The sequence below is a fragment of the Acidobacteriota bacterium genome, from assembly GCA_029861955.1.
Taxonomy (GTDB): Bacteria; Acidobacteriota; Polarisedimenticolia; order Polarisedimenticolales; family Polarisedimenticolaceae; genus JAOTYK01.
In genome coordinates this window covers 1-57,671 of the sequence record JAOTYK010000021.1, presented here as the reverse complement: position 1 = coordinate 57,671, position 57,671 = coordinate 1, and the positions used below count along the sequence as shown (strand labels likewise).

Below are 57,671 nucleotides of genomic sequence, written 5' to 3'. Positions count from 1 at the left end.
CGGACGATGTAACCCGCCATTTGAGGGACGCGCCGAATCGGCGTTCACACATCCCGGCAATCCAGTCGGTGGTCTCGGCACTGCCCAGACGCCCCGCCAGCGCCGTCGGGCCGGCGAACTCGACTCGGGCAACGCCCTCCTCGAGCCGGAGTGTTGCGCCTTGCGCAAGCATCGCCCCGACTGCCGGTCGTTCGTCACGAATCGCCTGCAGAAGGGTCGCCTCATTCAGTGGCCGGACGGCTACGGGCTTTTTTTTTTCCGGCTCCCGTCTTGGCGGGCTGCCGGGGGCTGAGGCGCGTGCCGGGGGCGGTGTGGGGCGTTGGGGAGAGCCACCGATTGCGCCGGTCTCGAGGGACGCCAACACCTCCTCGATCGGTCGAACCGAGCCAAGACCGGCCAGTCGAATGAGCGCCGCCTCGAAGAGGAATCGCGGCCTTGATGATGTCTTGAGGCCGTGCTCGAGGTCGGCGACGATCTGAAAACTACGGTTGAGGTCGTCGATCGATAATCCGTCGGCGGCCTCAAGGAGTGCTGCAGCCTCGTCCGCGGCGCGGCTCAGTAACGGCGTTGCGTCATCCAGCGTGCGCATCAGCAGGAGATCTCGTAGCGTGGCGATCCACTCGCCCCAAAAATGAAGAAGGTCGTGACCCTCATCGACCAGCCCGTCGAGCACCGCAAGCATGGCGGCACCGTCGCGTTGCGCAAGTCCGCGAGTCAGATCCGTCAAGACGGCCGAGCGAACCCCGCCAAGGATTCGCAGCAGCGCATCGTCGTCGATCTCCGTTCCGCAAAACGCGAGAACCTGCTCTAGGGTGGAAAGCGAGTCCCGTACGGACCCTTCGCCCGCGCGGGCGATCCGGTCGAGCGCGGCATCGGAGATCGTGACCTTCTCGGCCTCGCAGATCCGTCGGAGATGTCCGACCATCTCCCGGACGTCGACACGTCGAAATTCGAATACCTGGCAGCGCGAGAGGATCGTCGGTAGGACCTTCTGGATCTCGGTCGTGGCGAGGATGAAAAGCACGTTGGGAGGCGGTTCTTCCAGGGTCTTGAGCAGCGCGTTGAACGCCGCCTTCGACAGCATGTGCGCCTCGTCGATGATGAGGATCTTGTAGCGATCGCGGGCAGGCGCGAACGAGATCACTTCCTGAAGTTCGCGAATGTTGTCGACGGAGGTCCGGCTGGCGGCGTCCAGTTCCAGCACGTCCATGCAGCGGCTGTCGGCGATCTCCTGACAGGGTGCACAGGTCCCACACGGAGTGCTGTTGGGTCCGCTTTCGCAGTTGAGGCACTTGGCCAGAATTCGAGCGGCCGTCGTCTTGCCCGTTCCTCGTAGACCGGAGAAGACGTAGGCGTGGGCCAGTCGGTCGAGTCGGATCGCGTTGGCGAGGGTCTGGGTGATCGCCGTCTGACCGACGATCTCGTCGAACGTCTGCGGTCGCCATTTCCGGGCTAGCACCTGGTAGATGGCTCGACCTCCCTCGCTACGTTGCGATTCGGCTGATGGGACCCAAGTGATCCTGCGGCACCTGTCACGACTCGCTTACCGTTGCTCCCTTCCGGGCCTGGCGGAGTTCACAAGATGACAGTGCACAGGGCTTGGGCCCCGCAATACGATTCTCGGCCAAGTGCCTGCCGGGGTCTCGGGGTCGATGTCGAGGTTGGCGGAGAGAGTGGGATTCGAACCCACGGTACGTTTCCGCACACACGCTTTCCAAGCGTGCTCCTTAAGCCACTCGGACATCTCTCCTCGTCGTCACCCCGTCGATCCGTCGACCCCCACAAGCACTGATCTGGCGAAACCGTGGCGGAGAGGGTGGGATTCGAACCCACGTGCCTCCTCACGAAGGCTAAGCGCTTTCGAGGCGCCCCCGTTATGGCCACTTCGGTACCTCTCCGATCTGGTTTCCCCAGTCTTCACGGACACTTACTCGGACGACTCCTGCCGACGCTGTCGGAAGAAGTCCTTCATGATGACGGCGATCTCTTCAGCGAGTACGCCGCCACGGACCTCGAACTGGTGGTTCAGGACCGCACCTTCATTTCTCAGACGCTCCAAACCGGCCAGCGACGACACCTTCGGGTCGGTGGCGCCGTAGACCAGGCGATCGATCCGAGCATGGATCGACGCACCCAGACACATCAGGCACGGCTCCACCGTACAGTACAAGGTGGTGCCGACCAGTCGGTAGTTTCCGACTCGACCGCCTGCCTGGCGCAGCGCGAGGATCTCCGCATGCGCCGATGGGTCGAGGCTGCTGATGGGGAGATTGTGAGCCGCCGCGAGGATCTCCGATCCCCGGGTGACCACCGCTCCCACCGGCACCTCACCGGCGTCACGGGCCAGCCTGGCCTGCTCGATCGCAAGCCGCATGAACCGCGAATCGTCGATCATCCGTCTGCCTGGTCGGACCGGAGGGACTCGAACCCCCGACCTACTGGTTCGTAGCCAGTCGCTCTATCCAGCTGAGCTACGGTCCGTCTGTTGGCACATGTTGCGGAAAATGAGTCTGAAACTGCCCCGTCCGGGCAAGGCGGGAGTCTACCACCCACCTAAGGGGGTGTCAACGAAACGGCGCTAAGCTACTGAATAATAACGACTTATGTGAAATTCCAGACTCCGCTCGCCGCCGGCTTGCCCGGGGCTGACCCTCGAACCTATATTGGAAACGCGATAACGCCGAAAACAACGACAGACCAGTCAACGCGGAGAATGCCGATGGTCAGCGAGAACGATAACGGACGCCGCTTTTTCACCACGTCCGAGGTCGCGCAGTATTGCGCCGTGACCAACGACGGCGTCCTCAAATGGATCAAATCCAACAAGCTGCGGGCGTTTTCGACACCAGGGGGACACTACCGGGTCTCCGCCGAGGACTTCCGTGCCTTCCTGGAGAAATTCGACATCCCCGTGGACGAGTCGTTCTTCCGTGGAACCCCCAAGGAGCGGACCGTTCTTATCGTGGACGACGAGCCGAATATCCGCGAGATCGTGCACCGTCTGCTCAAGGAACTGGATGCGGACCTGAAAGTCGAGGAGGCCGCCGACGGTTATGAGGCCGGGATCAAGATCGGTAGCCTCGAACCGGATCTGGTCATCATGGATGTGATGATGCCGCGCGTGGACGGGATCTCGCTCTGCAAGTCCATCCGCGAGAACCCCCGGTTCTCCCGAGTCAAGGTTCTTGCGATCACCGCATTCCCCGAGCAGGACAACGTCAAGAAGATGTACGACGCAGGCGCCGACCTATGTCTGATCAAGCCGTTGCAGTTCGAGCACTTCCGCCTGGAGGTGATTCGGCTCCTGAACGAGGCCGAACGGGGGCAGACCGCCGCGTCGCGCTAGACCTGCGAGTCGACGGTCAGCAGTCCGAGACGCAACATGTCTTCCAGGACCTTCTCGATATCGGTAAGGGCCCTCCGGCTCTCGACTCCGTACTTTTCGCAGAGTGACGATGCGATGGCGTCGATTTCTGTCTGGCCGTCACAGAGCAGATAGATGTCCCGGGCGGTTCCGTTCAGGACGTGGATCTCGTCCTGCTCCGAATCGTAGGCCAGGAATTCGTCGCCGAGATCCTTACACTGGAATCGGTCGTTCTTGCGAGGCTGTACACTGACCATCAAATTCTCCGGTCCAGGGGAATGTGCGGTGACAGCCTTCATGTTCCGACATTCCGTACCCCGAGGTCAACCACGAAGCACCGTTTGGATGGTACTTACCGTCTGGCCAAAATCGCCGACCTCCAGTTGGTAGCAGCGAACGTCGCGCAAAGCTCCGGCGACGTCCAGGAACAGACGAGCGAGCGAGCCGTTGTAGCGCTTCAGAAGGGCACCCGATCCTCGACGATTCAGGATCTCCTGACAGAGCGCGTCGGCAGCGACGCGCCGCGGAATGGCGGTTAGCCGTGGGTCACCGGCAAAACTCGGTCGGGTGGTGACTCGCTTTTCGGAGCGGACTTGAGGTCGGTCCAGAAGGGCGTTCAGCGCCGCCGTCGGGTATCGACGATGATCGAGTCCTAGTGTCCATTGTCCGGCTGTCGCCGTCACGACGGAGTCGGTTATTTCGATCCCGTCGACGCCCAGCAAGTCCTTTTCGAAACGGAGAGCATCACGGCCGTAGTATCCGATATCGACGGAAATCGGCTGGTCCGTGGCATTCCGATCGTTCAATAGGACGACTGTGCGCAGCGGTACCGGTTGTTTGACGACGGTGTCCTCACCAAGTAGTTCTCCGATATCAGCAATCTGCTTGCCAAATAGCGAGTGTTTGCTGCTCCGCGCGCGGCGGACGATGGCTTCGGGCACGGCGGCCTTTCCCTCCGGATAGAACGCGATAGCCCGAGGGAACGGAAGAACGACGCCTTTCGCCATATCCAGAGGTGCATAGTCGTCGCCGGTCAACCGGTAGCCGGATGCGGCGAGGGCCAGCGCCAGAGAACTCTTGCCGTGTCCCGAGGGGGCGGCGAGAAGGCAGGCGCCTTGGTCGTTGACGACACACGCGCCATGCAGGACCGCGTACTCGCTGACGCGGTCCATCGTTTGTTGCACGAACTCCTGGTAGAGCTGTTTGCCCTCGTGCCCCAGGATGGGTGTCGGCAGAACGACGCCCTCGACGGAGACGCGCGCGTCGGTCACCGAAATCGTCACCGTGTCCGGCCGATCCTCGGAGGATGTGGCGAACCGTCGGTACGCGTAGGCGATCGGATCGACCAGATCGGCAGGGCCTGTGATGCGAATATTGTGACCGAGAACGCAAAAGTCGTGCGTCGCTTTGACGGTCATCTGCCGGCTCCCAACAGTACGACCTTCACCGTCTTCAGGACGATCCACAGATCGAACAGCAGGTTGTTGTTCTTGATGTAGTAAAGGTCGTATTTCAGCTTTTCCTTGGCGTCATCGTCGGTTGACCCGTAACCGTATTCGACCTGGGCCCAACCCGTAATTCCGGGTCGCACCGTCTGCCGTAGCCCGTAGTACGGGATGCGTTCTTCCAGTTGCCGGACGAAATGGGCTCGCTCGGGGCGCGGCCCAACGAAACTCATCTCGCCCTTGAGCACGTTGAAGAGTTGTGGGAGTTCGTCGATGCGGAGCTTCCGCAGAATGTTGCCCACAGGCGTAATCCGCGGGTCGTTGCGTTGGGACCAGGTCGGTCCCGTCTCCGCCTCTGCGTCCCGCCGCATCGAACGGAACTTCTGGACCCTGAAGCTTGTGCCGTCGCGGCCGAGACGCTCCTGTTGGTACCGAACGGGGAGTCCCATCGTCAGTAGCACTGCACTCGCCGCCAACAGCATCAAGGGGGCGGTGAGAATCAGCAGCACGGTCGCTAGGAGCAGGTCCGCCACGCGTTTCAGGGCCGAGCGGAGTATCGAGGTCTTGAACCCATCGGAGAAGATCAACCACGAAGGGAGCATGGTCTCGATGGCGATCTTGCCACTGATCCGCTCGAAGAACGTGGTGGCCTCCTCAACGTCGATGCCCAGAAGACGCAACTCCATCAACTGGCGCACGGGTAGCTTCCCCCGCTTCTCGTCGAGAGCGACGATTGCCCGATCCGCGCGGTGGTAGGCGAATCTGGCGATGGACTCGTAGTCGGTCTGGATTCGGACGCCCATAGCCAAAACGGTTCCAAGTCTTGATTCGTCTTCGTCGGCAAAGCCGACAACGGCGTGACCGGAACGGTGGTGACTACCGATCCATCGACAGACCTCTCGGGCGGTCTCCCCCGTTCCGACAATCAGCACGTTAACCCTGCGAGCGTTAAGAATGTCGTATCGCTCGGAGAACCAGCGCCAACAAGCGACAAAGGGCGGAACCAGGATCAAGCCTTCTAATAGCAGGACGACTGTGAGGGACCGAAGATCGGAGCCGCTGACCCAGAGGTAGGCCAGGTAGATCCCGATCGGGAAAAGCGGGATCAATGCGAGTAGCGTGATCTCGCGCCGCAGACTGGCGCTGTCCTCCAGGCTACCCCACTGGCTGGCCGGCAGCATCAACGCGAATACGCCACCCACAATCGCGCCGTCGAAGGCCGGCCGAGTCGGCTGAAGACCGGTGGTCAGTAACAGTGTGGCAAGCTGCGCGAGATAGAGCAGTCCCACAAGCATCAGCCCCTCGATCGCGAGATAGACAAGGTAGCGAGGACGGGTTAATCGAGTGGGTACCATGCTTGATGAGGCTCCGAACGGCTCGCAATTCGAGGATAGCAGCCGTCTTCGGGTCTCAACGTACGAACGAGAGCCACTAGAGTCAAAACACAGATGATGCATCTCTGATTTCTGGTAAATGTATATGCCTGAAGAATTGTGCGGAATTGTCCAGAGAGGTTCACAATCGTTCGAAATTTCCGCTTGACACCGCTAGAATAGATCGGATTCTGTCGTAGACCGCACGGGCACTGTCTAAAACGAAGGACATTTCATGAGGGTACTTACCCGCCTCTGGTTCGTTGCAATGGCACTCTGCGCAGGGGGAATCGTCGTGACGACGGCTTCCGCCGCCGACACTCCAGCGAGTGGATCCAACCGGTCGGACTTCCAGGTCGGTATCGAGGATGTTCTGCGTATCTTCGTCTACGAAGAACCGGACCTCTCGTTAAGCGTCCGGGTTCGTCCGGACGGGAAGATCACCGTACCGCTCATCAATGATCTCCATGTTGCCGGAAGGACACCGGAAGAGATCCGTTTGCAGATACTGGAGCGGCTGAAGGAGTTCATCACGGTCCCGGTCGTCACGGTCATCGTGGAACAGATCAACAGTTACCGCGTCTTTTTTCTCGGCGAGATCAACGCTCAGGGCGCGCGTCAGTTCTACAGCCCGACCCGAATTCTGCAGGGAATAGCGACTGCCGGCGGGTTATCCGAGTTTGCCAACAAGAAGATCGTTCTCGTCCGCGAGCGGAACGGGGGCGAGGTTCGCATACCTGTTGATTACAAGAAACTCGTGGCTGGGGATGCGGCGCAAGAAAACCTATTTCTTCAGCCGGATGACATGTTGCTCTTCTACTAGTTGCTCGTGAGATGAATTTCCAGCAAGGGGCCAGTCGGATGTCCAAGATTTCTCAACGATCCAATGCCTTCAGAACGTCGGTGTTGTTGGCAGGAGCGGTTTTCCTGTCGATCGAACCGCTTGCTGCGCAAAACGTCCGGTTCGATCCGTCGATCGCACTCGAGCAGGGCTATTCCGACAACGTTGGCTTTAGCGGGGCGATGGAAGAGTCGGATACCGAAACTCGACTCCAGATCGTGTTGCCCTGGGATCGCGAGACCCGCAAGAGTCGCCTCCGTTTCAGCTACACGCCGACGCTCACCAAGTTCGGCGACTTTGACCAACTCGACAACGATGGGCACAAATTGAGTATGGAATACGACCGGGACTTCGGCAGCGGATCGGGGCTGGCGCTTCGTCTGTCGGCCGACCGCACCCAGACTCAAGGTGACGCTGCCGGCATCGACGATTCCGATCTATTCCTGACGGACCGAACCGAACGAGATCGACTCCGAGCCGATTTGCGTTATCGCGGGAACCTCAAGGGGCGTTGGGGTTGGGGCGGAACACTGGGTTTGGCGACGACGTCCTTCGAGGAGATAACCGACTTTGCTCCGATGCCACTGGCATCGGGGGCAGAGGACCGTGATGAAATACGCGCCGGGATCAGCGTGACGCGGGCGATCTCGCGAAAGAGCAACCTGGGAATCGCCTATGACTACGGGCGATTCGATCTGGACATGTCCGGCAACGAAGATAGCCATCAAGTTTCTATCGTCGGTGGCTACGAGGTCAGTCGCAACGAACGACTGAGCTACACAATAGGTGGCTTTCAGAGCAATGGGGAAGCCGCGGTAGGTGGAGTCAGCACCGACGATTCTCGCCACGGCTTTAGTGCGTCTATTAGTTACGAGAAAAAGATGAAACGGGCCGGACTGAATCTCGCATTGAGACACGAGCCGACCTCCGGGGGTGCTCGTGTCGGAACATCGACCAATACATCCATTGCCCTAGGGATCGCGGGGAGTATTGCGAGCCAGTGGCGTTGGTCTACGTCGACGCGCTACGCCCAACGCGACTCAAGCGACGAGGCGTTAGCGACGCTTGACACGATCGCGGTGGGCGGCGAGGTCGAACGCGACGTCAGTGGGATCTTTAGCGTTCGTCTGCAGACCAACTACATCACGCAGTCCGGCGGTGACTCCGCGACGGATGAGACGTCAACCATCGTTGCTCGTCTGGGTCTCGTGTGGCGCCCCCTGGGGCGCAGTCCAATAGCGAGGTAGTCGATGAACCAAGACGGGAACAATTCGATGGTCTTCGAGCTGATCGACGCGGTGCTCCGCAACTGGTGGACGGTCGTGGCGGGCGTTTGTCTGGGCCTTGCAGGTTCGATGATCGCTCTCGATCATATTCCGAAGGCCTACCGTGCGGAGGGTCAGATCCGAACGACTCCCCAGCAGATTCCGGATGAATTCGTGCAAACGACGGTCACACAGAATATGGCCCACCTGCTCGTCGTCTTGCGGGGTGAGGTCTTTGACCAGGCCAGCATGGAAGAGGTTCTCGATCAATTCTACGAGACGGTCGATGAACCTACGCGACGGGCACGCAAGATCGAGCAACTGCGAAAACAAATTGATGTCGGCGCGCTCGGCGGATCGGGTCTCTTCACTCTACGTGTCGTCAATACCGATGCCGTTCGGGCCGCCAACGTTGTCAACCTGCTGATGCAACGATTCATCGAGCAAAACAATGCATTTCGACAGAATCAGGCCGGCGACACTGCGGCAGAGCTTCAGTTGTTGGCTGACGAATGGCGCGAAAAGTGGAAAGAGTCGCAGACGATTCTCGACGCTTTTGTCAAGGAGCACCCGTTCCAGACGTATGACTATCTGGAACTCAATCGACAATCTCTTGCGACATCCAGGGAAGAGTTGAAGGCAAATGGCGAACGTCAGGACGCGCTGGGAAAGCAGGTCCGAGAACTCGAGGCGATCATCGCGTTAGAGAGTTCGTCGGGCGATGTTGCCGCACTTCCAACCTCTGCCGCTGACCCGTTGGCACTGCAGATCAAGAGCATCGACGCCGAAATACAAGCGCTTCTGCTTCGATGGACGGAGAGTCACCCCAACATCAAGTCCAGAAGGGCTCAGCGCGATGAGTTGGTTCGACGCCGGGAAGCATGGTTGGCCGATCAGCCAACTGCAGCCAACCCGGATCAGCCCGAAGGATCGCCGGACGCCGCTCGACTTGTTGAGCTCAAGGAAGACCTTTCCAAGGTGCGGGCGCGAGAAGTCGCCATCGCGGCCGACATCCGACGATACGAGTATCGGATTCGCAACACGCCGGAGGTGCAAACCAAGGCGACCGAGCTCTCCAACGAAAGAGATATCTTGCGTGGTACGTACGAGAAGAAGCAGCGGGATCTCGAACAAGCTCGGGTGGCCGTCCAACTCGAGACTCGTGAGTTGGGAGCGCAGTTCAAGATCGTATCGCTGGCAGATGTTCCGCTGAAGCCAATCCAGCCGCAGCCGCTGAAAGTCTATTTGCTGGGCCTGGCGGCGGGTTGTTTACTGTTCATCGTGCCGGTGCCATTGAATCGAATGCTGCACCCGCTAATCCTCTCCGAGGCGGGCATGCGGATGGCGTCCGAAGTTCCGATACTCGTCTCGATACCGCAGTTAACGACGCAAGAGAATCGTAGCGAACGGATTCGACGGGGGTTCCGAAACTTCTCTTTGGCCATTCTCTCCAGCGGCGTTTTGGCTGCCGTAGTGGTCCTTCTCCGCGCTCAAGGATGATTCGATGAACTCCAAGCCCGACAACGTATCCAATCTTAAAATTCTAGAGAATGCCGGTCCCGCGAACGCGCCAAAGCGAGCTAAGTCACCGGTGACAGCCGGAGTGCCGATGGTGAAGCTGATCAAGCGCAAACTGGCCGTGGATGAAGAGATCGTCATGCTGTCGCAGCCGCGGTCGCTGGCCTCGGAGCGTTTCCGTCGATTGAAGACGATGCTCGTTAACGACCCCGAGGAGTCGCCCCAGGTGATTGTCGTCACGAGTGGCGCAGCCAATGAAGGGAAGTCCCTCGTATCGATTAACCTTGCGTTGGCTTTTGCCGCCGATACCGAGGGCGAAACTCTTCTGATTGACGCCGATCTACGCCGCCCGACCGTCGACCGACGCTTGTCGCCCGAACCCAAACTGGGTCTGCACGAGCTTCTGACGGGAAGAACCGTGACGGAACATACGCTCATCGAGCTTCAGAACACGCCACTGAGAATCTTGCCGGCCGGTGGCCGCACCAGCGATCCGGTCGAACTGTTGGCGTCTGAGATGGCAAAGAAGCTGATCACGAGCCTGCGCGAACGCTTCACCCGAATCATCATCGATACTCCGCCGATCGTGCCATTCACCGACGCCGACGTGGTCGGGTCCTACGCGGACGGAATCCTGGTTGTTGCTCGAGCGGGTCGGACTCGCCGCGCGATGCTACAGCAGGCGATTCAGTCGGCAACCTCGACTCGCGTTATTGGGGCGGTACTGAACGACGCGACCTATAGCCTCGCGGATCGTGAGGGTTACTACCACGATCGCGAGTACTATCGCTATTACGACAGGGGCGGCAAGTGATGGAGCTTCCTTCTCGAGTTGTCGCGCTCGGAGGAGGAACCGGCTTACCTCTCGTTCTCCGTGGGTTGCGGGAGGTCCTCGGTGCTTCCGGTCGCGATACCATTACCGCCGTCGTAACCATGAGCGACGACGGCGGCAGTTCAGGCCGGTTGAGGCGATCCAGGGGGTTGCCGCCTCCCGGCGACGTCAGGAATTGTCTTGTCGCGCTATCCGAGGCAGAGGACCTGCTGGCGGGACTCTTCCAGCATCGCTACGAGGGGGTCGCCGAGCTGGGTGGGCATAGTCTCGGCAACCTGATCCTCGCGGCATTGGCAGAGCAGACAGGTAGTTTTCTGAAGGCGGTCGAGGTTTCAAGCGAAGTGCTTCGCACGACCGGCCGCATCCTGCCCGCGACTCTCGACGAGGTGATCCTGGAGGCGGAGATCGCCGGTGGCTTCGATATCATCGGAGAGTCGGCGATCGGCGAATGTCCGAAACCGATCCGTCGCGTGCGTCTAAACCCGTCCAGCGCGCGCGCGACTCCGGGTGTTCTCGACGCGATTGTTGCCTCGGACCTCATCGTTCTGGGGCCTGGAAGCCTCTTCACGAGCATCCTCCCGAACCTGTTGATCGATGGAATGGTCGACGCGATTCGCGCGTCGTCGGCCCCGTGTGTGCTGGTTGGCAATCTTGTGAGTGAACATGGTGAGGCTGCCGGATTGGGTCTGACGGACCATCTCGACATCATTCATCGGCATGTTGGGGGAACGATCGTCGACATACTGCTTTGCCACGATGGGGAGATTGACCCGTCCACGCGAGAGCGTTATCGCGAGGAAGGGGCAGTACCTCTCGCGGCGCCCGAGAGCGATCACGACGGTGTTCAAATTGTCCGTCGCATGCTCGCAAGTGCAACCCGCAAATTACGCCACGATTCTTGCTGTACAGCAGAAGGACTGCTGGATGCCTGGCGTGCGCTCCGCAACCCGCGCGAATGGGGTCAAACCAATGAGTGAGTCGAGTCGCCGAACCGATGACGAAATACTGACCTCTCGTGAGGCAATGGCGCTCCTGAAGATCGGGCGGACGAAGCTGTGGCAGCTGACGCGCGACAGCTCGGTTCCAGCCTATCGACTTGGGCATGGACCCGGGGCGGTGCTGCGTTACAAGCGGTCCGAGCTGATCGCATGGCTGGATCAAAACCGAGTTGGTTGACGATGAATCGCCGGGTTCATGCGATGACAGTCGACGTCGAAGAGCACTTTCAAGTCTCGGCGTTTGAAGGATACGTTCGTCGCGATCAATGGGAGCAGCAGCCGTCTCGCGTCGTGAACAACACTCGGCGATTACTTGATCTATTCGACACCTTGAAGCTTCACGGGACGTTTTTTGTGCTGGGTTGGGTGGCCGAACGACAGCCGTCGTTGGTTCGCGAGATTGCTGATCGTGGTCATGAGATCGGCTGCCACGGCTACAGCCATCGATTGATCTACGACCAGCGTCGTGATGAATTTCGTGACGAATTGCTCCGGGCCAAGACTCTCCTTGAAGACCAGAGCGGACAACGGGTCGTGGGGCATCGTGCCGCGTCATTCTCCATCGGTCGCCGCAATCTGTGGGCGCTTGACGAATTGGTTGATGCCGGCTTCGAGTATGACTCTAGCCTGTTCCCCGTTCGTCACGATCGTTATGGAGTGCCGGGAGCGCCACGGAGTATCTATCGTTTAACAACGCCGCATGGCGGCAGCCTGATCGAGGTTCCGCCGTCCACCGTCGCCCTGGGCCGCTGGACTTTGCCAGTTGCCGGGGGTGGTTACCTGAGACTCTATCCGCAGGCCATTACGGACTGGGCGATCCGTAGAATCGCCGGCGAGCAATGCGCTGCGGTGGTTTACGTTCATCCCTGGGAGGTTGACCCCGAGCAGCCGAGGGTTAGTGGATTGCCGGTGCTGCGGCGATTTCGTCACTACGTCAACATCGACACGACCGAACGCAAGCTTCAAAACCTGGCGGGACGTCACCGTTTCGGATCGATGCGTGATCTGATCTCGATGAGCGGACCTCTGCCCGCAGTGTCGCTGCACTGAACGCGTTTATGCTCTGGGCCAAGGCATTGTTAACGTTAAGCGTAATCGGATTGGTCTACATCTACGCGGGCTATCCGCTCCTTGTCGCGCTGATTGCTCGTTGTCGCCCAAGGCCAGTCCGAAAGGGTGATCGACTGCCCGATGTCACGATCCTGATCGCTGCCCACAATGAGGCCGAGTCGATCGAGGCGACGATTCGCAATAAGTTGGAGCTCGATTACCCGCCAGAAAAGTTGCAGGTGCGAGTGATTTCAGATGGCTCCACGGATGGTACCGATGAAATCGTTCGCGGCCTGTCGTCGTCGCGGGTAAGGCTAATCCGGCAAGAGTCACGTGGCGGAAAGACCCTGGCCCTCAACCGCGGCATCGTAGAGACCGATTCCGAAATTGTCGTGTTTGCCGATGCAAATTCGCTTCACGCACCCGATGCACTGCGCGCGCTCGTCGCCAACTTCGTCGATCCTGAAGTCGGCTACGTAACGGGAAAAATGATCTATACCGACGAAAGCGGCAGTCCTGTTGGTGACGGCTGCAGCGCCTACATGCGATATGAGAACCTACTCCGTAGACTCGAAACACAGGCGGGTTCGATAGTTGGCGTCGACGGCGGTGTCGATGCCATCCGACGTGGCTTGTACGAACCCATGCGCGAGGACCAACTCCCTGATTTCGTCCTTCCGCTGAAAGTCACGGCGGCCGGCTACCGAGTCGTATTTGAGCCCGAGGCACTGCTTCGAGAGCCTAGCCTCGATCGCGCAGGTGACGAATACCGAATGCGAGTACGGGTTTCTCTGCGAGCATTGTGGGCACTCCACGACATGCGGCGATTGCTCAATCCGTTCCGCCACGGCCTGTTTGCCTGGCAGTTGTTCTCTCACAAGGTGTTGCGCTACGCCGCGTTTCTGTTCCTGAGTGTCGCGCTTCTCGCGAACAGCATGCTGTGGGACGCAGGACTGTTCTGGCGCGTCGTGTTGGTCGCACAGATTGCAGCATACGTCGCGGCCCTTTGCTCCTGGCTGCTAGAGCGGATCGGTAAGCGGATTCGTCTGTTTTACTTGCCGCACTACTTCACCCTGATAAACCTGGCAGCGGCCCACGCCTTCTTCAAGTATCTGCTGGGGCGAAAGCAAGTGCTGTGGACGCCGAGAAAAGGATGAAAGTTCTCCATATCATCGACAGCGGCGGTTTGTATGGTGCCGAGAAGATGCTGATCGCCTTGACGACGGGGCAGGTTCTCGCGGACGTACAACCGTGCGTTTGTAGCATTGGCCTACCGGGAGAAACGGAGAAGCCCCTCGAGCGCGCGCTGCGTGCAGCGGGAATTGATGTCTGGCCCTTGCGAATGCGGAAGGGCCTAAATCTTGTGGGGGGCTTGGCACTCGTACGTGAGGCGCGAAATCGTGGATTTGACGTACTGCACACTCACGGCTACAAGGGCAATATCTTGCTCGCATTATTGCCGCGATTTCTGCGGGGAATTCCGTGGGTGGTGACGACCCATGGTTGGTCGCATGGGGCGGGATCGACCCGATCCCGGCTTTATCAATGGCTGGATGAAAGAGCGATTTGTGTGGCGGATCGTGTGGTCGCCGTCTCGGAATCAATGTTGTCGCTTAGGCCGTTTGCGCGTCGTGGAGTCATGGATCGCTCCACCGTGATCACGAACGCCGTGTCGCGTCCCGGGACAACCGGGGTTGTCGATAAACGGATCGCGAGTTTTTGTGAGCCCTCGGTCACGGCGGCAATCGTCGGTCGGTTGGATCCTGTCAAGGGACATTCACAGTTGTTGCAGGCGATGGTCGGCGTACGATTGCGTCTACTGGTGCTCGGGGACGGACCACTCATGGAAGCACTCCAGGAGCAGTGCCGGATGCTCAACATCGAGGATCGAGTGATGTTTGCCGGATTCCGTGACGACGTCGCCGATTGCTTCGCGGCTGTCCAATTTCTCGTGATGCCCTCGTTGAGTGAGGGTCTGCCGATCACGCTTCTCGAAGCCATCGGAGTGGGACTGCCGATCGTGGCTACCCGTGTGGGCGGTGTGCCGACTGTGGTTGAGAATACGCACGCGGGGCTCCTGGTGCCGCGGGGGGATGTGGAGGCCCTGGCCGCCGCACTTGCTCGCATGACCGACGATGAAGGACTGCGCAGCAAGCATCGTGACGCAATGGCCATGAATTCTGCGGCACTATTCGACACCGAATTGATGGTTCGAAGTTATCTGGGCGTTTATTCCAGGGCCGCCGCATGAGCGTTGTGCCGTCCGTCAGTATTGTCGTTACCTGCTACAACTACGGCCGGTTTCTGAGGGGTTGCCTGGAGTCGGTGTTGGCACAGACCTACCGCGATTACGAAGTCCTTGTTATTGACGATGGATCCACGGACGACTCCGTTGAGATTGCGCGGGAGTTCGTGGCTGGGGAGCGCATCCGTCTCCACGAGCGGGAGAATGGTGGTCAGGCGAAGGCCAAGAATGACGGCATTCGTCTCGCAAGGGGTGCGTACATTGCGTTCCTCGATGCCGATGATTACTGGGAGTCAGACAAACTGCAACGTCAGGTCGAACTTCTAGAAGGTGGCGACGCCGGAGTCGTATTCAGCCGTTCGCGGCAAGTAAATGAGGCGGGTAAGCCCGTAGGTTCTTCATCGAATAACAAGTATCTTCTGCCTCGGCGAGGCGATGTTACGGGTTCCCTGATTTTTGATAATTTTGTCCCGTTTAGTTCATCGGTCGTGCGAAGGGAATGTTTCGAACAGTTAGGTGTGTTTGACGAGAACCTCGCCATGGCAATCGATTGGGACCTCTGGTTACGGTTTTCGATTCGTTACAAGTTCGATTTCGTCGATGCTCCGTTGTTCAGCTACCGCGTTGGCCACGCCGGGCAGATGTCAAAGAATCGTGAGCGTCGTCAGGCTTGCTGCGACCGAATTATGGAGCGGTTCCTCAGTCAACATCCGGGGGTCGTTCCCCCCTCGGTTTTGCGCAGAGCGCATGCCTATACCTGGGCGAACCGTGGACGTTACTACGAACGTGTCGATCGGACACAGGCGTGGCGTTGCCATGCTCGATCATTGCGCAGTCGTCCATTCCAATTCTCTGCGATAAAGGGTCTGCTGCGGCTCGCCATTCGGCGATTGCCACGGGGGCATGGGTAGCCCGATGCGAGTCGCGTTTCTAGTCGATACCATCGGATCCGATAAGGGGGGGACCGAGCGTCAGTTACTGGCAATCCTGCGGCGACTGGATCGGCGTCGCTTCGAACCCGAATTGATCGTAATGCGTAGTTCGCCCTGGATGAAGGCGAATCCATTGCCTTGTCCAGTCTGGGTTCTCAATTACCGAGGATTCCTCAGCCCTTCATTTCCTCGAGTCTTGCTTCGCTATCGGCATTTATTGACATCACGCAGGTATGCCGTCGTGCAAACATTTCTGGAAGAGTCGATCCTGCTTGCGGGTCTTGCCGGAGTGAATCTGGAGTCCGCTCCGGCGCTGTTATCGGCCAGGCGCGATACCGGAATGCCGGGCGAACATCCGTGGTATCACTCACTGTTTAGAGCATTACGCCCGATTATCAACCGACGTTTCCATGCGATCGTTGCAAACGGCACACAAGTCAAGGCCTACACGGTCGAAGAGGAACAGGTTGATCCGTCCAGGGTTCATGTTATCCCCAACGGTGTCGACTTACCTGCGGACTCCTATCCCGTGCCCGAGCCTATCCGGAGTGGCGACGAGGCGATCTGGATCGGTGCCGTGGCCAATCTCAAACCTGTGAAGAGAATTGATTTACTGATCGACGCACTCCAGATCCTCGGGGGACGGCCCAACGGTCGACCCGTGAAACTATTGATTCTTGGAGATGGCAGGGAGCGAGCCCGGATCGAAAACCATATTGCCCGTGCCGGTTTGCAGGACGACGTATTCATGATCGGCGCCGTCAAGGACGTGAAGCCGTATCTGGCACACCTGGACATTGCAGTCTCGTCGTCCGATCGCGAGGGATTGTCGAATGCGATTCTTGAGGCGATGGCTGCGGGTCTTCCGGTTGTCACAACCGATGTGGGTGAGAGTAGGGACCTGGTCAAGGAAGACAACGGCTACCTGGTCCCTTCCGGCGATGCGAGCGCACTGGCGGATCGGATTGGACGGTTGATTGCGGATTCCGATCTGCGGCGTCGGATGGGGCAAGCCTCGCGCCGAAGGGCCCAGGACGAATTTAGCTGGTCATCGGCGCTACGGCGGATCGAGGCCTTACTTACAGAAACGGCCTCTCCATGAACATTCCGTCCGTCATTCGCCGCAACATCCTGTTGCCGCTTCAATGTCTTTACTCGGGAAGTTCTCGGTTGTCGTACCTTGCCGAATTGCAGTCCTCACAATATCTGCCTACTGCAAGACTGTTCGAGTTGCAGAGCAAACGCTTGTCGAATTTGTTGAACCATCTGGCCGATAACAACGAGTTTTATAGATGTCGCTTTCGTGAGTATGGCGTGAATGTCGCTGGCGTGGACCCTTTGGCAGAGTTACGTAAATTGGCTCCGTTGGACAAGCCGACGATTCGCGCGGCCGGAGATGCGATTCTTTCTGACGGTTATCGCAAGTCCGATCTGATGGAATTTCGAACCGGCGGCTCAACAGGGGAGCCGCTTCGGCTGTGGATCACCGAAGACTGTAGTGAGCGACGCAATGCTTGTGCTTGGCGCCATGATCAGTGGAGTGGTTGGCGAGTCGGCGAGCCCTTGGGTGCACTGTGGGGCAATGCGAAGCCGCCTGCCGGCCTCAAGCAGCGACTTCGAGCAGCGCTGCTGGATCCGACCGTTGTACTCGATACAATGCGACTATCCGCTCAAACCACACATGAATTTGCGACGGCATGGAACCGAGTGCAACCAACGCTGCTGTTCGGTCATGCTCATTCGATCTATCAATTGGCTCTGGAGCTTGAGGCGCTAGGCCTGGACACTGTCACACCGAAGGCGATCATCGCGACGTCGATGTCCTTGTTGGAGCCCGAGCGAATTGTGATCGAACGTATCCTGGGTGTCCCTGTTACCGATCGATACGGCTGTGAAGAAGTAAGTCTCATTGGGTCGGAATGCGAAATTCACGATGGCATGCACCTCAACGTCGAACACCTGATTATCGAGTTTCTTGATGACGACGGAATACCCGTCGAGGACGGAGTGTCGGGGCGGATAGTGGTAACTGACTTGCAAAACCTGGCCATGCCCTTCGTCCGTTATGAAGTCGGAGATATGGGTGTTCCTAGCAGTGAAGCATGTCCTTGTGGCAGAGGACTACCCATGATGGAAGGTCTATCGGGCCGCATCGCAGATTTCCTTTTCAGGACGGACGGTTCGAAGGTTGCAGGAATCTCGATGATCGAAAACACACTGACGAAGTTCCCGGGGATTCGTCAGATGCAAATCGTCCAGGAAACGGTAGCGGAATTTCGACTTCGGTTGGTTCTGGATGGCGACCTAGATCGCTCATTGGAAGTCCAACTAACCGCAGTCTTCGTTGCGGCATTTGGCGAAGGCATCTCTGTCGCTTTTGAACTGACAGATCGAATTCTACCCGAGGCGTCAGGTAAATTCAGATTCTCCGTATGTCGTGTCGCGCAAACATACCCATGACTGAGGGACGGCATCACGTGACTTCGGAGAAGCTGGCAGACTACCCTCCGGTGCCCTCTTGGATGGTGTTGTCGTTAAGTGTTTACGTCGCAGCATGGTACCTACAGATTGGCACCAGGTGGTCCATTCTGGGTGCGGTCAGATTCGAATTTATACTGGCCTCGCTTCTAATTGTCGCAACTGTTTTCCGCTGGCTGGGCGGCGCCGCCAGAGGCCAAAGTAATCAACCTCTAGTCGCGTGGACATGGATACTCGTTGTCATCCTGGGGCTACATACCATCTTTTCGGTAGACCCTGACCGTTCGTGGTTCATCTTTTCGGAGCGCGTTCTCAAACTTATCTTCATCGCAGTGTTTATCGCGACGTTTGTAAAGAGTCCGCGCCATCTTCGCTGGATACTCGGTGCCCTGCTCTTTGCCTGGCTAAAGCTCGGGCAGGAGGGTTTGATGGGGCACATTACCGGTGGCCTGATGTGGCAGAACCAGGGAATCATGCGTCTTCACGGCTCGACCGGGATGATAGCCCACCCGAATTCATTTTCCGGTTGGGCGCTAGGCACATTACCGTTTGTTATCTACCTCTATCCGGTTGTGAGGTCGCGAGGACTCCGAGCACTGTTGATTCTCCAGGCGCTACTGTCGATTCACGTCTTAATTTTCACCGGTTCTCGCACAGGATATGTTGGTGTTGTTGCGCTAATGCTGATCATCGTTTGGCATAGCCCCAAACGGGTGCGAACGTTTACGGCAATTGCGATGGTCGCGGTTGTGGCTTTCTTTGCGATCCCCAAGAGCTACCTTGAGCGAGCCGCGTCAATCGTTACGCTGGAGGAGGCTGAAGGCAACTCCTCAGGTGCTCGCATCCAGATCCTCAAGGATGCCTGGGTGATTCTCCAGGAGAATCCACTTGGCGTCGGAGTTGCCGGATTCCCAAAAGCACGATTCGAGCGTTTCGGACGATTACAGGATACGCACAATCTCTACTTGGAAGTCGCGACAAATATTGGTATTCACGGCCTGATTGTTTTTGGAATGTTCGTATTCTCGATGTTACGAAGTCTGCGCCGCACGCGGTTGCATGCTGCCGAGTTGCTGGGAAGGATCAACGGCAGCAAAAGGCTGAAGGCAGCGAAGCTTCGCGCGGGCGATCTCACGTTGATCATGGCGACAGCTCGGGCCGTCGAGGCGTTCATACTAATCCGTTTGACACTCGGACTTTTTGGAATGGATCTCTATGAAATTTATTGGTGGCTAGCATTGGGATTCGCAATTTCGCTTCGTAGTATCTTATTCAACGCGCAACGAATCGAAGAATACTCTCCGTCGTTCGAGAAGTTGTAGTTGAATTCACCTGTGAGCGATCTGCGCCTAGGATCGCTACAAGCGGTTGGGAACTAGCTGCGAAAGAGGGTTACTTACTCTTGCCCAGGTGTCGGTAATTTGTCGGCTCGCTTGACGTTTGTTGGGGGCAGTGCAGTCTCGGAATTATTACCACCGCCTGCACCAAAGGTTAAAGGGTAGCCGTTGGTATTGACATTGCCAGCCGAATCGGTGACGTAGATATAAGCCTCTTGGCTGGCATCGAAAGAACCTTTGTTAACTGTTACGCCGATGCTTGTCGAACTCCAAGTAGTTGGAATCTGCATCGCGCAATCGGTACGAGCGGCGTAGGTTGAAGTGTCGCAAATCTCTACGTGAGCCCGGGTGTTGTCGATGTATACATCGTCGATGTAGCGATTAGCAGTCGAACCGCTGGAAAAGTAGAACCCCAGTTTAATTTCGTTAAAGACTGAACCGCCGAGTCCCATTTGTTGTAACTCATCCGCGTTTGAATCGTATCGAGTAACGTCCTGGAAGTCTCGCCAATAGTGCAGTTCCTTGTTGGGTGCAGATGGGGCTATATCAATATGAACCGTCGCCTGTTCCCATGACTGGTGGTTCCACGATCCACCGTAATAATGAGTGTCGCCGACAAGGCTAGGGTCGTACTGCACTCTTATGCTTGATACATCGGTGCCGTTGTTTGGCTTGGTTTTTTCGGGGATTGCAAGAAGCGGAACCCCCTCACCCTGGGGGCTACCAAGTGACCCATTATTGCCCTCGATACGCATCACCTTGGAGTTCCGAGCGCCCTGCCCCTCGTAGCAGGCACCACCGGAATAGCATGAGTAATCCGTGCGGTGGTAGAACGATATGAACAGAGTTGACCAGCTACCTCCAAGCAACTGGAATGAGCAATTATAATTGTTTGGCACAGTAAAGTCTGAGTGCGCCGACCGGGTGCTGCCCGTGCGAACGGGTGTATCGACGTATCTTGGAACGGTGCCGCCACTCGAATATAGCGTCCACCCGCTCAGGTCAGCACCCGGCGCTCCCGCCTCGAAGTCGTCCCACTTGATAGGTGCCGCTGGGGACTTGGTGCCGAATTCCGTTCCAGACAGTACAAGGCTTTCCCCATGAATTACTGCACCGGAGACATTCTCAATTTGAGGGCTGGCGTTCAAGCTTAAAGTTGAGACGGCAAGCAGCAACGGGGCTAAAACATGAGGCGGAAACCTACAGGCGGAGCCGACTAAGTTATTTTGCATCTCACCGTTTCTTTGCAAAGTCCATTCCCCACGACTCGCTACCGTTTCCAGTATGAGTTCGTTTGCGAGTTAACGCAAGGTAGGTGCCAACACATCCGAAAAGGCCCATTTCTCAATAAAATTCTATGAGCTGCGACGATGGAACACTTTACGGCAATAGTAGTGTTGAATTGTAAGCGTCTCTTGTACAGACTAGCTTCAATTTCGTAAGGCGGGGCTTCAGTTTCGAAAGAGAAAGACGCTATAGCACCGTAGCGGGTGGGGGGATTGACTGAGGCGAACGATTCAACGAACGCTTTCCCACTTCGGATCTACTTGGCAATTAATGCGTTCGCGGTATCGACGAGGTCGGCGAATTTATGCAGCCACGAACTGTTCAACTCGGATCGTAGTAAGGTCGCTTCGTCGGCCAGGCGGGATTTGTTCTGGGTCGCTCTTAGCAATGCGGCCGATATGGAATCGCTGTTGGGATTGCAATATTCGGCGCCCTTGTTGAAGTATTCGCGTATTGCGCGAGTATTGGATAGAACCATCGGCTTGCCCAACGTGGTTGCCTCATAGGCGCCGCAGTTCAGCGTATGTTCGTTCCGAGTCAGTGTAATAAGCAAATCCGCTGAGCGGAGTAACGTTTGGTAGTCTCTTTCTGGTAGGAATCCGCAGAATTCGACTTGTTCCGGAAGAACATTCTCTTTCAGCCATGCTTGGATATACGCACTAGGTTTTCCCGTAATCGACAGATGCCATCCCAACGGAAGGTTTCGGGCTGCCTCGATCATTTCCAAGACTGGCTCGTCTTCACCGAATCCACAAATCATCACCGCATTGCACAGGTTGGGAAGTTTGCTCGCTCGCCCCGTGGTGAGAGTCGGAAGTTTGTCTTGAAGCACAAATGGCCGACCACCGTTGTCCCGGACGACCCCCGCCAGAAACGCGTTCGTAACTACCGTCAAATCAGCATTTCTGATAGTAAACCAACTAACCGCGTGAAACAGTTTCCACTTAAAGCTGCCACTCTTGTCGAACTTGAAGCTGGAATGCCGATCGACAATTAACTTAAAGTTCAGCAGTTTTCGAGTAACACAAAGTAGGGCGGCTAGGAAAAGTGACGGATTCTGTGCGAACACAAGGCGCGGCGACGCACTCCAAATCGCTCTGAGTGTCTTAAGTGATAACCAAGTGTAGCGTAGCGCACGATTTGGAATATCCGAAGATGACTGAGCAAGCAGAAATAATTTAGCTCCTAGCGCACTCGCCAATTCTACAGATCGACGCTGATTCTCCCACGTGATCCAGATCACTCGGCTGGTGCGCAATTTGATTGGTTCGTTCCCGACTATCATCTTCGGAATCAGTTTCCTTCACCCCAAGTGCCGACGGCTGCCCGATTCAATTCCGGAACTCTCGTCCAAACATTCTGGGTCAACTTGTTTCCACTCTAAGACATATTACTTAGTCGCACCGGATTGTCGAGAAACGGTTTGTTGAAGTGGCCCGCCATGTCCCGGAAACGCATGCGAAGCACCGATTGCGGATCTCGACGGCTACTCGCCTCCACCTCGTGAAGCGCGTACGCCCTCTTCAGGAGAAAGATCAGCGAAAATACTAACGCATCCTGCTGGGTCAGATTTCGGGGACCATGTCAGCTGGATATCCTGTCAACTTTGGATCTTCCGATGGCGGTGACCCGTCCAGCGATGTATCGGCGCCACAGTACTTACAGCGCGACGACCTCAAGCCACTGTCCGGGATGTAAATCCGAGTATCATGTGTGCACGATGCACCCCGCGTTCGCCAAGTTCTGCCTGTTCTTTCCGGTCGTCTGGCTGAGGGGTGAGAAGGTGGGTCGCTACCTACGGCGATACCAGAAGTCACAGTGGGACGCTCCACGAATAGTCCGAGAGCGACAACATGCCCGCTTCCTCCAACTAGTGACTTTCGCCAAGGATAACGTCCCACATTACGCAAGAACTCTTGCAGATATAGACCTGAATGGACTTGCTGAAATCAGCGAGTTGGAATTTGTTAACAAGAAGGATCTCATCGAGAATAAGTCTAACTTTGTCGCGCGTCGTAGATTTCGGCACTCAGTTAAGACAACGGGGGGGTCCACTTGGGAGCCGATGACGCTATACAAAGACTCAGAGGCGATGGCAATGGAACGCGCCGCCCTCTGGCGTGGCTATTCCTGGGCCGGAATAGACATCGGCGACCCACAGGGGCGATTCTGGGGCATGCCGCAAGGCGGCAATGCTCGAATGGAGGCGAAGTTAGTTGATTTCATTAACAACCGCCATCGAATTTATGCGTTCGACTTCGATGAATCGACTTTCATGGCGCACTACCAAGCACTCAGTGCATTTCAGCCGCGATACCTATATGGGTATGTCTCACTGATTCGACTATTTGGTGAGTTTCTCGCTGAAAACAAACTTGTCGTGCCACCAAGCCTTCACAGCATCATTACAACCGCCGAGGAGCTAACCGAGGAAGCGCGTCATTCGCTTGAGTCAAGTTTCGGTGTCAAGGTCTATAACGAATACGGTTCGGGGGAAATAGGCACTATTGCTCACGAGTGTCCGCTAGGCCAATTGCACATCAGCGCTGAGAATGTTCTTGTCGAAGTAATCGATGCCAGAGGAAATCCCTGTGAACCCGGGGAGTTAGGAGAGCTTGTCGTCACCGAATTGAATAATCATATGTTTCCATTAATCAGATACCGCATCGGGGACATGGGCAGAATTGCGACGGACGCCTGCGAATGTGGAAGAGGATTACCTGTCCTCAGTGGTGTCTATGGACGTGTTTATGACATTATTCAAACTCCAGCGGGTCGCAATTTCCATCCAGCCTACTTCAGTTATGTCTTCAAGGAACTCACGCAGCACGGAGTCGATGTGCGGCAGTTCCAGGTGCATCAGTCTTCACTCTCAACACTTCACATAAAACTAATTCCTGTATGTGAATTGTCCGAACAAGCGATTAACCGGCTTAGACAAAGAATTCAGAAAGATATGGGTTTCGAAATGACAATCGAAATCAATCTTGTCGAGAAGATCCCTCGCGAACGATCAGGAAAATTTAGGGCTGTGAAGGGGTTGCAACTAAAAGCACCATTCCAGTAGGTTGCCCCGATATTTACGTAAACGGTCGAGTCACGGCGTTCTTCCCCTCCGACCGACTTTGGGGTGATCGTCGCGGCGCTACACACAATGAAGGTGTCGCAATCGGAGTCAACGGAAATGCCGGCAACAATAACGAAACGAATCGGGCAATTCCTTCCTCGAAGGCTCCGTAGGGTATTGCGTGAGATTAGGTACGAATATCAGATACGCCGACGCAAATTCGTATCGCCGGAATCCGAGTACAAATTGATCGATAGATTAGTAAAGTCAGGGGACTGTGTTCTGGACATCGGCGCCAACGTAGGTCACTACACGGTCAAACTCTCTCGACTCGTCGGACCTGACGGGCGAGTGATCGCCCTTGAACCGTCACCGGACACTTTTGAATATCTCACTCGAAATGTCGGTTTACTACCAGTTCAAAACGTAACGTTACTTAACGTAGCGGCCTCGGACGCAAGTAACATTCTGCGACTTGACATACCTAGCAACGAAAGCGGAATACCCAATTACTACCTAGCGCGACTTACGGAGAAAACTGGAGGACTCCGAGTTGTTTGTATTGCGGTCGACGCATTGAATCTAACGCAAAGGATTTCACTGATCAAAATTGATGCGGAAGGTCATGATAACAGCGTGCTGGAAGGGCTAGATCAATTACTTCAACGATACCATCCTGTATTGATTGTTGAATCCGTTAACGCGAAGACTAAGGCGCGATTGCACGAGCTGGGCTATCAATCAACCCGACTTGATCGATCACCAAACATCATGTTTCACATAGGTCTGTTGCCCGAATGAATCGGGTAACGCCACCAACGTCCAGCGTAGACAGGCTGCTACTCGCCACGGCGTTTTCGGGGCCGGATACAGACTTCGACGAACTGATCCGCGAGTGTGACGATTGGGCATCGCTACTGGAAAAAGCGGGGCGTCATCACTTACTTACATCGCTCGCTGTACGAGGCGCAGGGCACCCGTCCATCGCCGAAGATGTGTCAAGAACACTCGAAAAGATCAAGAGCGAAACTACATACCGTGATCGGATGACGGTTCTAACTCTTTCTGAAATCCTCGAAGCACTTGGACGTGTGGATATCCAACCTATCCTAATAAAAGGTCAGTCTCTTTCGGAACGACTATACGACCACCCCGAGGAGCGCTGGGCCAAGGATATCGACCTCCTTATTCCTTCTGATCGCTTAAACGACGCCGACCATGTTCTATGCGACATCGGCTTTATTCGTGTCAACCCGGAGCATTATCGCGAGTACCACTTTCATTTGCCGTATTGTCGCCCCACTGGCCGTGCAGGGCAGTACCTTGAAATCCACTGGGATCTGACCCCGAAAAGTTCCCCGGTTCAATTCACTCCGCAGTCATGGTTCAAAGTTGCTCAGACCCATACACTTCGAGCTGGGCGCTTGCTATTACCCCCCCCACAGGAGGAATTACGTCATCTCTCCTGGCACGCATTGAACGGTGGGACATTGACCTTGCGGGATACCTCTGAGGTGCTTCAGCTTCACTCGCTACTGAGCGAACACGAACGGGAATCCATTGACGACTCATTTGTTAAGGCAATAGTAGCGGTGGGAAGGTCACTATGGTCGGAGACGGGGAAGGAGTTGCTTCCTCCTCTTACAGAACGTCGGTGGCTATCACGAGCGATGCTCTCCTCTAGTACAGTGCTTGAAATCGGGAATGTAAGGTGGGCGGCGCTCCGAAGTGTTTGCTACTGGTCTCTGCTACGGCCAGAAAGCGCTGGCCTCGAATTTCTCTTTCGCGATAGCCTTGAATCAATTGAGCAAGATCGGAGGCGAGACGGTTCCCAGGTCGGATTTCGGGAGGCAGTTAGGATAACTCTCGGACTGTTGTTAGCACTGGCCGCCTGTATTGTCACAGATCGGCCGGACGCGCTTCCAACGTCAGCAAGTCAACGTACGCACGGTTAGTACGTAAACGGTCAAACAACGACCTTGTAGGGACCCGTCCCGAAGAGACCCACGCACTCACCGCGCCAACAATCAGTACTATTTGCAAGGGACTCCTCAATGAATAGTATCGAGCATAAGCTTCCAGTATCTGATTTCAATGGGCAGTTCTTACTTTCGCAAGATGAGAAAACAAGTTGTGATAATTGGCATGTTCAAGACCAAAATGGCTGGACGCTTAGTCACCATGACTCCTTGCGGTTAATTAAAGTTACCTCCAATGATGCGACTGGCGATTGTGTCGGCTGGTTTCTAGGCTGGCCGATTAACAACTCTGGTGTGTTAATTTGTGGAAAAATCATTGCCCCATTTGACCCGCCCCCACTAGACCGATCCAATTTCAGCGGTAGAATTCGGAGCCTCGGGACGGATCACGAAGGAGACAGAAAAGGCACGAAAGCGGTACGCGGCTGAGCAGATCATCACGAAACTGCGCGAGGCGGAGATCGAATCAGGCAAGAGACGGAGCACACCGGAGGTGTGCAAAAAGCTCGGCATCAGCGTTCGGACGTTCTATCGCTGGCGAAAGGAATACGGCGGCCTGCGTGTCGATCAAGCCAAGCGTCTCAAACAGCTTGAGCAGGAAAACAATCGACTGAAGAAGATTGTTGCGGATCTCTTCCTGGACAATTCGATCCTCAAAGAGGTCAGCTCGGGAAACTTCTAAGCCCGGCGAGACGTCGACGGGCATTCGAGCACATCCGCGAGACGCTCAAGGTATCAGAGCGTCGGGCCTGTCGGGTGCTGGGCCAAGCTCGATCGACACAGCGCCATCGTGAGCCGTTGTCGGGTTACGAGGAGCGGCTGGTTCAACAGATGACCGAGCTTGCCACGAAGTGCGGGCGTTACGGTTATCGCCGCATTACCGGAATACTGCGCCGAGCTGGCTGGCGAGTGAATCACAAGCGGATCGAGCGTCTTTGGAGACGAGAAGGACTAAAAGTGCCGAAGAAACAGTCGAAGCGGCGTCGACTGTGGCTGGGCGATGGATCTTGCATCCTGAGACGGCCGGAGCATCGCAATCATGTGTGGGCCTACGACTTCGTAACCGACCGGACACGGGATGGACGTCCACTGAAGATGCTGCCCATCGTTGATGAATACATAAGGGAATGCCTAGCAGTCCACGTCGAGCGGCGGATGCGATCGATCGATGTGCTGCAGGTATTGGCCGATCTGTTTATCGAGCATGGAGCACCGAGGTATATTCGATCCGACAACGGGCCTGAATTTGCAGCGATCAAGATTCGTCGATGGTTAGAGCGGGTCGATGTCGAGACGCTCTTCCTCGCACCGGGCAGTCCGTGGGAGAATGGCTACGTGGAATCGTTCAACGGCAAACTAAGGGACGAACTGCTTGACGGCGAGATCTTTTACACGCTGCAGGAAGCCAAGGTCCTCACCGGTCGATGCCGCAGGGAGTACAACACGATCAGACCGCATAGCTCGCTTGGATACAGACCGCCGGCACCAGAGGCGATCCGGCCGATTCCGCCGTCTTTCGCTACGCTCAAGTCGACGAAATCGGCGTCAGTAGTAACTTAGTCAGTGGTACGACCATTGGGGGCGGGTCAGAGGGACGGGCCATGACAATGAACTCGCGTCTGAAATTACTTCTAAGTAATGCAAATATCACAAAACTAATCGCCACCTGCCGACCGGCGCGCACGATCGTTCTGATGTATCACGATCTGCGAACAGATGATGATTTCGAAAACTGGCTACGAGTGTCCAACAAGGACTTCGATTATCAACTTATGCGTCTGAAGCAGGTAGGAGATTTTATCGGTCCGGATGATCTCTTTAGTCCTTCCAGAGATCGTCGCCCACGTTTTCTAATTACTTTTGACGACGGCTACCGCAATAACATTCAATTGGCGGCTCCGATCCTACGCAAATACAACGCACCCGCTCTTTTCTTTATTTCTACTAGACACATGCAGGAACAACTGTTCTTCTGGCCGGATGTCATCGTAACTCCGCTGCAGGCACTACAATTGGACAGTTTGGATTTGCGCAACTTCGATCTGGGCCAGTTTCAATTCCGACCTATGGGATCGCCCGAACGTTGGGATGATATCCAGGTATTGCTTGTCTCGCTCAAGAATCTAGGCAACACGAACAATCCCACAGTGGCCGCGGTTCTGCGGCATATGCAAAAAGAATATGCGGAGCCACTGGCTAAACATTTGCCTCGGTTCCGACCCATTAATTCTTCAGAGTTGAAGGAGATGTCTCGTGAGCCCCTTTTTCACTTTGGTTCCCATGCGCACCATCACGACATCCTGACCTTTCAGAAAGATGGCGCCGTGGATGCCAACCTGAAAAAATCACAGAGCATCCTGGAGGAGTTAACTGGTCGCCGGATAAAGCACCTTGCTTACCCGAACGGTAACTGTGACGCACGCATTATCGCCCGCGCGGAGAGGATTGGCTATACGCGCGGCTATGTAGTCAAAACCGGGATCGTCAACAGTAAGACATCTGCGATGGTCTTGCCGCGACTGGGTATCGGAGGCATCGGACATCGTTCTCTTCCATTCTTTCAACTGAACCGACTACTGGTAGAAGCGATATTAGAATGAAAATCGAACCGGTGTCAGCGGAGGAGTATTCACAGATTGTTGAACTCTTCAAAGAATACGGATTCGCGCTACAGGAAGAAAGTTGGTTTGAGTGGAAGCACTTAAAGAATCCCGTCGGCCAGTCCGTGGTCTACAAGATAATGTCTGATGAAAAGTTGAATGGTACGGTGGCGGTAATCTCCCAGATGTATCGTCAAGGCGGTAGAAAATTCATGGCGATGCAGGCCGTTGATGGATTGATGGGTCGAAATCTTCGCGGTAAAGGGTTGTTTAGTGATGTCATGGCGTTTGTGGCCGGATTGTGCTCGCAGGGTGACGATGAACCGTGTTTCAGAATTGGTTTTGCTTCGGTACCCGGTTCAATGAAGGCCTTGGCGAACGCCAAATGGAATAAACTTTTTCGCTTTCGCATCAAGAAGGCCGTTTTGGATGCAAGTGCCCTGACGCCACTACCCGGCGGAACTTTTTTCTCTGTGCTACTGAAACCTATTTGGCCAATATACCGAGCGTGGCTTTGTCGGGGTCACGGTGATATCGATATCCGGAAGATAGATCGTTTTACTGAGGACATGAATCGCTTTCAACCGAGGGAGCGCGTGACCGGAGATCGCGGCGTAGAATTCATGAATTGGCGGGTTATTGACAACCCACGCGACAAATTACAAGCGTTTAAATTCGATCATCAAAACGAATTAGTAGGTTACGTGATATGTAAGGAATTGCCCGAGTGTTTAGAGATCTTAGAGTTTCGCACCAGCTTGTCCGGACGAAAAGTTATCGCGTCTTTCCTGAAATACCTGGTCGATAAAAAACTTACAAGAGTCGTTGATTTCTGGTTGGCAGAAGGCTTCGAGCAGTTTGACAAACTGCCGACTGGAATGATGGACAGAGGATTCAATGGAGCCATGTTTATAAACGGACATCGAGAATTGGGATTATCAGATGACAATACGCAATGGGCGGGCAGCTATCTGGATTCGGACTGGTAGAATTACAGCTACAAGGTGAGCCCATTGTCAATATCCTCACACAGAAGCAAAGATGCGTGAGTAAGAAGAACAAGAGCCCTTTGTTCGAAACTCACAGAGCAGGACGCTGGTTCCAGGTCCGATTGACCTGCCCCCGCTAGACCGATCCAATTCCAGAGGTAGAATTCGGAGCCTCGGGACGGATCACAACGGGGACAGAAATGGCACGAAAGCGGTACACGGCTGAGCAGATCATCACGAAACTGCGCGAGGCCGAGATCGAATCAGGCAAGGGCCGCAGCACACCTGAGGTGTGCAAGAAGCTCGGCATCGGCGTCCAGACGTTCTATCGCTGGCGAAAGGAATACGGCGGCCTGCATGTCGATCAAGCCAAGCGTCTCAAACAGCTTGAGCAGGAAAACAATCGCCTGAAGAAGATTGTTGCGGATCTCTCCCTGGACAATTCGATCCTCAAAGAGGTCAGCTCGGGAAACTTCTAAGCCCGGCGAGACGTCGACTATGGCTGGACGATGGATCGTGTCTTCGACGTCGACCGGAGCATCGGAATCACGTCTGGGCCTACGACTTCGTGGCAGACCGGATACGGGACGGACGTCCCCTGAAGATGCTGACCATCGTCGACGAATTCACCCGGGAATGCCTGGCAGTCCGTGGGAGAATGGCTACGTGGAATCGTTCAATGGCAAGCTCAGGGACGAACTGCTTGACGGCGAGATCTTCTACACGCTGCACGAAGCCAACGTCCTCACCGGTCGGTGGCGCAGAGATTACAACACGATCAGACCGCATAGCTCGCTTGGATACAGACCGCCGGCACCAGAGGCGATCCGGCCGATTTCGTCGACTTGAGCGTAGCGAAAGACGGCGGAATCGGCGTTAGTAGTAACTTAGAAAGTGGTACGACCATTGGGGGCGGGTCACTCGCCGCGCCATTAATCTGTTCTTTTTGCAAGGGACTCCTCAATGATTAGTATCGAGCGCAAGCTGTCAGTATCTGATTTCAATGGGCAGTTCTTACTTTCGCAAGATGAGAAAATAATCTGTGATAAATGGCACGTTCAAGACCTAAATGGCTGGGCGCTTAGTCACCATGACTCCTTGCGGTTAATTGAAGTTACCTCCAATGATGCGACTGGCGATTGCATCGGCTGGTTTCTGGGCTGGCCGATTAATAGCTCCGGTGAGTTGATTTATGAAAGCACCATCGCACCGTTTACGAAAGCTGGCATTGCAAGAACCGATCAACTGGAAACCTTCTTGTACTGTCATGGTGGACGCTGGATATTTATTTCAGGAACCGCTGAATTACCAAGAATATATTTGGATCCCTGTGGGTCTCTAGCTTTGGTGTATGCCCTTAGTGGGCGACAGATAGCTTCGACAACAACATTAATGAGTTCAGATGCAAAGTTTGGGCATCGTTGGCTTGAAACTGGTGTGGAAGAGTTTCCTGGAACCAATCAGTTTTTTCCACTTGGACTGACTGGCGACAAGAAAATAGCCAGACTGATGCCAAATCATTACCTCGATCTAAGAACAAATAAACCTGTTAGACACTGGCCACTCAATGACATACCGCGTGTGAATACAGCCAAAGAAACAGCCGAGCTAATTGACACAATAGTCTCGCATGTCAAAAACAACCTCAAAGCTCTGGCTGGAGACGCGCAGTTATATCTATCACTCACCGCCGGTCGTGATTCCCGCATGTTGCTAGCGTGCAGTAAGGAGATTAGAGATCGTATATCGTGCTTCACATTTAGTGATCAACTTGGCACTGGGCCTATTGACTTGGAACTGGCAAAACATATTTGCCAGCATGTTGACTTGCCACATGAAACAGTGCCTCTCGCATCAGTAGGTACAGCGCTCAGGGATGAGTACTTGAGGCGGATTGGTTACGCTGGAAACGCCGGCAAGGCGGCGGACTTTCTCCAAGCTGCAGGAAAATATCTCGATCCTTCGAAAATATGGCTAATAGGCTATGCGGGCGAGGTAGGCCGATCGTTTTACTGGCTGAAGAATGACACTAAAGACACGAAAATTGATCCGGCAAACCTGTTGCAGCGAATGAACCTACCAAGCACCCCGCAATTTATAGAACCAATGAAGGCTTGGATAACAGATCTCGACAGCCTCGACTTCTATGGACTCCTTGACATGATGTACTTGGAATTAAGAATGGGTACTTGGGCTGCTCCCCACTTATATGGTTGTGCTCCAATTAGAGGGGTAATAGTTCCTCTTTGTCACAGGGGCATTATGGAGGCAATGCTAAAACTGCCAGTGGAATATCGTTGGCAGCAAAATCTCGCCAATGATGTTATTCGCACCGCTTGGCCAGAGTTGCTACAAATACCTTTTCAGCGAATGCCAGGAGCTTATGGCCTATGGCTCTATGTGAAAGACAACAAAATTGCGCCGCGCATAAATCGATATATTGATTTATTGGGAACGTTACGGGGACGCAGTAGGACATACGATACGCTCTACAATACGGCACGAAGCATTTATCGCGGCATTAGAAAGCAATAGCTATTCACTAACGTAAACGGTCGAGCAACGGCGTTCTTCCCCTAGCCCCTCTAATCGAATCAACGATCCGCGGGAAAGTCCGGTGGCCACTCGATGACGAGGAGGAATTCAGGCCAAGAAGAAGAACCGTTGTCCGCAACGCAGCAAAGTGAACCGCCCTGGATATTCTAGACATGTAGCTGCTTCAAATAGTAGCTATTCTCTTGCTCGATCGGTGACTGGTTTCCGCTGCTCCCATTTAAACAGCTGAATGAAACTCTCCACAACGGCATTGTCGCAGCAGTTTCCTCGTCGACTCCTACTCGGCGCAAGTCGGCGACTTGCCGAGAGTAAAGATCGAGTACTACCGCAAGGTAGAGCCACTACTCGTACGTTCGGATGAAAGCAATATTCGTGACCCAGATCGAATTAGGACGATCGATATTAAATTGTTGCTCAAGTTGATATTGCTCGAACCGATCGGCCACATACCGCCGGTCGAATACGAAGAGATGTACTGTCAGGCTCAGGCGGCTCCAGTCGCGGTGGCGGAAGTCAACTAATTTGGTCTCCTGAATACACGGTGCGGTTCAAAGTGCATTTGGAGATCTCTAATTGCTTCTTCTCAATCTATGGACCAGTTCTATCGAAGTTTTGACTCACTTCCTAATAATCTTCCCCACGCAATACTCGAGCGGACAAGAGAATTAGCCCAGACTTCCGGTTCCGTGGTCATTTTCTTAACTCGATATTCGCACTCGCTTACTATCGCCTTTCTCCACATCCAAAGAGGCTTGCGAAAATGTCCCTTCGCTTCGACTGGTTGGCGGGCGGACTCGAATTCACCAAGACCGCGATAAAATGCTCTAAGGTATTTTAAAGTCTGTCTTTCTTTCGGTACATGATGACGAACAATTGCCGAAGGCGTCCACTTCCCTCTATGACCGTCTTGTATCATTGATCGAACTAATGCGGTCTCCTCTCCGCGCAATTGGCTGTTCGGGCGTGGACCTACGTTTGTGTCATACTCATACTGCCTTTGAACCGATGTCTTGATCGCCATGTTCACACCATGGGGTACTTTCTTCCGCGTAAGGTCAATCGGTTCGTCTCCAAAATCAACCAGGGCATATGCGCCCTGAACTGAAGGTACTATTCGCCGAAGCCAGCTCGGCGGTTCGGTTTCGAACCAAGGAATGACGGCCCCCCCAAAAAAGCTCGCTTCAGGCCACTCTTGGAAAGCAGCAGCATATGCATTGAGCCATGCGCTCGTGACTTTAGCGTCATCATCTGTCCAAATTATATAATCGCCACTTGCTAGAGATACTGCACGATTTAGGGCATGCGATTTACCTTGCTTCTCTTCAAAAACATATTTGATCGGCAGTTTGGATGCGAACGAATTAATTACTAATTCCGTATCATCCGTCGAATTGTTGTCGACGACTATCAGTTCCCACTCAAGGTTTGGCGGAACGTCCATTTCGACGAATGCACCTAGCGATTTTCTAAGCATAGTAGCCCTATTCCAAGTACATATGGCGACAGTGAGTTTCATGTAACAACGCTCCTTCGCCAAACTACAGGCAGACATCCGGTCAGCTTTTGGATGACCGCATGTTATCGGACGGACTTGAATCTTCGAATGCTCAATTTTGAGAGCTGGAGGTTCGTTTCGGCAGTGGCAATAAGTTGAGCATCTCTTTTCGAAATACTTTCTTCCTCGTTTTCGCGCTCCAATACAATCGCGCAAGACACTGCTTTTTTAATCTCCAACTTATTTGAGCCCGAATGATCGCTTTCGCGTATTCAACGTACATGAAGGAATAAGGAATCTTGCCTGTCCATTTTTTTTCAGGGTTGAACCACTCGGCGAAGGCTTCAAGGTCAGTAAGCATACTCATCGACTGAATTTCGTGCTTATACGCGAAAAAAAGAAACTCTTCAATTTCGATAAATTTTCCAACTAACGATAGTTCCGCAAGCAACACACCGTCCCCATTTACGTAATCACCTATTAACTTCGTTTGCTTAAGAAAATTCGAGCGGATCAGGCCAAAGATCTCGAAGCACTTGTGTCCCACGAGTAGTGACGCGAATCTATCGGGCGCATATTCGCCATCCGTATCCAGTCGCACTTCGTAAGGGTATTCGCGGTTCGATATCTCATCTACTACCATAGTTTTAGGATAAGCCAGGACTGCTGAGTGATCGCTTTCCAGTGCATTTAGCGCCTTCTCCAGGAAACTGGGGGCGCAAATGTCATCATGAGCTGCCCACTTGAAGTACTGAGCATTTGAAAGGTGGAATACTTTATTGAAGTTTTTTGCCGCGCCAATATTTTCGCCATTTCGAACATAAGTAATTCGATCGTCCAAACCGGCCGCTTTGCGGCAAATTTCTTCGGTGCCATCTGAGGATGCATTGTCTAGGATAATTAGCTCAAAATTTTCAAATGATTGCGCGAGGAGAGACTCAATAGCAGCGGCCAAGTAGTTGTCGCCATTGAAAACTGGAAGTCCTATAGAGATTATTTTCATTGTCTTTCGATTTATAATTTGGCGAAAAAATTCATATCGTGCATTGGTTCCGGAGTTTACGATATTTCAGGAAATGGCGATCTCATTCTTGGTTTCGATCTTGAGTTGAAATATTGATCTATCAGGAACATTACAGGGGCACGGCGGGACAGCAAATCAGCCCCTAGTCAAGCGACCATAAATCGCCCGCAGCGAAACCATGATCAGTCCTCGAATGGACACCACGCTGATACTCCAACGCATCGCCAGCCGATAGTAATTCTTTGAAGCAACATAATCACCGGCCTCTTTCAACTCCCAAGCCATTGAATTGTAATTACGCGCAATTTTTCGCTTTACACCGATGCTCTGAGTACCAGGGCGGGCGAACTCCAGTTGCCGTTTTAATACTTCTATACGATTAGGGGCCAGCTGAATTGCCGGCCGTTTGCTTATGCTGCTGCCGACCAAACGATACTTATGAAGGGATTCTCCAATTAGCATCATGCCGCTGTGTCTGACAAGCCGTAACCAAAACTCATAGTCATCGCCGTTTTTGAGAGTTTCATCAAAACGACCCACCTCAACGAGCACTGCTCTCCTGACAGCCACACTTGAAGTGCCAATAAAATTTCCAAGTAGCAGTAATTCATACGATTCTTGCGGCCCCATTGACACGATTCCAGTCGCCTGGTTCGCCCGTAACAGCGCCGCAATACGATCAAATTTTGACAGGTAACCTGGGCTGCTGACATCGTACCCGTTCTCATCTATCGCACTAAAGTCAGTCGCAACCAGGCCGCGCATATCCAGGTCGTTCTCGAGACAATCTACGGTTCTTTTCACTTTACTCGGGTCAGCAATATCGTCTGCATCGAAAAATAATATATATTTGCCCCGAGCCTTTCCGAGGCCACTATTTCTTGGAGCCGCCGGCCCACCACTGTTCTTCCTGGAAAGAATGTGGAGCCTCTGATCATCCGCGAACTCGCCCAATAGTTTAGCGCTGTCATCCGTTGATCCGTCATCAATTGCCAATACCTCAAGATCAGAATGCGTCTGCTGCAGCAGACTCCGAATACAAGTTTGGATGTATTTTTCCGCATTGAAAAACGGAACGATAATGCTCACAAAAGGACTAGCCATCTAACTAATCTGCCTCTCCAGCAAGTGGACATGCCCCCTACGAAACCGCTAACAACCGCTTACATAGGTACTCACTGTCCGACCAAATATACAGGAGTCGTCCCTAATTCCACCGACGCGATTTGCGATCACTTGCTGCATAACACTGAAGGCATGATTCGCGCGGCTACGCTCCGACGTGCGTATTCCGGCCCATCGTGATCAACCGTCGGTAGCGAAGCGGCTACAGATGAGGAAATTACGAGAAATTCTGCGACTGAAGTACGAGCGGCGGATGCGGCACAGAGCGATCGCCCGAGCCTGTGGTGTGGGAGTAGGGACGGTCTCGGAATATACCCGCCGGGCCCGTCAGGAAGGTCTCGACTAGCCGCTGCCGCCGCAGTCATGGAAAACTCACAACCGGTTTTCCACAACTCCTTGGACGGGCTGCGCCCGCCCGCAAGCTCTACAGCCTCGGCGACGGAGCGGCCCCTCAAATAGGCGAAAGTGATGTACGATCCATCAGAAAAGAACGTAGGAAGACAAGGAGACCGCTGAAAACCATCATCGCTTCGCTCTGACGGGGGGATCACGTCCAACTGCTTGCGTGATTACAATCATCGGATAATGCGATCACAATCAGCGGAATACGCAGTATGGCGAATAGCGACTCTCTTGAGCACACGAAATCTCCTCTAATGCCGGATGTCGGGGTGCTTGCGGTAGTACCCGATGAGTGGGATGACGTTTGGCAACCGCGACATCACATCATGATTCGACTGGCGAAGTACTTCAATATCGTTTGGTTTGGGCCGATGCGGGATCGACAGGCGTTGTGGAAAGCGTCTAAAAAGTCCCAGTTGGATTCGCCTGCTCCGGGTTTCGAAATATATGCCCAAGACAGGTGGCTTCCAGTAGCGTACCGACCCAAATGGCTTGTCAAATCCGCGTCCCGACTTCGTCTGTGGCGAGCGAAATCGATATTACGAGCTGCCGGTGTTAAGCGAACAGTCCTTTATATGTGGCGACCCGAGTTTGTCGCGATGCTTGATGATGCTGACTATGATTCCAGCGCCTATCACATCGATGATGAGTACACTTTTTCGCCCACGGAACAGCCGATATCTTCCGACGAGTACGAACTGATTAGTCGTGCGGATCAGGTATTCATGCATTCACCGGCGTTGCTGAGGAAAAAGGGGCACATCAATTCCAAAACAGCATTTATACCCAATGGAGTTGATTTTCACGCGTACTCGTCATGCGACGTGGAGGCAGACGACATAGCCGCCATTCCGCACCCTCGCATTGGGTACGTGGGAAGGATCAAACCGCAGCTTGATCTGCAGTTGTTACTTGAGTTGTCGCAGATTCACTCGGATTTGTCGTTTGTGTTGGTTGGACCCTTGGTGTCGACGAGCACAATCGAAGATGAAATTAGATCGCTACAGAATCAGCAAAACGTTTATTTTCTTGGAAATAAGCCGGTCGGGACTTTGCCAACATACAATTGCTTTTTTGATGTATGCATGCTTTGTTACCGAATGGATGACTACACGAAATTTATTTATCCAATGAAAGTGCACGAGTATCTGGCAACCGGGCTTCCGGTCGTCGGTTCGCCTATCGAGAGTTTGTTGGAGTTTGCCGACACAATCTCATTGGCTCAGACCAGAGAGGAATGGTCTGCCGCTTTGCTGAAGTCATTGAGCCCTGAAATGAACACCACGGAGATGATCAAGCATCGACAAAGTGTTGCCAGGCGGCACGACTGGGACGTATTGGCTCTGAACGTAGCAGTAAAGATGTGTAACGAACTTGGGCCCTCTTACTCGAAAAGGCTGAATGATTTTTTGCAGTCGTCGACATTCGTATGACTACCAGGTTCCGTGAAATATGGGTAAACCCTCGCGTCAAGGTTTGATTCTATCTTACGCTGACTTCCCTATCTTTACTGAAGTCAAACAAATAGATGGAGGCTCTTTTGTCTTGAACGTATCACGCCTGGCGGCGGTGCGATCCGCAAAGTAGAGAAAAAGTGACTCTTCATTGAGATCCGAATATTTATCGACACCGGAAAACAATGTCCAAACCCGTGGCTTACCAGCGAGGCTTCGAACATCCGTCTCCACAACGTCCCAGCTAAATTCGTCGTGGGTGTTGGAACTGCGGATTAGCTCACTTGTACCAATGCCCAAACGCGTCGCATAGTATGCAAAGGGCTTAAGCGATCCATAATTTACGTACAAAGCCACGGGCGGCGAGTCAAGGGATATGAGGGCGCTTGGCCCGGAAGAGCAATGGATCCTGTACTTGAAGCAGACGGATCTACGACCTATCCGTTATGGTAACGATGATGAAGATAGCGATCGTGGCCCAGCCGTTTGACATTCTTCCCCCTCGCGGGAGTTCTCTGGCGATCTGGGCCCAGGAGTTGGCCGGGCGACTTGTCCCGCGTCACGATGTCACGATTCACAGCCGCGAGACCATGGATTCCCCGGTCGACGAAACGCGAGATGGTATCCGTCACCGACGGGTCAGTCTCGAAGCCGACAATACGCTGGTCTACCGACTTCGCAAACTTGAACGGATTGCAAGTAGGCTGTTCCGTCGAGATGTCGACCTGTACTACCGACACTACTATTTCGCCCGTCGATTCCACCGAAACTATGTCGCAAAAGTGGCTGCGACGGTCGCCGCCGACGGGGCAGACGTGATCGTCGTCATCAACTTTTCACAATTTGTGAAGTCCCTTCGTCAGCGCAATCCGAACGCGAAGATTGTTCTCGTGATGCAGTGTGACTGGCTAATCGAACTGCCCAGGCATGAGATCGCCGAAGTGTTAGAGGAAGTCGATGCCATCTGTGGTTGCAGCAGTTACATCACCGGTGGAGTGGCCAAACGATTTCCAGAGCACGCCGCCAAGTGCCACACGTTGTACAATGGCTCAAATCCCGATCTATTTCGAGCCCCCGACTCCCAGGAGGTCGATCTAAAAAGGCAAGAGTTAGACCTGCAGGGTAAGAAGGTCATCACGTTTGTTGGACGTGTTACGCCAGAAAAAGGAGTGCATACCCTCGTGGCAGCGATGCGAGAGGTCGCGAAGAAGGTTCCCGAAGCAGTTCTGCTGGTCATCGGCGGGTTCTACGCAAATCCGCCGAGTCCACGTTGGTTAAGTAGGGGCGATCGCACGCCCGAGTTGACGGCGATTGAGACCCTGAAGCCCGGCTATCGTGAGCGGGTTGAGGCTCTGGCAGCGGCGGCAGGGGAGTCTGTCCAAATCCTCGGGAGTGTCCCTCACACGGAACTTCCATTGTTGTACGCGATGTCCGAATTCTTCGTGCACCCGTCGATCTGGAACGAGCCGTTCGGCATGATTCTTACCGAGGCGATGGGGTGTGGGAAACCCGTGATCTCGACGCCGACCGGCGGGATCCCGGAGGTCGTTGCCGACGGTGAGACCGGGCGATTGGTTGAGCCCAACTGCCCCGAAGTGATGGGTCGAGCGATCATCGACATGCTGCGCGACGACGAGGGGCGTCGAAGGATGGGCGAGCGCGGTCGTCAGCGGATGCTCGAACGATTTACCTGGGACAATACCTCGCGGAGGTTCGACGACATCCTTGCCACTCTGAAATGAATTCTACGGATATTCCTCGACTCGTTGCCCTGCGCCGCTGGCTGGTCCCGGCCTTGCTGTTGCTGTTTGCTTCGCAGGGCCTGTTCAGCATGCGGCAGAAGTCGGTGACGACCGACGAGATCATGTACCTGACGGCGGGTTACTACCACCTACGTACCGGCGAGTTTGGCTACAACCGGACCAATCCGCCGTTGACGAAGATGTTGACTGCACTCCCGTTGCTGGTTTTGTCTCCCGACCTACCGGCTATAGAGAGCGATCCGGCCACCTGGTCCGAAATCGAGCAATGGCGTTATTCACGGAAGTTCCTTTACGAAAATCGAATCAACGCGGACCGCATCCTGTTCGCGACGCGCCTGCCTGTCCTGGCCCTGGCACTTATCCTGGGGTTGTACGTCCAACGCTGGGCTCGACGGCTCTACGGCGAACGCGCAGCGTTGCTATCGTTGTTTCTGTTCGCGTTCTCACCTAACCTGCTGGCGCATGCACGCCTGGCGACTCAGGACCTGGCGCTGGCGACTTTCGGATTCGCGGCTGCGTACCACCTGTGGCGCTATATCGAGCAGCCTACCTGGCGTCCGTTGCTTCTGAGCGCAACCTACTTTGCCGTCGCTGCGGCGACGAAGACTACTGCCATCCTACTGGTCCTGCCGCTGTTGCTCGCCCTGACGTTGCCGTTCCTCTCGGCGAGCCGCGATTCTTCACCAGGTATCTCTGCGGGCCCCCTGGATCGGATCCGGCGGCCGCTCCCACGCCGACTGGCGAAGATCGTCCTGACGTACGGGGTGTTCGCGATCTGTTCTCTGTCAGTCTTGAACCTGAGCTACGGCTTTGAGGGCAGTTTCGTCTCCGCCGGTCACTATGAGAAGGCCCGAACTCTGGAGCATCGATTGTCCACAGTGGCTCCACCCCTCGCGCCCGTGTTCAGGGCCGGCCTGCATCTACCGGTTCCGATCCCCGAGCCGATGATCCGCCTGATCGAGTTTCAATCGACCCGGATCTCCGAGGGAAACAACGTCTTCTTTCACGGGCGACTCTCCAGAGAAGGCTGGTGGTACGTGATTCCCGTTGCCGTCCTGATCAAGACGCCCTTGCCGCTCTTGCTGTTGGCCTCTCTGTCGATGGGCGCCATCGTCTGGCGCCGACGACCGTTGATGGGTGAGTGGTTTTTGATCGGGACGACGTTCTTCATGCTGGCTCTGTTCGCTTACTTCAAGAGTGTCAGTATCGGTCTGCGTTATGTCCTGTTGATCTATCCGTGTCTCCATGTCCTGGCGGGTCGTTGGCTACAGGACGGGCGGGTCTTGCGAAGAGGCGCTCGGGTCGCGCTCACATTGGCCCTGTCCTGGTACCTCGTGGGGGCCGTCAGGACCTATCCCCATTACCTGCCGTATTTCAATGAAACCGTCGGCGGATCGCGTAACGGGTATCGGTTCCTTGCCGATTCATTCGTAGATTGGGGACAGGACCTCCCGGCATTGAAGATCTACATGGAGCGGAACGGGATCGAGCGAATTCGGCTGGCCTATTTTGGCAGCGCTGACGCTACGCATCATGGGATCGAGTACGATTACCTTCCATCCGTCGGACTGGCTCCGAATGGTCCCGGCCAGAAGTGGTGGTACGAGCCGGATGCTTTGCCCGGGGAGCGTTTTGACCCTGCGGGTGGACCGATCGCGATCAGTGCCACTATGTATAACGGTGTGTTCTTGACCGGCTTCTACGAGCCGCTCCACGAACTGGAACCGGTGGCCCAGGTCGGACATTCGATTCTGATTTTTGATCCGGAGAGGCGGTAACGCCCGGGAGACTGCGAAGATGCTGCAAGAACCGACTCGGGGCGATCTGATGACCGTGGACAGCCGGGCGACGCTTGAATTGTCGGTGATCTGTCCGTTCTACAACGAGTCCGAGATCCTCGTGGCCGCCCTCCACGGTCTCCTCAAGAAACTGCGCGAATTGTCGGTCGAATGGGAGTTGATCGTCGTCAACGACGGCTCGCGAGACGGCTCGCTGGACGTGGCTCGCGACGTCGCCGCCGACGAACCGCGGCTGCGTGTGCTGTCCTACGACCGCAACCGCGGTCGGGGCCATGCGTTGCGGACCGGAATCGGGCAGGCTCGCGGTGCGATCATCGTCACCACCGAGATTGATCTGTCATGGGGAGACGATATCGTCGAGCAACTCTACACGGCGATTCAAGCTGACCCCGCAACGGACATCGTCATCGCCAGTCCGCATCTTTCCGGTGGTGGCTATCGAAACGTTCCGTGGAAGAGGGTTTTCTTCAGCCGTTTCGGCAACCGCGTTATCCGCACGCTGATGACCAACGCCGCCACCATGAATACCGGCATGACCCGGGCCTACCGTCGATACTGTATCCGTTCCTTGCCGTTGGAAGAGGATGGTAAGGAGTTCCACCTGGAGGTGGTTCTAAAGGCCCAGGCGTTGAACTACCGCTTCAGCGAGATCCCGGCGCTGCTTGAGTGGAAGGAGTACAAGCTTCAGGATCGCAAGGTCGAGCGCAAGAGTTCTTCCAAGGTCAATAAGCTGGTTCTGACCCATAGCCTGTTTAGTTTGTTTGGAAATCCAATGCGCTATGTCTGGGGGCTAAGCGTTGTCAGTCTATTGCTCAGCTTCGGTTTTCTGGTGGCTGCAATCTGGCGTCTATTCCTTGGTCAGGTTTCGGTCTACATGGTGATCATCAGCCTTGCGATGGCAATCATCACGATGATGCTGTTTGCCTTCGGGGTCATCGCTCAGCAGGCCAACATGGTTCAGAAGGAAATATGGACGCTGAAGCAGGGGCTTCGGGACCTGATGCGGGAGCGGTCGGTCAGGGGGCCGTCAGGCGTCAATGACGCGGATCGATAAAATCCGTCTTGTAAGACCTTCACTTACAGGATTCGACGTGGAAAACTCCCGGGAAACTCGGTAGTCTCGTTCGAGGTCGCGGGACCCCCGGAGATTTGGGTAGCAACGTGAATAATCCCAAGGCCGTGATCCACGTCGATCTCGATGGGGCGGCAGACATCTTTGGCTGCCATGGCCTGTCCTGGGAGTCGGAAACCGATCCTATCTTCGAGAGCGGCCTTTCTGCATGCCTCGATTTTCTTGACGTCCATCAACTCAAGGCGACCCTGTTCGTGATCGCCCGCGATCTCGAGAATCCAGCCAAACTGGCGTTGTTACAGGACGCGGTGGCTCGGGGCCACGAGATCGCCTCCCACACGATGCACCACGCCTGGCTGTCGGACTGTAGTTCGGAGCAGAAGCGCGCCGAGATCTTTGAAAGCAAGGCTGCCCTGGAGAAGACGTTGGGTGTCAACGTCGGCGGCTTCCGCGCGCCGAGTTACAAGATCGATCGTGAAGCACTGGAACTCGTTGCTGAGGCCGGTTATCGCTATGACTCGTCGGTCTATCCCGATTCGGCTTTCGCACGTAGAATCGGGGTCCCTTCGATCCTTTCAACGCCTTCGCGGCCACTGCTCGATCGAGATCTGATTGAGTTGCCGATGCCATCCCATCGACCGGCGCCGTTTCCGTTCCATCCGTCCTACGGACAGGTCCTAGGCGGTTGGTACTCTCGCTGGCGACTCAATGCATTTCGCCGCAGCGGGAACCCTCTCGTGCTGCTATTTCACCTGGCGGATTTCGCAGCACCGCTGGCAAAATCAGAGCTCAAAGGTCACAAATCCAAGATCTACACCCAGTCACATCTTTCACAGCGCTCCAAATTGCGGCACTGTGAAGAAGTGATCGAGCAGGTAAAGGCGTTGTACGACACCACGACGACTGATCGACTAGTTGAGCAAGGGACTCGCTCTAGAGATCTTGTGCTCGGAATCAGCACGACTCACGAAACGGGAAGTTCGCTGTTTGATGGCCACAACTGCCTGGCAGCCATCAGCGAGGAGCGGATGGATCGGGTCAAGTTTTCGACGATCTATCCGCCGGAAAAAAGTATTCGGGCAGTGATCGAGACTGCGGGAGTCTCACCGGAGCGGATCACCGATGTGGTTGTGGCGGGCATTCCCGGCGGGAAGTTGTTTCGGCGAATGGTCGCCAATCAGTGGGCCGACACTTCCGATTTTCACGGGTGGAACGACTATTTCCCGCACTTCAACAAACTGCTTTACAGGGTGTACGCCTGGAAGCGTGCACTGGGCTACGGACGTGTAATTACCTTCCTGAAGCAGGCTTACGGGATCGAGCCACGTCTTCATTTTGTACCGCATCATTTGTGTCACGCTTCGTCGGTCTACCGGACGGCCCCCTTCGACGATGCACTGATCGTTACCGCCGACGGGGTGGGGGATTACGACTCGATGTCGGTTTCCTACGGCATGGAGGGGCGGATCCGTCATCTGCATACCATCGAATACCCGCACTCCCTCGGGCAGTTCTACACCGCCTGCACGCAGGTGCTCGGGTTCAAGGCCAACCGCCATGAGGGCAAGATTACGGGACTCAGTGGATTTGGCGAGGCCAAACCCGATCTGTATGACAAGGTGCGGAGCACCATCCGCGTTTCCGGGCCCGGCTTCCAGCTTGACAAGCGTTACTACTCCGAGGGCATCATTCGCGGTTTCGGCTTCGGTAGCATGATGCGAGGTGAGAGTCTTTTTGAGGCTCTGCAATATCGCAACTACAAACAGCCCCTCGCGCGACTGTTAGAGGGTTACTCACGCGAAGATGTGGCTCATGTCTTTCAGCGAATTCTTGAAGAAGAGCTTATCGCGATCGTGCGCCCATTCGCAGAGCAAACGGCGGCCCGCAATCTCTGTCTCAGTGGCGGTATCTTTGCTAACGTCAAGGCCAATGCCGCGTTGTTTCACGCGTTCGGCTTCGAAAACGTCTACATCTATCCGAACATGGGCGATGGCGGGCTCGGCCCCGGCGCGGCACTGGAGTTGATGCAGGCAGAACCGACTCCGAGCGATAGCATGTATCTGGGTCCCGAGTACAGCGAGGCTCAAATGGTCGAGGCTCTCGACGCCGTGGCGGACGAAGGCTTAACCTACGAGAGACTCGACGACCCGGAAACGCGGATTGCAGAGCTTCTGGCGGAGAAGAACGTCATCGCGCGATTCGACGGCCGCATGGAATTTGGTCCCCGCGCGTTGTGCAACCGTACGATCCTTTACAGCACGACAGAACCCGAGGCCAACGATTGGCTCAACAAACGGTTGGGGCGGACCGAGTTCATGCCGTTCGCCCCGGTCGTGATGGCGGAACACGCGGACCGACTCTTCCCCAGCGTCAAGGGTATGGAGCACGCCTGCAAGTTCATGACGATCATTCTGGACTGCACCGAGTGGATGAAGGAACACTGCCCGGCGGTGGTACACGTTGATGGCACCGCACGTCCCCAGTTCATCACTCCGGAGATTAATCCCAGCATCTACCGCATCCTGGAGCGCTACAACGAATTGACCGGCATTCCGGTGTTGGTAAATACCAGTTTCAATATGCACGAAGAGCCGATCGTCTGTTCGCCGAAGGATGCAATTCGCGCTTATTTGTCTTCGCGTCTGGATTATCTTGCGATGGGTCCCTTTCTGGCCACGATCAAGAGTGAAACGCAGCAAGACGAATGAAGCAGGGCTCGTCCATTCGGCGCTACACCCTGATCACGATCAAGTTGGTGGTCGCCGTTGCAATACTGGTCTGGCTGGCCCGTTCGGGTCATCTCGACCTGGCAGTTGTTGGCGCTGCGCGCGACCATTGGCCATGGTTGCTCGCGGCCCAGCTGCTCTTTGGCGTCGTTCAATGGATGTGCGCAGTTCGGTGGCGATGGCTACTACGAGCAACCGGCGTCGAATGCGGGATGTTGCGAGTCTTTCAGCTTACGTTGGCGGGGCTCCTTTTCAATCAGGTGCTGATCGGATCGACCGGCGGCGATGTCTACCGGGTCTTGGCATTTAGGGTCAATAGCACCGAACGAAGAATGGCGATCGTCGCCTCGGTGGCCATTGACCGCGTTCTGGGTCTTTATGCAATCATTCTGGTCGTTCCTCTAGCGTTGCTCTGGAATCGGGCATTGATCGGTCAGAGTCGAATCGTCGATCTCGTTCTATTGGCGTGTCTGGTTGCGGTTGTTCTCCTTCCGGGTGTCGCCTGGTTTCTCTATCGACTGTCTATGGGATCCTCGTTGGCAGGGACGACGTGGATATCCCGTTGGCTTGAGATGGCGCGCAATAGCTTGCGGCCGTTCCGGGGTCAGCGAGCACTCCTTCTTCGCGCGTTTGTCGTGTCGTTTGTCAGCCAAATCCTGATCGTCGTCTTCAACATCATGCTGGCGTTCTCGATTCTCGGAACCGACATACCGTGGCCCAGCTTCTTCTTGCTGATCCCGATCGCAATGCTTGGAATGGCGGTACCCATCAATCCGCCCGGAGCCCTCGGGACCGGGGAGGCGATGTACGTGTTCTTGCTCGGTCTGGTGGGTGTGGGGTCGGGCGGAGTGATTTCGCTTCTGCAGCGCTTTACAACGGTTCTGTGGGCTCTACCCGGGGCGCTGGCCTTCGTGCTGCCGGCACCATCGAGTGACCGTTACAATGACGCCACTACCGAGAAGGAAAGCTGACCGCCGTGACGATCGACCCCGCCAGTCTGTATCAGCAGACGTTACTCCAGGAGCACCGTCGGGTCCTCGGAATGCTCGACCGCGATGCTTGTAGTCGGTCCTTCGGCTGCCTCGATCGCACCTACTGGAGTTGGAAGTTTACCGACTTCCCCGGTGCTCGATTCCAGGAAGGGATCTGCACCCTGGCCTATTTGTACGTCACTGAATTCGAGGGCAACCCACTCTACGGCAGCGAGGTTTTGCGTGGTTGGCTGCAGGGAGGCTTTCGTTACTGGGCACAGATTCAGAACCGCGGCGGCGATTTCAACGAGGCCTACCCCGGTGAGCGATCCCTGGCGGCGACCGCTTTCACCGGTTTCTACATGTCCGAGGCCTATCTACTGCTCGAAGGACATCTCGATGACGAGGTCAGCGACGGCTTCCGCGCGACCCTGCGTGGGGTTGCTGACTGGCTAACCGTGAACGACGAGTCCCACGGTTTCCTATCGAATCATCTGGCGGCGGCGGCGGCGGCATTGCTACACGCGTCTCGGATTCTCTCGGAACCGAAATACTTCGAACGGTATCGCTACTTTCTCGAAAAGATCCTCGCGCATCAGTCTGATGAGGGTTGGTACGAGGAGTACGGTGGAGCCGACCCGGGTTACCAGACTCACGGAACGTTTTACCTGGCTCGTTGCTGGGAGTTGACCGACGACGATCGGTTACTCGAGTCACTGCAGCGGGCGTGTGAATTTCTGAAGCATTTCATTCACCCCGACCGAAGTATCGGCGGCGAGTACGCCAGTCGCAACACGCAAACCTACTATCCGGCCGGCTTCGAGATGCTCTCCGGTAAGAGTGGAGCGGCGAGGTGGATCGCCGAGACCATGCGGGAATCCGTCCTCGATGGTAGTGCCGCCGGTCTGGTGTCCGTGGATCCCTACAACTACTTCGTGCTCATGAATAACTACGTGTTCGCGCTCAGGGCGTTGGGCAAGGATTCGAGGACCGCGATCGAGAGCGATCCACCCTCGGCGGATGCACAGACCTGGTCGTTTCCTCTCGCAGGATTGTTGAAGGTCCGGCGTCGCCGGTACGATCTCTTCGTGGGGTTGTCGAAGGGTGGCGTCGTCAAGCTCTTCGACCGACAGCGGAAACGGTTGGTGTTCTCCAGTTGTGGGTATCTGGGGAGCCTGGTGGGCGGCAAGAATTGCTCCAACCAGTCATTCGTTGCGAATGCCGATGTGGCGCTCGACGGCGATCGAATTCGGGTCAACGCTCCGTTCTACATCTTCGCCCGACCGCTGATGACGCCATTCAAGTTCCTGCTATTTCGCGTGTTTACGTTGACGACCGGTCGATTCAGCGCCGTCGCCGCGTGGCTCAAACGGCTGCTTGTGCGTGTCTTGATCTATCGCAAGCAGGACGTGGGTCTTCAGCTCGAGCGGATGATCGAGACGGGCGAAGAATGCGTAACGATTGTCGACCGGATCTCAGGGGCCGACCTACAACGCATCGAACGTCTCGAGCATCGAAGCGTGTTCACCACGATCCACATGGGGTCTTCACGATACTTCGTTCCTCACGAACTGGCGCTACCGGAGATTATCGACACCGTGATCGATCGTCGAGGCCAGGTCACCGAACCTATCGAGAAACGAATTCAGATCCGAATCGGCGAGCTGGACGAGTAGAAGCTTATGTGTGGCATCGTCGGATTCTGTGGTTTTTCCGCTCCAGACTTGCTGGAGCAGATGACCAAGATGTTGACCCATCGTGGGCCTGACGATTCCGGCACCTTCGAGGAAGGCGCGGTTTCCCTGGGTCATCGCCGACTTAGCATCATCGACATCGCGGGCGGGCACCAGCCGATGTTCAGCCCCGATCGCCGGTATGTCATCGTCTTCAACGGTGAGATCTACAATTACCGGGAGCTGCGTCAGACGCTGATCGGTCGTGGCTATAGCTTCCGATCAGATTCCGACACCGAAGTTTTACTGGCCTGCTATGCGGAATTCGGTGTCGACGCCCTGGACAGACTCAACGGGATGTTCGCCTTTGCGATCTATGATCGAGAGGAGAAGTCTCTGTTTCTTGCGCGGGATCGCGTCGGCATCAAACCGCTGTATACGCTACAAGTGGGTGATCGATTCTTGTTCTCTTCGGAGAGCAAGACGTTCTGTTGCTGGAACGAATGGAATCGCGAAGTGAATCTCGATGCGCTTCAGGGCTACCTGGCGCTGCGATATGTCCCCGGCAACACGACTCTCCTGAAGGGTGTGCGGCGGCTTCCGGCTGGGCACTATCTGATCCATCGTCGTGGGGAGACCCGGACCGTTCGATACTGGACCCCGCCGACGGGTGACACCAAGCAGAACTATAGCTCCGAGGGCGAGGCCATCGAAGCACTCGGCGAGCAACTGGAGCGTAGCGTCCAACGACGGCTGATTTCTGATGTGCCGGTGGGGGCATACCTCAGCGGAGGGTTGGATTCGAGTCTGATCGTGGCATTGATGACTCGCCAGAAAATGGGTCAAGTAAATACGTTCTCTGTCGGATTCGATTACGAGCATGACGAATTGCGTGAGGCCGAAGCCACTGCGGATCTACTGGGCTGCAAACATCACACGATTCAGTGTGGGCCGACCGATATCGACCTGTTGCAGGACGTTGTCTACCATTCCGACGACCCTCTGGGCGACCCGATTAGCCTGCCGATGTACAAGCTTGCCCACGAGGCCAAGAAGCAAGTCACCGTCATCCTCACCGGAGAAGGTGCCGACGAGTTCTTCGGGGGATACCTCTTTCACAAGGTGCTCTGGCTCGCAGATCTGTACACGCGGATCGCTCCACGCCTGCTGCGAAGGGGAGTGGTCCATCCACTCCTACGTTTGACGCCGCCGGGACTGTTGAATCTTGCCTTCAAATACCCTGCGAGCCTCGGTCGTCGCGGCAAATTGAAACTTCTCGACTTTCACGACCAACTCGAGGAAGACGACCTCGATGCGCGCTATCGGCACCTGATCTCGTTGTTCGACCGCCGGGATACCGACGGGCTATTCCACGAGGATGTTCTTGGCGAAATCGGATCGTCCACAGATATCGCCGAGGACGATGCGGTCGCGACACGTAGATTCGATGAGATGCTGCGGTTGCAGTTCGGTCACTGGTTGCCGGACAATATGCTGTTGCGCCAGGACAAGATGAGTATGGCCGCCGGCATCGAGGGTAGGGTTCCTTTTCTTGATCACGAGTTGATCGAGTTCGCTTTCGGGCTTCCTCGAAAGTTCCACATTCGTCGACTGATCGGGAAGTACTGCTTGCGGCGTGTGGCGGAAGGGTTGCTTCCGCGGACGACGGCTCGACGACGCAAGATGCCGTTTTATGTTCCGGTGGAAGGTCACTTTGGTAACCCACGCTTTCTTGCGATGATGGAAGACCTGATCGGGGACGAGGCGGTTCGGCGACGAGGCATTTTCAGGCCCGAGGCCATCCAGGGGCTCCGCAAGGCGCTTCACGACCGCGAGTTTATCCTGGCCAAGCAGGTCTTCAGTCTGATGACACTCGAGTTGTGGTTTCGGTCGTTTATTGACGGTAGCGGCTCGCGCCGCTTGACCAATCCCTGACGAGATCCCTATAGATATGGATACGGACTGATCGGAGGATGCAGTGAAAGTAGCGATTCTGGCAGGTGGGATGGGCACTCGGCTTGCCGAGGAGACCGAGATCCGTCCGAAACCGATGGTGGAGCTCGGCGGACGTCCCATCCTCTGGCACATCATGAAGCACTACGACAGCTTCGGGCACCGGGAATTTGCGATCGGCCTGGGCTACAAGGGCGAATACATCAAACGCTGGTTCATGGACTATGCGGCCCTGGAGGGCTCTCTGACGGTGCAAACGAAGACGGCTGAGGTCGTCACCCATGCCACTCACAGCGAGGATTGGTCGGTCGATCTGATCGAGACCGGTTTGCACACCATGACCGGCGGTCGTATCAAACGACTGGCACCCTGGTTGGGCGAATCCACCTTCATGTTGACCTGGGGGGATGGTGTCTCCGATGTCGATCTGGACAAGCTGCTCGCGTTCCATCGGTCCCATGGCAAGCTGGCGACAATGACGGCGGTCCGACCGGCGGCCCGCTATGGCCACCTGGAATTCGACGGCGACAAGGTGGTGCAGTTCACGGAGAAGCCCCAGACCAGCGAAGGTTGGATCAATGGGGCGTTCTTCGTGCTGGAACCTCAAATCTTCGACTATATTGACGGCGACAATGTTATGTGGGAGCACGCACCCCTCGAGCGACTAGCGGGTGACGGGCAGTTGATGGCGTACAAGCACGACGGCTTTTGGCAGTGTATGGACACGCTGCGCGAGAAGCACATTCTCGAAAACTTATGGAACAGTGGCAACCCGCCGTGGAAGAGTTGGGAGTAGTTTGATGCGTGTTCTTGTAACCGGAAACCGTGGGTACATCGGGTGTGCCCTCGTGCGATTGCTTCAAGAGCAGGGGCACGAGGTCCGCGGCCTGGACTCTGATATTTTCCGCTCCTGCACTTTCACCGGAGAGGTTCCTGACATACCGACTCTGGTCAAGGACGTCCGCGAGGTCGAGGCGACCGATCTCGACGGATTGGACGCGATCATTCACCTGGCGGGTCTCTCCAACGATCCGCTCGGCGACTATCTACCGAATCTGACGGATGAGATCAATCACCGGGCCTCGGCACGATTGGCCGGACTAGCCAAGCAAGTTGGCGTCGGTCGGTTTCTATTCGCGTCTTCGTGCAGCAATTACGGTGCCGCAGGCGATAACTTCCTCGACGAGAACGCCGCGTTCAATCCAGTCACGCCATACGGCGAATCCAAGGTCAACGTCGAGCGTTCGGTCTCTCAACTTGCCGACGACAATTTTAGCCCGGTGTTTCTGCGGGCCTCCACCGCCTACGGATTGTCTCCACGCATCCGATTCGATCTCGTGATCAACAATCTGACTGCCTGGGCCTTCACGACGGGTCGGGTGTATCTCAAGAGCGACGGCACGCCGTGGCGGCCGATCGTGCACATCGAAGATATTTCGCGGGCCTATATCGCGGCTCTCGAGGCCCCCCGTGAGTTGGTCCACAATCAGGCTTTCAACGTCGGTACGACAACCGAAAATTACCAGATCAGCGAACTGGCTGACATCGTCCAGGACGTGGTTCCAAACTGTCGCGTCGAGTATGCCCCCGACGCGGGCCCCGACAAGCGCTGCTATCGCGTGGACTGTAACCGGATTGCACGGACGCTCCACGGCTTCAAGCCACAGTGGACCGCCCGTCTCGGCGTCATCGAGCTGTACGAGGCCTATAAACGGGTCGGCCTGACCCTGGAAGCGTTCGAAGGCGAACAGTTCATGCGAATCGCCCATGTAAAGAAGCTCATTGGAGACGGCGCGATGGGGACGGATCTACGTTGGGTGACGGCGAAGGAAGCCGGGTCGTGAGTCGGTCGATTTCTGAAACATCCTGCCGCAGCTGCAGCAGCGACGACCTGTCCGTAGTCCTGGACCTTGGTTCGACACCGCTTGCCGACCGGATGCCGACTGTCGAGCAACTTGCTGATCCGGAACCGACCTTTCCGTTGACCCTGGTCTACTGTCAGGACTGTGCACTCGTGCAGATACGCGAGACCGTGCCGCCGGAGATCCTGTTCTGTGATGACTATCCTTATTTTTCGTCATTCTCCGACGCGCTGCTGAAGCACTCTCGGGCAAACGTCGAGGAGCTGATCGATCGACGTCAACTGGGACCGGAGAGTCTGGTCATCGAATTGGCCAGCAACGATGGCTACTTACTTCAGTACTACAAGCAACAGAACATACCTGTCCTGGGAATCGATCCTGCCGAGGGGCCCGCGAACGCTGCTATTGAGCGAGGCATTCCGACGGAGAACGTGTTCTTCACACGAGAGTTGGCAGATCGACTAGCCGCGGAAGGCCGACGAGCCGATGTCATTCACGCCAACAACGTGCTGGCTCACGTCGCGGATACCAACGGTTTTGCGGCGGGTGTGGCAGCAATCCTCAAGGACGATGGTCAGGCCGTCATCGAGCATCCTTACGTTCGGGATCTTGTGGATAAGAACGAATTCGACACGATCTATCACGAGCATCTCTGTTACTTTTCGGTCACTGCCCTCGATGGGCTTCTTCGAAGACACGGTCTTTACCTTCAGGACATCCGGCGACTCACAATCCATGGTGGTTCTCTGCGTTCGTACATCGGGAAATCCGATACTCCCAGTGAGAATGTCACTCGATTGCTCAAGGAAGAGCGGGGGTTGGGGATGGACGGCCCCGAATACTACGTCGAGTTTTCGGGCCGGGTGCAAGAACTCCGCAAGAGCCTGCATTCGCTGCTCACAGATCTGAAAGCGAAGGGACACAGTATTGCGGCGTACGGTGCGGCGGCAAAAGGCAGCACGTTGATCAACGTGGTGGGAATCGGCAGCGAGCTGGTCGACTTCGTTGTCGATCGCAACACTCACAAACAGGGCCGTCACATGCCCGGCAAGCGCATACCGATTCTTGCTCCCGAGGAACTCCTCAAGAGGATGCCCGACTACACATTGGTTCTTCCCTGGAACTTCGCCGACGAAATCCTTGAGCAACAGGCGGAATACCGTCAGCGCGGAGGTCGATTCATTATTCCGGTCCCTTCACCCAGGGTCGTATGAGTTGTCCCGCCTGCAGCGAAGGTACGCTGGAGTCCTTCTTTCGTGTGGAGTCGGCGCCGGGCAATAGTTGCCTGCTGATGGAGTCGGCCGAGGAGGCCCGCGCCTACCCTCGCGGCACGATAGACCTGGGGTTCTGTAGTCGTTGTGGGTTCATATCGAATCAAGCGATCGACCTGTCGCTGACAGAATATTCCGGACGCTACGAGGAAACCCAGGGGTTTTCCCCGACGTTTCGGAAGTTCCACGAGCGGTTGGCTAGAGATTTGATTGAGCGACACGACTTGCGAAATAAGCACGTCGTCGAGATCGGATGTGGCAAGGGGGAGTTTCTCCACATGCTCTGCGCGTTCGGTGACAATGACGGTCTCGGCTTCGATCCGTCTTACATCGAGGGGCGTGAGCAACCGATTCGTGGCGAGCGAGTACGGTTCATCACGGAGTACTTTTCCTCCGATCAGTCGGTGGATGAGGCCGACTTCGTGGCGTGTAAGATGACGCTCGAACACATCCCGGAGTGTCGCGAGTTCATGAGCGCGATCCGTCATTCCGTGCACGGCCAGCCGGACACGGTTGTGTTTATTCAGGTCCCAGAGGCGACCCGCATCCTGACCGAGTGCGCGTTCGAGGACATCTACTACGAACACTGCTCATACTTCACCCCATACTCGCTCCGTCGCCTATTCGATGGCCTTGGCTTCGAGGTCGTGCGGAGCGATATCGAATACGACGGCCAGTACTTGACCGTCGAGGGGCGTTACGGGCAGCCCGGGTCGTCCTCCCCGTCGAGCGGACTCGCGGACGACGCGGAGTTGACACGACTTAAAGATCTTGTCGGGAGTTTTCCGCAGCGGGTTGCCGAGAAAGTCGGCCAGTGGCGCGACGAGATCCAACGTCGAACGGCCGCGGGAGAGCGGATCGTACTCTGGGGTTCCGGTTCCAAGGGTGTCTCATTTCTGACGACCCTCGGCATCACCGATGAGATCGAGCACGTGGTCGATATCAACCCCCATCGACAGGGCTTTTTCATGGCCGGGACCGGGCAGCGCATCGTCGCACCCGAAGATCTGAAGTCTCTTCGCCCGGATTACGTCGTGATCATGAATCGGATTTACACCGAAGAGATCCGCCAGATGCTTACGGAGCTTGGGCTGCATCCCGAGCTCGCGGCCCTCTGATGGCCGGCTCGGCCAGCTGTCCGGTCTGTCGTCAGACCGAGACCGAAACGACCGTCGAGCTGCGGGGTGTCCCCGTCTTCTGCAATGTTCAGTATCCCAGCGCAGAGGAAGCACGCGCCCAGCCCACCGGGGATCTCGTGCTGGAGCTATGCCGGGGCTGCGGTCATCTATTCAATCGGACATTCGACGCGAGCCTGCTGGACTACAATCAGGAATACGAGAACTCCCTCCACTTCTCGGCGGTTTTCAACCAGTTCGCCCATGACCTGGCCGTGGGGCTTGTCGATCGGCACGACCTACGCGGGAAACGGGTCCTGGACGTGGGTTGCGGAAAAGGGGACTTCCTGAGTCTGATCAGTGACCTGGGTGGGAACGATGGTTTCGGCTTCGATCAGAGTTACGAGATTGGACGCGCGGCGATCCCGGAACGAGGCACCGTTCGCTACTTCAACGAGTTCTTTGGACCCCAGCATTCGGATCTGTGTCCAGACCTAATCACCTGCCGTCATGTTCTCGAGCATATCGTCGAGCCGGTTCCGTTTCTGAAGGGACTATCAGACGCTGTCGCCGAGCCCGGCCACTGTCGTTTCTACCTGGAAGTCCCAAACGCGCTGTTCACGGTACGGGATCTTGGAATCTGGGATCTTATCTACGAGCACTGTCAGTACTTCTCCGCGTCTTCATTGGCGCGGGCGTGTACGCTAGCCGGGATTGCGACGGACGATGTCACGGAGAGCTTTGGCGGGCAGTACCTGGGTCTGAACGGGCGGATCGCGGCGCAGGAGAGTGCTGCGGGGACCTTCGTGGACCCCTCTGGCGTCGTCAGGACGGCGACGCGGTTTCATGAGGCGTTCCAGAGCAAGCTTCAGCGTTGGCGCGCCGCACTGTCCACTCTCCCGGCTCCCGTCGTCGTCTGGGGCGGCGGCTCCAAGGGCGTGACGTTCTTGAATCTGGTGGATCGCGACGCAAAGGTCACCGCGATCGTCGACGTCAATCCACACAAGCAGGGAAAGTTCGCCCCCGGGACCGGCCACCCGATCGTCAGCCCCGCCGATCTACGGGAGCTGCGACCGCAGACGGTGCTGGTAATGAACCCGCTCTATCGGGATGAAATCGCGGGGATGCTCGACGGGCTGGGGTTGAGCCCGTGTCTTACCGATCTGGATTAAAAAAAAGGGGTGACCGGGTTAGCCCCGGTCACCCCTCTATCAAAACTCACTCACAGACGCGTCTAGCGTCCGCGGTCTCTACTCAAGCTCAGCTCTTTCGAGCGGGCAATCGAGAGTCTGGTTGGCGAACGCCAGCGCGTTCTTGGCCCAGTTGTAGTTCCCCGAAGCGTACGCGTCCTGAACGATCGCGATGATGCCGGCCTCGGTGTAGGGGTAGTTCAGCTCAGAACTGGACGCGTTGAGCAGCGCCGCAGTGGCGTGCCGGCCGAGGGCCTTCTCGCCACCGCCACCCTGCCAGAGCGCGGCGGACAGCGTGATGTTTCCGAACGAAGCCGGAACGCCGAACACGTCGATGTAGTGATCGCCCATCCATCCGGGGGTGTAGCCATCCCAGTTGCCCCAGTGGTGCTCTTGCTTCCAGTAGCCCGGCGTGCAGCCCTGGCCGAGTTCGTTCGTGCAGTCGGCGTTGCAGCCATCACCATCGTCGTTGTTGCCGTCGTCGCAGTCCTCGCCGTCATCCAGGATGCCGTCGCCACAGACCGGGATCGTGCAATCGTTGCGGCACTCGTCGTCGTCGACCATGTTGCCGTCGTCGCAATCCTCGTCGGCGTCAACAATGCCGTCGCCACAGACCGGAATCGTGCAGTCGTTACGACACTCGTCGTCGTCGATGTCATTGCCGTCGTCGCAATCCTCGTCGGCGTCAACAATGCCGTCACCACAGACGGGGATCGTGCAGTCATTGCGGCACTCGTCATCGTCGATGTCATTCCCGTCGTCGCACTCTTCGTTGGGATCGACATTTCCATCGCCACAGCGCGGAATCGTGCAGTCATTGCGGCACTCGTCATCATTCACTGAGTTGCCGTCGTCGCATTCTTCGCCGTCATCCAATTCGCCATCGCCACAGACCGCAGGCACGGTTACTCCCGCGCCGATCCAGACCAACGAAGCGATGAGTTCTCCGGAAGCCGTGTCGTCACGAGATACCGGGAGGATCGTAATCATCGAACTGGCCGCGCCCTCGTTGGCCGGCACATTGACGGACATGCTCAGCGTATCCCACAGCTCGCCGTCGTTACTGCCGAGCGGATTGATGAGCGTTGACATCACGCCGTCGACGTTGAGGTCGATGACATTGGGCCGACCTTCGCCGACGCTTCCGGCAAATACAACCAGATCGACGGTTCGCGCGACCGTTGCTGCCGGAAACTCGAAAGTTTGCGGGATCATACTCTTGCGGGGTTCCGGGAAGAGTCCGAACGCCAGATCGACACCGTCACGAAGCTCGATGTCGGCGGAATTGCCGCCCGTGTCCATGATGACCACCAGGCCGGCACCACTGTTGCCGCCGGCGTAGTCCATATCACCTACGTCGACGAAGTTGAGGCCGCCGGCTACCAGCGCGACGTCGCCGGTTACGTCCGCCCGGAACGCACTGTAGTAGAAGTCGTTCCCGTCGAAGTTGAAGAAGAAGGCCGGCCCACCGATGTCGGTGCCGAGGATCGGCGTTCCATCAAGAAGGATCGAATCATCGCCGAGTTGGTTGCCGATTTCTTCTCCGCCCCAGTAGGCGATGACCTGTTTGATGTCGCCCGTCGGAAGCGTGATCTCGATCGTGCCGCCGTTGGTCTCAAACGTTCCGATTCCGGCGGCGACGACCTCGTCGCCCGATTCCAGAACCAATCCCAACGGAGCGCCCAGCGTCTCGGTACCGTCCGCCAGCGAGGGCGTGATGGTAGCGAGCAGCAGCAGCGCGATTCCCATCAGTGTGGGAAATCTGTGTGCTCTCATTTTTGAGTTCCTCCCGAAAAACCAGCCCGTGTTGGTGCCAGCTTTTCAAAAATGTAACAAATTGCCTTTGACTCGTGCGTAACGTAGTCGTTGTATCAGACTCTACGGCCAATTCTCCTCGGAGCGAGCCAAATGTCGCTCAACTACTAGAAATAATTCTTAGATTATTGAAAGTATTATCGAGTGATTCCGTTGCAATGGGATCAACCCCGGTCCGCTCCGACTCTCAGGAGCAGACGCAGCCACCACAGGTCATCCCACCGGAACAGTCGGCGTCAACTTCGCACTGCTCGCCTGCAGCGCCGTTCAGATTGCCGTCGCCGCAGACCGGAACCGTACAGTCGTCGTCGCAGGTGGCACTCGCACCGGCGTCGTCGCAGACTTCCAGGCCCGCGTCGATGGCGCCGTCCCCACAGGTCAACAAGACTCGATAGACGTTGTCGGTGCCGGTGCCGGCCAGGTAGAGCGTGCCCCCGTCATCGACGGCGACGCAGAAGTCTGACGCCTCGGTGAAACCGTTGATCCCATCGCCCGTGGAGTCCATCAACTCGGTCACTCCACCACCCTGCGATATTTCGAATGCGTTCTCCGATCCGAACGCGGCCACGTAGATCTTGCCGTTGCCGGCGACGGCGATGCCGGTTGGATTGTCGAGGGGTGCACCGATTCCGGCGCCGGCACTGTCGAGAATCTGGCGGATGACACCGCCCGGATAGATCCGAAACACGTTGTCGCTGACGTTGCCGGTGATGTAAAGCGAATCGTCGGGGCCGACGGCCAGGGCATGTGGCGCAGCCAACAGATTTCCCATGCCGTCGCCACTTGCATCCATTATCTCGGTGAT

Annotated in this window: 44 protein-coding genes, 3 tRNA genes, 1 other RNA gene and 2 pseudogenes (1 of these 50 running past the window's edge); 33 read left to right on the top strand and 17 right to left on the bottom strand. The window is 55.8% G+C overall.

Going from position 1 to position 57,671, the window contains the following annotated elements; all coding sequences use genetic code 11:
- From dnaX to OES25_11645, 6 genes are all read right to left on the bottom strand, one after another.
- Window positions 1-1,459: the 5' portion of a DNA polymerase III subunit gamma/tau gene (gene dnaX, locus OES25_11670; protein MDH3628291.1), read on the bottom strand. It extends 248 nt beyond the left edge of the window; 1,459 of the gene's 1,707 nt are visible here — the first part of the coding sequence; the start codon lies at window positions 1,457-1,459; its stop codon lies beyond the left edge, outside the window.
- 46 nt (window positions 1,460-1,505) lie between these two features.
- An RNA gene (gene ffs / locus OES25_11665) (signal recognition particle sRNA small type) lies at window positions 1,506-1,605 on the bottom strand.
- 57 nt (window positions 1,606-1,662) lie between these two features.
- Window positions 1,663-1,750: transfer RNA gene (locus OES25_11660), tRNA-Ser, on the bottom strand.
- A gap of 55 nt (window positions 1,751-1,805) precedes the next feature.
- A tRNA-Ser gene (locus tag OES25_11655) sits at window positions 1,806-1,898 on the bottom strand.
- A 29-nt stretch (window positions 1,899-1,927) separates the two neighbouring features.
- A complete protein-coding gene (tadA, locus tag OES25_11650) occupies window positions 1,928-2,395 on the bottom strand; it encodes a tRNA adenosine(34) deaminase TadA (protein MDH3628290.1) in 468 nt (155 codons plus the stop codon).
- A 9-nt stretch (window positions 2,396-2,404) separates the two neighbouring features.
- Window positions 2,405-2,481 (bottom strand) — tRNA-Arg (locus tag OES25_11645).
- A 238-nt stretch (window positions 2,482-2,719) separates the two neighbouring features.
- Between OES25_11645 and OES25_11640 the strand changes: the two genes are divergently transcribed.
- Window positions 2,720-3,346: a response regulator gene (locus OES25_11640; protein MDH3628289.1), complete on the top strand. Its 627-nt coding sequence runs from the start codon at window positions 2,720-2,722 to the stop codon at window positions 3,344-3,346.
- On the opposite strand, the gene OES25_11635 is transcribed toward OES25_11640, so the two are convergent.
- The 3 genes from OES25_11635 to OES25_11625 all read right to left on the bottom strand — a co-directional run bounded on the left by OES25_11635 (window position 3,343) and on the right by OES25_11625 (window position 6,164).
- A complete protein-coding gene (locus tag OES25_11635) occupies window positions 3,343-3,621 on the bottom strand; it encodes a PqqD family protein (GenBank protein ID MDH3628288.1) in 279 nt (92 codons plus the stop codon). The two genes, OES25_11640 and OES25_11635, sit on opposite strands and share 4 nt — an antisense overlap.
- A gap of 66 nt (window positions 3,622-3,687) precedes the next feature.
- The gene (locus OES25_11630) at window positions 3,688-4,782 is read right to left on the bottom strand and encodes a hypothetical protein (protein MDH3628287.1); all 1,095 of its coding nucleotides are present in this window, start codon (window positions 4,780-4,782) and stop codon (window positions 3,688-3,690) included.
- The gene (locus OES25_11625; protein MDH3628286.1) at window positions 4,779-6,164 is read right to left on the bottom strand and encodes a TIGR03013 family PEP-CTERM/XrtA system glycosyltransferase; all 1,386 of its coding nucleotides are present in this window, start codon (window positions 6,162-6,164) and stop codon (window positions 4,779-4,781) included. The genes OES25_11630 and OES25_11625 overlap by 4 nt, the downstream gene beginning before the upstream one ends.
- Before the next feature lie 253 nt (window positions 6,165-6,417).
- On the opposite strand from OES25_11625, the gene OES25_11620 reads away from it, so the two are divergent.
- The 13 genes from OES25_11620 to OES25_11560 all read left to right on the top strand — a co-directional run bounded on the left by OES25_11620 (window position 6,418) and on the right by OES25_11560 (window position 19,663).
- The gene (locus OES25_11620; GenBank protein ID MDH3628285.1) at window positions 6,418-7,005 is read left to right on the top strand and encodes a polysaccharide biosynthesis/export family protein; all 588 of its coding nucleotides are present in this window, start codon (window positions 6,418-6,420) and stop codon (window positions 7,003-7,005) included.
- 38 nt (window positions 7,006-7,043) lie between these two features.
- Entirely contained in the window at window positions 7,044-8,270 is a 1,227-nt protein-coding gene (locus OES25_11615; protein ID MDH3628284.1) for a hypothetical protein, read from the top strand.
- Between the two features lie 3 nt (window positions 8,271-8,273).
- Window positions 8,274-9,788: a hypothetical protein gene (locus OES25_11610; GenBank protein ID MDH3628283.1), complete on the top strand. Its 1,515-nt coding sequence runs from the start codon at window positions 8,274-8,276 to the stop codon at window positions 9,786-9,788.
- A gap of 109 nt (window positions 9,789-9,897) precedes the next feature.
- Window positions 9,898-10,620, top strand: a complete 723-nt coding sequence (locus OES25_11605; GenBank protein ID MDH3628282.1) for a CpsD/CapB family tyrosine-protein kinase — start codon at window positions 9,898-9,900, stop codon at window positions 10,618-10,620.
- Window positions 10,620-11,615: a uridine diphosphate-N-acetylglucosamine-binding protein YvcK gene (gene yvcK / locus OES25_11600; protein MDH3628281.1), complete on the top strand. Its 996-nt coding sequence runs from the start codon at window positions 10,620-10,622 to the stop codon at window positions 11,613-11,615. Before OES25_11605 ends, yvcK begins: the two co-directional genes overlap by 1 nt.
- On the top strand, window positions 11,608-11,814 hold the full coding sequence (locus OES25_11595) for a helix-turn-helix domain-containing protein (GenBank protein MDH3628280.1): 207 nt from the start codon (window positions 11,608-11,610) through the stop codon (window positions 11,812-11,814). The genes yvcK and OES25_11595 overlap by 8 nt, the downstream gene beginning before the upstream one ends.
- Entirely contained in the window at window positions 11,787-12,686 is a 900-nt protein-coding gene (locus OES25_11590) for a DUF3473 domain-containing protein (protein ID MDH3628279.1), read from the top strand. Before OES25_11595 ends, OES25_11590 begins: the two co-directional genes overlap by 28 nt.
- A 26-nt stretch (window positions 12,687-12,712) precedes the next feature.
- Window positions 12,713-13,843 (top strand): glycosyltransferase family 2 protein, encoded by a 1,131-nt coding sequence (locus tag OES25_11585; protein ID MDH3628278.1) that lies wholly within the window; start codon window positions 12,713-12,715, stop codon window positions 13,841-13,843.
- A complete protein-coding gene (locus OES25_11580) occupies window positions 13,840-14,937 on the top strand; it encodes a glycosyltransferase (GenBank protein MDH3628277.1) in 1,098 nt (365 codons plus the stop codon). Before OES25_11585 ends, OES25_11580 begins: the two co-directional genes overlap by 4 nt.
- Window positions 14,934-15,842 (top strand): glycosyltransferase, encoded by a 909-nt coding sequence (locus OES25_11575; protein ID MDH3628276.1) that lies wholly within the window; start codon window positions 14,934-14,936, stop codon window positions 15,840-15,842. The genes OES25_11580 and OES25_11575 overlap by 4 nt, the downstream gene beginning before the upstream one ends.
- 4 nt (window positions 15,843-15,846) lie before the next feature.
- Window positions 15,847-16,965, top strand: a complete 1,119-nt coding sequence (locus OES25_11570) for a glycosyltransferase (protein ID MDH3628275.1) — start codon at window positions 15,847-15,849, stop codon at window positions 16,963-16,965.
- Window positions 16,962-18,323, top strand: coding sequence for a phenylacetate--CoA ligase family protein (locus OES25_11565; GenBank protein ID MDH3628274.1), 1,362 nt, complete (start codon window positions 16,962-16,964; stop codon window positions 18,321-18,323). Before OES25_11570 ends, OES25_11565 begins: the two co-directional genes overlap by 4 nt.
- A 17-nt stretch (window positions 18,324-18,340) precedes the next feature.
- Window positions 18,341-19,663: an O-antigen ligase family protein gene (locus OES25_11560; protein ID MDH3628273.1), complete on the top strand. Its 1,323-nt coding sequence runs from the start codon at window positions 18,341-18,343 to the stop codon at window positions 19,661-19,663.
- A 74-nt stretch (window positions 19,664-19,737) separates the two neighbouring features.
- Here the strand turns inward: OES25_11560 and OES25_11555 are convergent, their stop codons facing one another.
- Window positions 19,738-20,436 (bottom strand): hypothetical protein, encoded by a 699-nt coding sequence (locus tag OES25_11555; GenBank protein ID MDH3628272.1) that lies wholly within the window; start codon window positions 20,434-20,436, stop codon window positions 19,738-19,740.
- 785 nt (window positions 20,437-21,221) lie between these two features.
- Window positions 21,222-22,208: a glycosyltransferase gene (locus tag OES25_11550; protein ID MDH3628271.1), complete on the bottom strand. Its 987-nt coding sequence runs from the start codon at window positions 22,206-22,208 to the stop codon at window positions 21,222-21,224.
- 630 nt (window positions 22,209-22,838) lie between these two features.
- Here OES25_11550 and OES25_11545 point away from each other — a divergent pair.
- From OES25_11545 to OES25_11520, 6 genes and pseudogenes are all read left to right on the top strand, one after another.
- Window positions 22,839-24,032: a hypothetical protein gene (locus OES25_11545; GenBank protein MDH3628270.1), complete on the top strand. Its 1,194-nt coding sequence runs from the start codon at window positions 22,839-22,841 to the stop codon at window positions 24,030-24,032.
- Window positions 24,033-26,396: 2,364 nt separating this feature from the next.
- A protein-coding gene (locus OES25_11540) for an IS3 family transposase (GenBank protein ID MDH3628269.1) occupies window positions 26,397-27,571 on the top strand; the annotation gives its coding sequence in 2 pieces (ribosomal slippage) (window positions 26,397-26,679 and window positions 26,679-27,571; 1,176 coding nt in all).
- Window positions 27,572-27,612: 41 nt separating this feature from the next.
- Window positions 27,613-28,611, top strand: coding sequence for a polysaccharide deacetylase family protein (locus tag OES25_11535; GenBank protein MDH3628268.1), 999 nt, complete (start codon window positions 27,613-27,615; stop codon window positions 28,609-28,611).
- The gene (locus OES25_11530; GenBank protein ID MDH3628267.1) at window positions 28,608-29,600 is read left to right on the top strand and encodes a hypothetical protein; all 993 of its coding nucleotides are present in this window, start codon (window positions 28,608-28,610) and stop codon (window positions 29,598-29,600) included. Before OES25_11535 ends, OES25_11530 begins: the two co-directional genes overlap by 4 nt.
- A gap of 200 nt (window positions 29,601-29,800) precedes the next feature.
- Window positions 29,801-30,449 (top strand): annotated as a pseudogene (locus OES25_11525) (integrase core domain-containing protein).
- Between the two features lie 114 nt (window positions 30,450-30,563).
- A complete protein-coding gene (locus OES25_11520) occupies window positions 30,564-32,135 on the top strand; it encodes a hypothetical protein (GenBank protein MDH3628266.1) in 1,572 nt (523 codons plus the stop codon).
- 228 nt (window positions 32,136-32,363) lie between these two features.
- Here the strand turns inward: OES25_11520 and OES25_11515 are convergent.
- From OES25_11515 to OES25_11500, 4 genes and pseudogenes are all read right to left on the bottom strand, one after another.
- Window positions 32,364-32,575 (bottom strand): annotated as a pseudogene (locus tag OES25_11515) (hypothetical protein).
- 182 nt (window positions 32,576-32,757) lie between these two features.
- Window positions 32,758-33,672, bottom strand: a complete 915-nt coding sequence (locus OES25_11510) for a glycosyltransferase family 2 protein (GenBank protein ID MDH3628265.1) — start codon at window positions 33,670-33,672, stop codon at window positions 32,758-32,760.
- 91 nt (window positions 33,673-33,763) lie between these two features.
- A complete protein-coding gene (locus tag OES25_11505) occupies window positions 33,764-34,654 on the bottom strand; it encodes a glycosyltransferase (protein MDH3628264.1) in 891 nt (296 codons plus the stop codon).
- 156 nt (window positions 34,655-34,810) lie between these two features.
- Window positions 34,811-35,779, bottom strand: coding sequence for a glycosyltransferase family 2 protein (locus OES25_11500; GenBank protein ID MDH3628263.1), 969 nt, complete (start codon window positions 35,777-35,779; stop codon window positions 34,811-34,813).
- Between the two features lie 635 nt (window positions 35,780-36,414).
- On the opposite strand from OES25_11500, the gene OES25_11495 reads away from it, so the two are divergent.
- The 13 genes from OES25_11495 to OES25_11435 all read left to right on the top strand — a co-directional run bounded on the left by OES25_11495 (window position 36,415) and on the right by OES25_11435 (window position 55,033).
- Window positions 36,415-37,635 (top strand): glycosyltransferase, encoded by a 1,221-nt coding sequence (locus OES25_11495; protein MDH3628262.1) that lies wholly within the window; start codon window positions 36,415-36,417, stop codon window positions 37,633-37,635.
- A gap of 476 nt (window positions 37,636-38,111) precedes the next feature.
- A complete protein-coding gene (locus OES25_11490) occupies window positions 38,112-39,398 on the top strand; it encodes a glycosyltransferase family 4 protein (GenBank protein ID MDH3628261.1) in 1,287 nt (428 codons plus the stop codon).
- Window positions 39,395-41,197: a glycosyltransferase family 39 protein gene (locus OES25_11485; GenBank protein ID MDH3628260.1), complete on the top strand. Its 1,803-nt coding sequence runs from the start codon at window positions 39,395-39,397 to the stop codon at window positions 41,195-41,197. The genes OES25_11490 and OES25_11485 overlap by 4 nt, the downstream gene beginning before the upstream one ends.
- A 19-nt stretch (window positions 41,198-41,216) precedes the next feature.
- Entirely contained in the window at window positions 41,217-42,272 is a 1,056-nt protein-coding gene (locus OES25_11480) for a glycosyltransferase family 2 protein (protein ID MDH3628259.1), read from the top strand.
- A gap of 107 nt (window positions 42,273-42,379) precedes the next feature.
- Entirely contained in the window at window positions 42,380-44,998 is a 2,619-nt protein-coding gene (locus OES25_11475) for a polysaccharide deacetylase family protein (protein ID MDH3628258.1), read from the top strand.
- Entirely contained in the window at window positions 44,995-45,987 is a 993-nt protein-coding gene (locus OES25_11470; GenBank protein MDH3628257.1) for a flippase-like domain-containing protein, read from the top strand. Before OES25_11475 ends, OES25_11470 begins: the two co-directional genes overlap by 4 nt.
- Before the next feature lie 5 nt (window positions 45,988-45,992).
- On the top strand, window positions 45,993-47,663 hold the full coding sequence (locus OES25_11465) for a hypothetical protein (protein ID MDH3628256.1): 1,671 nt from the start codon (window positions 45,993-45,995) through the stop codon (window positions 47,661-47,663).
- Window positions 47,664-47,669: 6 nt separating this feature from the next.
- Window positions 47,670-49,595 carry an asparagine synthase (glutamine-hydrolyzing) gene (gene asnB / locus OES25_11460; GenBank protein ID MDH3628255.1) on the top strand — a complete coding sequence of 642 codons (1,926 nt, stop codon included), beginning with the start codon at window positions 47,670-47,672 and terminating at the stop codon, window positions 49,593-49,595.
- Between the two features lie 43 nt (window positions 49,596-49,638).
- A complete protein-coding gene (gene rfbF, locus OES25_11455; GenBank protein ID MDH3628254.1) occupies window positions 49,639-50,409 on the top strand; it encodes a glucose-1-phosphate cytidylyltransferase in 771 nt (256 codons plus the stop codon).
- Between the two features lie 4 nt (window positions 50,410-50,413).
- Window positions 50,414-51,457: an NAD(P)-dependent oxidoreductase gene (locus OES25_11450; protein MDH3628253.1), complete on the top strand. Its 1,044-nt coding sequence runs from the start codon at window positions 50,414-50,416 to the stop codon at window positions 51,455-51,457.
- Window positions 51,454-52,689 (top strand): class I SAM-dependent methyltransferase, encoded by a 1,236-nt coding sequence (locus OES25_11445; protein ID MDH3628252.1) that lies wholly within the window; start codon window positions 51,454-51,456, stop codon window positions 52,687-52,689. The genes OES25_11450 and OES25_11445 overlap by 4 nt, the downstream gene beginning before the upstream one ends.
- Entirely contained in the window at window positions 52,686-53,864 is a 1,179-nt protein-coding gene (locus OES25_11440; GenBank protein MDH3628251.1) for a class I SAM-dependent methyltransferase, read from the top strand. Before OES25_11445 ends, OES25_11440 begins: the two co-directional genes overlap by 4 nt.
- A complete protein-coding gene (locus tag OES25_11435; GenBank protein MDH3628250.1) occupies window positions 53,864-55,033 on the top strand; it encodes a class I SAM-dependent methyltransferase in 1,170 nt (389 codons plus the stop codon). The genes OES25_11440 and OES25_11435 overlap by 1 nt, the downstream gene beginning before the upstream one ends.
- Before the next feature lie 78 nt (window positions 55,034-55,111).
- Here the strand turns inward: OES25_11435 and OES25_11430 are convergent, their stop codons facing one another.
- Together OES25_11430 and OES25_11425 are read right to left on the bottom strand one after the other, a co-directional pair.
- A complete protein-coding gene (locus OES25_11430) occupies window positions 55,112-56,827 on the bottom strand; it encodes a DUF4215 domain-containing protein (GenBank protein MDH3628249.1) in 1,716 nt (571 codons plus the stop codon).
- A 226-nt stretch (window positions 56,828-57,053) separates the two neighbouring features.
- Window positions 57,054-57,671: hypothetical protein (locus OES25_11425; protein ID MDH3628248.1), on the bottom strand; the 618-nt coding region annotated here is incomplete at its 5' end.

Coding starts and splice junctions, on each gene's coding strand:
- tadA (MDH3628290.1), bottom strand. CDS start 2,395: ATGATCGACGATTCGCGGTTCATGCGGCTTGCGATCGAGCAGGCCAGG.
- OES25_11640 (MDH3628289.1), top strand. CDS start 2,720: ATGGTCAGCGAGAACGATAACGGACGCCGCTTTTTCACCACGTCCGAG.
- OES25_11635 (MDH3628288.1), bottom strand. CDS start 3,621: ATGGTCAGTGTACAGCCTCGCAAGAACGACCGATTCCAGTGTAAGGAT.
- OES25_11630 (MDH3628287.1), bottom strand. CDS start 4,782: ATGACCGTCAAAGCGACGCACGACTTTTGCGTTCTCGGTCACAATATT.
- OES25_11625 (MDH3628286.1), bottom strand. CDS start 6,164: ATGGTACCCACTCGATTAACCCGTCCTCGCTACCTTGTCTATCTCGCG.
- OES25_11620 (MDH3628285.1), top strand. CDS start 6,418: ATGAGGGTACTTACCCGCCTCTGGTTCGTTGCAATGGCACTCTGCGCA.
- OES25_11615 (MDH3628284.1), top strand. CDS start 7,044: ATGTCCAAGATTTCTCAACGATCCAATGCCTTCAGAACGTCGGTGTTG.
- OES25_11610 (MDH3628283.1), top strand. CDS start 8,274: ATGAACCAAGACGGGAACAATTCGATGGTCTTCGAGCTGATCGACGCG.
- OES25_11605 (MDH3628282.1), top strand. CDS start 9,898: ATGGTGAAGCTGATCAAGCGCAAACTGGCCGTGGATGAAGAGATCGTC.
- yvcK (MDH3628281.1), top strand. CDS start 10,620: ATGGAGCTTCCTTCTCGAGTTGTCGCGCTCGGAGGAGGAACCGGCTTA.
- OES25_11595 (MDH3628280.1), top strand. CDS start 11,608: ATGAGTGAGTCGAGTCGCCGAACCGATGACGAAATACTGACCTCTCGT.
- OES25_11590 (MDH3628279.1), top strand. CDS start 11,787: ATGGCTGGATCAAAACCGAGTTGGTTGACGATGAATCGCCGGGTTCAT.
- OES25_11580 (MDH3628277.1), top strand. CDS start 13,840: ATGAAAGTTCTCCATATCATCGACAGCGGCGGTTTGTATGGTGCCGAG.
- OES25_11575 (MDH3628276.1), top strand. CDS start 14,934: ATGAGCGTTGTGCCGTCCGTCAGTATTGTCGTTACCTGCTACAACTAC.
- OES25_11570 (MDH3628275.1), top strand. CDS start 15,847: ATGCGAGTCGCGTTTCTAGTCGATACCATCGGATCCGATAAGGGGGGG.
- OES25_11565 (MDH3628274.1), top strand. CDS start 16,962: ATGAACATTCCGTCCGTCATTCGCCGCAACATCCTGTTGCCGCTTCAA.
- OES25_11535 (MDH3628268.1), top strand. CDS start 27,613: ATGACAATGAACTCGCGTCTGAAATTACTTCTAAGTAATGCAAATATC.
- OES25_11530 (MDH3628267.1), top strand. CDS start 28,608: ATGAAAATCGAACCGGTGTCAGCGGAGGAGTATTCACAGATTGTTGAA.
- OES25_11520 (MDH3628266.1), top strand. CDS start 30,564: ATGATTAGTATCGAGCGCAAGCTGTCAGTATCTGATTTCAATGGGCAG.
- OES25_11510 (MDH3628265.1), bottom strand. CDS start 33,672: ATGAAACTCACTGTCGCCATATGTACTTGGAATAGGGCTACTATGCTT.
- OES25_11505 (MDH3628264.1), bottom strand. CDS start 34,654: ATGAAAATAATCTCTATAGGACTTCCAGTTTTCAATGGCGACAACTAC.
- OES25_11500 (MDH3628263.1), bottom strand. CDS start 35,779: ATGGCTAGTCCTTTTGTGAGCATTATCGTTCCGTTTTTCAATGCGGAA.
- OES25_11495 (MDH3628262.1), top strand. CDS start 36,415: ATGGCGAATAGCGACTCTCTTGAGCACACGAAATCTCCTCTAATGCCG.
- OES25_11490 (MDH3628261.1), top strand. CDS start 38,112: ATGATGAAGATAGCGATCGTGGCCCAGCCGTTTGACATTCTTCCCCCT.
- OES25_11485 (MDH3628260.1), top strand. CDS start 39,395: ATGAATTCTACGGATATTCCTCGACTCGTTGCCCTGCGCCGCTGGCTG.
- OES25_11480 (MDH3628259.1), top strand. CDS start 41,217: ATGCTGCAAGAACCGACTCGGGGCGATCTGATGACCGTGGACAGCCGG.
- OES25_11470 (MDH3628257.1), top strand. CDS start 44,995: ATGAAGCAGGGCTCGTCCATTCGGCGCTACACCCTGATCACGATCAAG.
- asnB (MDH3628255.1), top strand. CDS start 47,670: ATGTGTGGCATCGTCGGATTCTGTGGTTTTTCCGCTCCAGACTTGCTG.
- OES25_11450 (MDH3628253.1), top strand. CDS start 50,414: ATGCGTGTTCTTGTAACCGGAAACCGTGGGTACATCGGGTGTGCCCTC.
- OES25_11440 (MDH3628251.1), top strand. CDS start 52,686: ATGAGTTGTCCCGCCTGCAGCGAAGGTACGCTGGAGTCCTTCTTTCGT.
- OES25_11435 (MDH3628250.1), top strand. CDS start 53,864: ATGGCCGGCTCGGCCAGCTGTCCGGTCTGTCGTCAGACCGAGACCGAA.
- OES25_11430 (MDH3628249.1), bottom strand. CDS start 56,827: ATGAGAGCACACAGATTTCCCACACTGATGGGAATCGCGCTGCTGCTG.